Source organism: Streptomyces sp. enrichment culture (genome assembly GCF_964273145.1).
GTDB lineage: Bacteria > Actinomycetota > Actinomycetes > Streptomycetales > Streptomycetaceae > Streptomyces.
Genome location: NZ_OZ186873.1, coordinates 4,077,485 through 4,133,570 on the forward strand (window position 1 = coordinate 4,077,485; position 56,086 = coordinate 4,133,570).

The window sequence follows — 56,086 nt, forward strand, 5'->3', positions numbered from 1 at the left end:
GACTCCTGGCTGGTGCTGCGCGGCACCAAGACCCTCGCCGTGCGGATGGACCGGCACAGCGAGAACGCCGCCAAGGTCGCCGAGATGCTCACCCGGCACGCGCGCGTGACGAGCGTCCTGTACCCGGGGCTGCCCGAGCACCCCGGGCACGAGATCGCCGCCAAGCAGATGAGGGCGTTCGGCGGCATGGTGTCGTTCCGCGTCGAGGGCGGCGAGGAGGCGGCCGTCGAGGTCTGCAACCGCGCGAAGGTGTTCACGCTCGGCGAGTCCCTGGGCGGCGTCGAGTCGCTCATCGAGCACCCCGGACGGATGACCCACGCCTCCGCGGCCGGCTCCGCCCTGGAGGTGCCCGCCGACCTGGTGCGCCTGTCCGTCGGCATCGAGAACGCCGACGACCTGCTGGAGGACCTGCAGCAGGCGCTCGGCTAGAGGACCGCCGAAGATCCTGTCCTGACCGCCCGGCTCATCCTGGACCGCCAGTGGGCGCCGCCCCGTCCGAAGCGGTGCGAGCCGGGCGCAATTCCAAGATCTTCAGCACCTTCCTAGGAGGCCGGCGGCGCCTCGCCGCCCGGCGTCCCCTGCGCCGACATCCGCGCGGACAGCGCGCCGTTGAAGCGGGTGAGCAGCGCGCAGAACACCTCCCGCTCCTGCGGCGCCCAGTCCCGGGTCAGCTCGGCCATCAGCCGGCGCCGGGAGTCCCGTACCTCCTCCAGGCGCGCCGCCCCGCGCGGGGAGAGCTGGAGCACCACCGCGCGCCCGTCCTCGGGGTGGGAGGTGCGCTTGACCAGTCCGCCGTCGACGAGCGGGGCCACCTGCCGGGTGACGGTCGAGGAGTCGATACCCATGCTCGCGGCGAGCGCCTTGACGCCCATCGGGCCCTCTTTGTCGAGCCGGTTGAGCAGGAGGTACGCGGCACGGTCCATCGAATTGCGCACCTGGCCGACTCCGCCGAGACGGGTCTGCTCGGCACGGCGGGCGAACACCGCCACCTCGTGCTGCAGCGTGTCCAGGAGACCGCTGTCACCGACGGTCGTCGGGTCCGTCGACATCTCAGGTGTTGTGGGCATGGCCGGAGGCTCACTTCGTGGAGGGCTGCTGGTTGGGGGACAGGGTACGCGGCCGGACGGCGAGGCGTACCGGCGCTGCGCGAAGCGGATTCCGCGCCGTGGTCACGGCCCGCCCCAGCACCGGTGAACTGCGATGCTGGAGCCATGAGCTACAGCACGGCCCCCTCCCCGCGCCCCGTCACCCTCGACGACGTGCGCGGCGCCCAGAAGATGCTCTCGGGCGTGGCGCGGGTGACGGCGATGGAGGGCAGCAGGCACCTGTCCCGGATCACCGGCGCGCCGGTGCACCTCAAGTGCGAGAACCTCCAGCGGACGGGGTCGTTCAAGCTGCGCGGCGCCTACGTCCGGATCTCCGGGCTGCTGCCCGAGGAGCGGGCCGCCGGCGTGGTCGCCGCGAGCGCCGGCAACCACGCGCAGGGGGTGGCCCTGGCCTCGTCGCTGCTCGGGGTGCGGTCGACGGTGTTCATGCCGAGGGGCGCCCCGCTGCCGAAGATCAGCGCGACGCGGGAGTACGGCGCCGAGGTGCGCCTGCACGGCCAGGTCGTCGACGAGACGCTGGCCGCCGCCCAGGAGTACGCGGCCGGGACCGGCGCGGTGTTCATCCACCCCTTCGATCACCCCGACGTCATCGCGGGCCAGGGCACGGTCGGGCTGGAGATCCTGGAGCAGTGCCCCGAGGTGCGCACGATCGTCGTCGGCATCGGCGGGGGCGGGCTGGCGGCCGGGATCGCCGTGGCGGTGAAGGCGCTCAGGCCGGACGTGCGGATCGTGGGCGTGCAGGCCCAGGGCGCGGCGGCCTACCCGCCCTCGCTGGCCGCCGGGCGCCCGGTGGCGGTGGAGAACCCCGCGACGATGGCCGACGGCATCCGGGTCGGGCGGCCCGGCGACGTGCCGTTCGGGATCGTCGGCGACCTGGTCGACGAGGTCCGCACGGTCACCGAGGACGAGCTGTCCACCGCGCTGCTGCTGTGCCTGGAGCGGGCCAAGCTGGTCGTCGAGCCGGCCGGGGCGAGCCCGGTCGCGGCGCTGATGAGCGAGCCCGGCGCCTTCGAGGGCCCGGTCGTCGCGGTGCTGTCCGGCGGCAACGTCGACCCGGTGCTGATGCAGCGGGTGCTGCGCCACGGCATGGCCGCGCAGGGCCGCTACCTGGCCGTCCGGCTGCGCCTGACGGACCGGCCGGGCGCCCTCGCCACGCTGCTCGGGGTGGTGTCGGCGGCCGACGCCAACGTCCTCGACGTCAGCCACGTACGGACCGATCCGCGGCTCGGGCTCACGGAGGCGGAGGTCGAGCTGCACCTGGAGACCATGGGCCCGGAGCACTGCGCGGAGGTGAGGCGGGCCCTCCGGGAGGCGGGTTACACGGTCATGTCCTGAGCCGGGACGGCGCCCGCGCCCGCACACGTCCGCTCGGGCAGCGCCGTCCGGACGGCCCGTTCGGACGACCCCGTTGAGCAACGCGATACATCGCGTTACTGTGTGTGTGCCTGCCGTCGGGTCGCGCCGTTCGCCGTCAGGTGGAACAAAGCGTATGGACCCATGCTTTTCGCAGGACTTCCGACGACGGGGAGGCTCATATGCCGGGCGCCATCCACGCCGAGGGGCTGGTGAAGACCTTCGGCCGGGTAAGGGCTCTGGACGGCGTCGATCTCGATGTCCCCCAGGGCACGGTCCTCGGGCTCCTCGGGCCGAACGGCGCGGGCAAGACGACCGCCGTCCGCTGCCTGACGACCCTGCTGCGCCCCGACGGCGGCACGGCCGTCGTCGCGGGTCTCGACGTGCTCCGGCAGCCCGACGCCGTACGCCGCTCCATCGGCCTGTCCGGGCAGTTCGCGGCGGTCGACGAGTACCTGACCGGCCGGGAGAACCTCCAGATGGTCGGCCGGCTCTACCAGATGCCGGGCCGGGCGGCCAAGCGCCGGGCGGCCGAGCTGCTGGAGCAGTTCCACCTCGCGGACGCCGCCGACCGCCCCGCCAAGACGTACTCCGGCGGCATGCGCCGCCGGCTCGACCTCGCCGCCGCCCTCGTCGTCTCCCCGCCCGTGATGTTCATGGACGAGCCCACGACCGGCCTCGACCCGCGCAACCGCCAGCAGCTGTGGGAGGTCATCAGACAGCTCGTCTCCGGCGGGACGACGCTGCTGCTGACCACCCAGTACCTGGAGGAGGCTGACCACCTCGCGCACGACATCGCGGTGGTGGACCGCGGCCGGGTCATCGCCCAGGGCACCTCCGACCAGCTCAAGGCCCGCACCGGCGGGGAGCGCGTCGAGGTCGTGGTGCGCGAGCGCGAGCACCTCCGGGCCGCCTCCGAGGTGCTGCGCGGCTTCGGCACGGGCGGCACGACGGTCGAGGAGCACACGCGCAGGCTCGCCGTGCCCGTCACCGGCGGCGCCAGGCTGCTCGCCGAGGTCATCCGCGAGCTGGACGCCCGCGGCATCGAGATGGACGACGTCGGGCTGCGCCGCCCGACCCTCGACGACGTGTTCCTGTCCCTGACCGGGCACCTGGCGCGGGACGGGGACGGGGACGGGACGCCCGAGGGGACCGCCCGATGAACACCGCCACCGCCACCGACGCCGCGCCGGCCGCGGCGCCCACCCGCCGCCTCGGCCGGTCCGTCCGGGACTCCCTGGTCATCGCCCACCGGAACCTGATCCGCATGGGCCGGATCCCCGAGATGCTCGTCTTCGGGCTGCTCCAGCCCGTCATGTTCGTGGTGCTGTTCACCTACGTCTTCGGCGGCTCGATCCGGGTCGGCTCGTCCACCTCCACCCAGGCCTACCGCGAGTTCCTGATGGCCGGCATCTTCGCCCAGACCGTCACCTTCGCCACGGCGGGCGCCGGCGCGGGCATCGCCGACGACATGCACAAGGGCCTCATCGACCGCTTCCGCTCCCTGCCCATGGCGCGCGGCGCGGTCCTGACCGGACGCACCCTGGCCGACCTGGTCCAGACGGCGCTGACCCTGCTCGTCCTCGCGGTCGTCGCCCTGCTGGTCGGCTGGCGCACGCACGAGAACATCGGCAAGGTGCTCGCCGGGTTCTGCCTGCTCCTGCTGCTCGGGTACGCGTTCTCGTGGATCGGCGCGCTCATCGGCCTGTCCGTGCGCACCCCCGAAGCGGCGACCTCGGGCGGCCTGATCTGGCTGTTTCCGCTGACGTTCATCTCGAACGCGTTCGTGGACGCGAACCAGATGCCGCCCTTCCTGCGGCACATCGCGGAGTGGAACCCGTTCAGCGCCACCGTGCAGGCGTGCCGCGAGCTGTTCGGCAACCTTCCTCCGGGCTTCCGGGCGTCCGACGCCTGGCCCATGCAGCACCCCGTGTGGGCCTCGCTGATCTGGTCGGCCGTGATCCTCCTCGTCTTCCGGACCCTGGCCGTGCGGAAGTACCGCTCGGCGGCCGCGTGAGGCCCGAGGGAGGGCACGGCGCGGCCCCCGGCGTCACGGGACGCCGGGGGCCGCGGTGGTGAAGGAGCGGGTCAGCCGTTGTACGGCTCGGCCTTGAGGATCTTCACCGAGGCCTTCTTGCCGTTCGGCAGCTCGTACTCCGCGTCCTCGCCGACCTTGTGGCCGATGACGCCGGAGCCCAGCGGGGACTGCGGCGAGTAGGTCTCGATCTCGGAACTGGCGTACTCGCGGGAGGCGAGCAGGAAGGTCAGCGTGTCGTCCTCGTCGCCGTCGAAGGCGATCGTGACCACCATGCCGGGCGCCACCGCGCCGTTCGCCGCCGGCGGCTCGCCGACCTTGGCGGTCTCGAGGAGCTGGGTCAGCTGACGCACGCGGAGCTCCTGCTTGCCCTGCTCCTCCTTCGCCGCGTGGTACCCGCCGTTCTCACGCAGGTCGCCCTCCTCGCGCGCGGCGGCGATCTTCGCGGCGATCTCCGTGCGCGCGGGACCAGTAAGGTACTCAAGCTCGTCCTTGAGCTTGTTGTACGCCTCCTGGGTCAGCCAGGTGACGTTCTCGCTGGTCTGGGTCACAGGTGCTCCTCGTAGGTACTGGGAATACAAAGCATCGCCCTACCCAGAAGAATGTTCCTCCACAGGTGGGCGAAACCACGAGCCTAACAATTCCAGGGCGAAAGGGGGAGGACATAACTCCCAAGAATCACGTCGCCGCAGGTCAGCACGGACGTATTCCGGACGAAGTCAGTCGGCGTGGCAGCCGAGGAGCTCGGCCGTGGTGCCCCGGGCCTTGGTGCGGAGCGTGACGACCCGCTCGATGCGGGTGGCGTCCCCCTCGAAGCGGAAGTCGGCCCGGCCGACCTCGTCGCCGTCCTCGGCCTGGGACCGCAGGGTGCAGTAGCCCTCGGCGCCGGCGTCCTTGCGGACCTCCAGGCGGACCTCGACCGAGTCCTCGGAGGGGTCGAAGGCGATCACCTCGGCGCTGATCTTGTTCTGGCCGACGTAGTGGTAGCCGAGGTAGCCGACCAGGGCGAGCAGGAGCACCGCCAGGACGGCGCCGACGGTCTTGAGCGTGCGGTCGGCCCGTTCGTCCGAGGAGCGGCCGTAGCGGCCCTCGGGCGGTCGTGTGCTCGCCGTACTCATGATCGTCCTCTCGGCGGGGGCGGGACGGGATGTCCCGAAAGGGGCCCCGAAGCCCGGCTCCGGAATTATTCGCCCTCCGATTCGGTCACTATAGAAGCCCCCGCCCGCCACCCGCCCGCCGCCCCACGCGGACGCCCCCGGGGCGGCACTTATTGGACTGCGCCGACAACACAGGGCGCCGACTTGACCGAGGATTGAGTCTTGACTGACCAGTTGCGACTGATGGCCGTCCACGCCCACCCCGACGACGAGTCGAGCAAGGGCGCGGCCACCATGGCGAAGTACGTGTCCGAGGGGGTGGACGTGCTGGTGGTGACCTGCACGGGCGGAGAACGCGGCTCCATCCTCAACCCCAAGCTCCAGGGCGACACGTACATCGAGGAGCACATCCACGAGGTCCGCAAGAAGGAGATGGACGAGGCCCGGGAGATCCTGGGCGTCAAGCAGGAGTGGCTCGGCTTCGTCGACTCCGGCCTGCCCGAGGGCGACCCGCTGCCGCCGCTGCCCGAGGGCTGCTTCGCCCTGGAGGACGTCGACAAGGCGGCCGGCGAGCTGGTGCGCAAGATCCGCTCCTTCCGCCCCCAGGTGATCACCACCTACGACGAGAACGGCGGCTACCCGCACCCCGACCACATCATGACCCACAAGATCACGATGGTGGCGTTCGAGGGCGCGACGGACACCGCGAAGTACCCGGAGAGCGAGTACGGCCCGGCGTGGCAGCCGCTGAAGCTCTACTACAACCAGGGCTTCAACCGGCCCCGCACCGAGGCGCTGCACAAGGCGATGACCGACCGCGGCCTGGAGTCCCCCTACGGCGAGTGGCTCAAGCGCTGGGACGAGTCCGGCCACCCCGAGCGCACGCTGACCACGCACATCCCCTGCGCCGACTTCTTCGAGATCCGCGACAAGGCGCTGATCGCGCACGCCACGCAGATCGACCCCGACGGCGGCTGGTTCAAGGTCCCGATGGAGGTCCAGAAGGAGGTCTGGCCCACCGAGGAGTACGAGCTCGCCAAGTCCCTCGTGCCCACATCCCTCCCCGAGGACGACCTCTTCGCGGGCATCCGGGACAATGCCTGACATGAGCGCAAGCGCAAGCCCGGCGATGACGCACCTGGTCACCCTCGCCGAGTTCGACAAGGACAAGGTCACCCCCGGTGTCCTCGGCTTCATCGTCTTCGCGGTGATGGCCCTGGCGGTGTGGGGTCTGATGAAGTCGATGAACAGGCACATGGGCAAGGTCGACTTCAAGGAGGCCCCGGACCCGGACGCGGAGCCGGGCACCGGGGCCGGGGGCGCCCCCGCCAAGGGCTGATCCGGTCCGCGCGGACAGGTCGGCGGACGGGGCGCCGGGACGCCCGGCCCGCCGCCCCGTGACGGACGGCCGCCGCGGCTACTTCCCTGCCGCGGCGACCTCCACCCCCATCACCTCCCGGGCGTGGCGGCCGGGCACCATGCCCAGCCGCCACGCCTGCCAGCCCGCCTCCAGGCGCACGCCCCGCTCCAGCAGCAGCCGGTACGCCTCCACGCAGTCGTCCAGCTTCCCGTCGCGCGCGGGATGCCCGGCGCGGGCCAGCCGGCCCAGCTCCTCCTGGGCGACGGCCGTGCCGACCTCCACGCCGCCCGGCGCGGCGTACGGCAGCAGGGTGCACCTGAGGAAGCGCGCCCAGTCCCCGCCCCGCCGGTCGCCGTACGACGCGAACAGCGCCGCCGCCTCGTCGCACAGCGCCAGCGCCTGCGCCGTACGGGCGTTGCCCGCGTCCACCACCGCCAGCTCCAGGCAGGTCCACGCCTCGCCGTGGGCGACGCCGATGCGCCGGAAGTCGGCGCGGGCGTCGACCAGCAGCTGGCGGGCGAAACCGGAGTTGCGCAGCGACCCGGTCTGGGCGGCGCGCAGGTCGCGGGTGACGCGGGCCGAGTGGTGGCGGGCGCAGGCCAGGCCGTACACGTCCCGCATCCGGGAGAACATCGTGCGGGAGCGTTCCAGCTCCCGCACCGCCCGGCCCAGATCGCCGGTCTCCTCCAGCGCCTGGCCCAGGTAGTACAGCGTCCACGCCTCGCCGCGCGCGTCCTCGTTGTCCCGGTGCCGGGCCGCCGCCCGGCTCAGCTCCTCCACCGCCGGCGCGGCGTCTCCGGCCACCAGCCGTGCCCGTGCGAGCTGGGTCAGCGCCCACGCCTGGCCGCGCGCGTCCTGCGTGCGGCCGTACAGGCCGAGGGCCGTGCTCAGGTCGGCCTCCGCGCGCGGCACGTCGCCCCGGCGCAGGTGCAGCTGCCCGAGCTGGAAGTGGGCCCACGCCTGGCCGTGCACGGACTCGCTCGCGCGGTGCAGCACCAGGGACTCGGTGAGCAGGTCCAGCGCCTCGGACAGGTGGGCGCGGTCGCGTTCCACCGCCGCCAGCGCGTGCAGGGTCCACGCCCGGTCCGCCGCCAGCTCGGGGGCGGCGGCCAGGGACAGCGCCTCCCGCAGCCTCGCCGCCGCCTCCGTCAGGTTGCCCTGGTGGTGCAGGGTGATGCCGAGCGAGGTCAGGGCGCGGGCGGCGCCCGCGTCGTGGTGGGCCTCCCGGTACAGGTCCACCACGGAGGTCAGGGTGGTGCGGGCCTTGTCGAGCTCGCCGAGCTGCCGGGCCGCGATGCCGGTGCGCCACTGCACCGAACGGATCAGCAGCCCCTCGTCGACGGCCTGTGCCAGTTCGCTGATCTCGCCGAGGCGGTACAGGTCGCCGCGCAGCAGGCAGTAGTCGCACAGCGCGCCCAGCAGGTTCAGCACGGCGCGCCGGTCGACGCCCTCGGTGTGCCTGAGCGCGGCCGTGAGGAAGCTGGACTCGTCGTCCAGCCAGCGCAGCGCCTCGTCCAGCGAGGCGAACCCGTGCGGCCCGGCGCGGTCGGAGCGGGTCGACACATTGCCGTCGACCAGCCGCAGCACCGTGTCGGCGAGCTCGGCGTGGTGGGTGATCAGCCGCTCCTGGGCCGCCGCGCGGTCGGCCGGGTCCTCCTCGTCGAGGAGGCGGGCGCGGGCGAAGGCGCGCACCACGTCGTGGAGCCGGTAGCGGTTGCCGCGGACGCGGTCGGCCAGGCCCGCCCGGGACAGCGCCGCCAGGTGCCGGGTGGCCTCCCGCTCGTCGGTCGCCAGCAGCGCCGCCGCCGCGGCGGCGCCCAGCGAGGTGCGGCCGGCCAGCGCCAGGCGGCGCAGCAGCCGCCGCGCCGTCTCCGGCTGGTCGGTGTAGCGCAGCCACAGCGCGCGCTCGACCGGCTCCACGGGGCCGTACGCGGCCAGGTCGCCGGCCAGGGCGCGCGGGGAGCGCGGGCCGAGCGCGGACCCCGCCATGCGCAGGGCCAGCGGCAGCCCGCCGCACAGCTCCCGGATCCGGTCGGCGGCCTCGGCGTCGTAGGGGCCCGTGACGTCCTGCGCGACGGCCGCCAGCAGCTCCTCCGCGCCCGCCGCGTCCAGCGGCCCGACCGGCAGGTGGTGCACCCGCGCGGGCAGGCCGGCCGGCAGCTCCAGCGGCTCGTGGGCGGTGACCAGGACCAGGCTGTCGGACCGTTCGGGGACCAGGGCGCGGATCTGCTCGGCGTCGGCGGCGTCGTCGAGGACGATCGTGACCGGTACGCCCGCCAGGTGCTGGTGATACAGCTCGCCGAGCCGCTTGACCTGCTGGTCCGCGGACGACCGTTCCCGGAACAGCAGCTGCTCGCGGGGCGCGCCGAGCCGGTTGAGCAGGTGCAGCAGGGCGTCCCGGGTGGACAGCGGCGGCTCCGTCCGCCCGGCGCCGCGGCCGTCACCGCCGCCGCCGGGGCCGGTGTCCCGGCCGTCGCCGCGCAGGTCGACGAGGCAGGCGCCGCGGAAGTGGTCCCGCAGGTCGTGGGCGGCGCGCACGGCGAGCGCCGTACGGCCGCTGCCGGGCGCCCCGTGGAGCACGACCACCGTCGGCCGGGTCTCCGTGTCGGCCCGGGCCGCCTGCACCCACTGCCTGATCCGCGCCAGCTCCCGCCGCCGGCCCGCGAGGACGCCCGCGGCCTCCGGGAGCTGCCCGAACGACTGCTCCAGCACACTGCGCCCGCGGGCCGCCGCGCTCTTGTCGGTGCCGCGCAGCCTCGGCACCGGCTTCTTCGGCCCGGTGGAGGCGGCCAGCACCCGCTGCTGGTCCAGGAACGGCCGGATGCCCCGCACCTCCAGCGCCGTCAGCCACTGCAGGCGCAGCTGCTCCGGCCCGCCCGGCTGGCCCACCGCACCGGCCCGGTGGTGGGCGGCGGGCAGATGCGAGCCCATCACCTTCACCACCGTCGCCGCCGCGCCGGTGACGCCCACGGCGGCGCCCGCGCCCAGGGCCACACCGGCGCCGGTCCCGAGCGCCATGTCGGCCACCACGGCGGCGCCCGCGGCGACGGCCGCCACCAGCAAGGGGGTGCCGCCGCCCTCACGGGCGTAGCGCTGCCGGAAGGTGAGCTGCCCGGCCTCCGCCTCGTCCAGGGCGCGGGTGTAGGCCTCGTACTCCTCGGCGGCCGCCCGCGCCATCGTCTCCAGCTCGCCCCGCGCCCGGGACAGCAGCACGCTGCCGTCGACGCGCCCACCCGAGCGGCGGACCTCCTCCTCGACGGACCGTGCCAGCAGCCGCTCGGCGTCCGCCCGATGACGCTCCCGCATGTCAGTCCCCCTCTGACGGCCGGGGCCCCGCCGGGCCCCCGCCTCCGGATCCTTCCCCGATCGTCCGCGGGTCAAGTGTGCGGCGCCCGCCTCGTCGTGGGGAGGGGACGGACGGCAGGTGACGGCGGTGTGCCGTCCGACGCGGAGCGGGTACTGGGGCAGGATGGACACCATGCCGAACCGACTGGCGCACGAGACGTCCCCCTACCTCCTCCAGCACGCCGACAACCCCGTCGACTGGTGGCCCTGGTCGCGGGAGGCGTTCGCGGAGGCGCGGCGACGGGACGTGCCCGTGCTGCTGAGCGTCGGGTACTCCAGCTGCCACTGGTGCCACGTGATGGCGCACGAGTCGTTCGAGGACGAGGCGACGGCCGACTACCTCAACGCCCACTTCGTCAGCGTCAAGGTCGACCGCGAGGAACGCCCCGACGTCGACGCCGTCTACATGGAGGCCGTGCAGGCGGCGACCGGGCAGGGCGGCTGGCCCATGACGGTGTTCCTCACCCCGGACGCCGAGCCGTTCTACTTCGGCACCTACTTCCCGCCCGCGCCCCGGCACGGCATGCCGTCCTTCCGGCAGGTCCTCCAGGGCGTCCACCAGGCGTGGGCGGAGCGGCGCGGGGAGGTCACCGACGTCGCCGGGAAGATCGTCCGGGAGCTCGCCGGGCGGGAGATCTCCTACGGCGACGCCCAGCCGCCCGGCGAGGCGGAGCTCGCGCAGGCGCTGCTCGGGCTGACCCGGGAGTACGACCCGCAGCGCGGCGGGTTCGGCGGGGCGCCCAAGTTCCCGCCGTCCATGGTGATCGAGTTCCTGTTGCGCCACCACGCCCGCACCGGCGCCGAGGGCGCCCTGCAGATGGCGCGGGACACCTGCGAGCGCATGGCGCGCGGCGGCATCTACGACCAGCTCGGCGGCGGCTTCGCCCGCTACTCCGTCGACCGCGACTGGGTCGTGCCCCACTTCGAGAAGATGCTGTACGACAACGCGCTGCTGTGCCGGGTCTACACCCATCTGTGGCGCTCCACCGGCTCCGGGCTCGCCCGCCGCGTCGCCCTGGAGACCGCCGACTTCATGGTGCGGGAGCTGCGCACCGACCAGGGCGGGTTCGCCTCCGCGCTCGACGCCGACAGCGACGACGGCACGGGCCGGCACGTCGAGGGCGCGTACTACGTGTGGACACCCGCCCAGCTGCGGGAGGTGCTCGGCGAGGCGGACGCCGACCTGGCCGCCCCGTACTTCGGCGTGACCGAGGAGGGCACCTTCGAGCACGGCGCCTCCGTGCTGCAGCTCCCGCAAGGGGAGGGCGTGTCCGACGCCGGACGGATCGCCTCGATCAGGGAGCGGCTGCTGGCCGCCCGGTCCGAGCGGCCCGCGCCCGGCCGGGACGACAAGGTGGTCGCCGCCTGGAACGGCCTGGCGATCGCCGCGCTCGCCGAGACCGGCGCCTGCTTCGACCGCCCCGACCTGGTGGAGGCCGCCGTCGCCGCCGCCGACCTCCTGGTCCGGCTGCACCTGGACGACCACGCCCGCCTCACCCGCACCAGCAAGGACGGGCAGGCCGGGGCCAACGCCGGGGTGCTGGAGGACTACGCCGACGTCGCCGAGGGCTTCCTGGCGCTGGCGTCCGTCACCGGCGAGGGCGTCTGGCTGGACTTCGCCGGGCTGCTGCTCGACCACGTCCTGACCCGGTTCACCGACGAGGCGGGCTCGCTGTACGACACCGCCGCCGACGCCGAGCGGCTGATCCGCCGCCCGCAGGACCCCACCGACAACGCCACCCCGTCCGGCTGGACCGCCGCCGCGGGCGCCCTGCTGTCCTACGCCGCCCACACCGGCTCCGAACCGCACCGCACCGCCGCCGAGCACGCCCTCGGCGTGGTGAAGGCGCTCGGCCCGCGCGTGCCCCGCTTCGTCGGCTGGGGCCTGGCCGTCGCCGAGGCCCTGCTCGACGGGCCCCGCGAGGTCGCCGTGGTGGGCCCCGCCCTCGACGACGAGGCGACCCGGACCCTGCACCGCACGGCCCTGCGGGGCACCGCGCCCGGCGCGGTCGTCGCCGTCGGCACCGAGGGCAGCGACGAGTTCCCGCTGCTGGCCGGACGGCCCCTGGTGGGCGGGGCGCCGGCCGCGTACGTCTGCCGCCGCTTCACCTGTGAGGCGCCGACCACCGACGCCGAGGGGCTGCGCGCCGCGCTGGGCGGCTGAACCGGGGGGCCGGGCCCCTCGGGGCGCCGCCCGGGACGAGGGGGTCGTCCGGCGTGCTCAGCCGCGCCGGGCGTCCCCGCCCAGCGCCCGCTCCACGATCGCCCTCAGCTGGTCGTGGTGGGCGCCCTTCCAGTACGCGCGCCCGCACCGGCGGCACTGTGCGAAGACGTCGTACGAGCGCTGCGTGCCGCCCTTGAGCTGGTCCGCGACCTCCTCCTTGGTGGCCTGCCTCAGCAGGCCGTTGCAGGCGGTGCACCGCGTCCACGGGCGCAGTTCGGGCCGGAACCGGTCCAGGACGTCGTGGAGCTGCTCGTCGGGGCGGGTGCTGTAGACGAACGCGCCCGCCCACAGCTCGCGGCGGCGCAGCAGGCCCCGGTCGCGGCTGAGCATGACCCGCCTCTCGGCGGCCGACCGGGCGGCGAGCGCCGGGTCGCCGATGTCGGTCGACTCGTAGGCCGTGTCCACGCCGAGCAGCCGCAGGCGGCGGGCGAGCGTGCCCAGGTGCACGTCGAGCAGGAAGCGCAAGGGGGCGCCGGGCACCCGCTGCGGGCGCTCGACGGCCCGCACGGTCACCGACTCGCCGGCCGCGGGGACGTGCGCGGCCGGCACCTCGCGGCCGTCCACGACGAGCGCCCCGACCTCGGTCAGCGGCACCCCGAGGGACTCGACGACATGGCCGAGCGCGGAGACTCCGTCGGTGGCGAGGCGGGTGGTGCCGCCGCGGCGGGCCTGCGGGACGAACACGTGCAGCTCGGGGGCGAACGCGATGTGGATCTCGGGACCGTTCACCCGGTCAGGATGTCATGCGGGCGGGCACCGGCCTCAGGGTTTTCCGGCGGGCAGGCCGTGCTCCAGGACGTCCAGGGCGCGGTCGACCAGGTCGGCCAGGTCACCCTCGTGGCCGTGTTCGGCCCAGTACCGCGAGGCCTCCAGCAGGCCGCCGGCCAAGGACACGGACACGACCCTGACCTCCAGGCCGTCGGCGTCCAGGCCGGTGCGCTCGGCGATGAGGCGGCCCAGCAGACGGCCGGTGGCCGACGCGCCCTCCACCATCCGTGAGCGCACCGCCGGCACCTCGGCCATCAGCCGGGTCCGCAACCGCGTCGTCTCGGGGTCCTCCCCGGCGGCGGCCGCGGCGGCCTTGCGCATCACGTGCCGCAGGGAGACCGTCCACGGCTCGTCGGCGGGCCGGGCGGCGAACTCCTCCGCCAGGAACGGGTCGTACTCGTCCGTGAGGACGATGTCCTCCTTGGTGGGGAAGTAACGGAAGACGGTCGACGGTGACACCTCCGCCCGCTCGGCGATCCCCTGGACCGTCGTGGCCTCGTACCCCCGCTCCCGCATCAGCGCGTAGGCCGCGGAGCGGATCGCCTCACGGGTCCTGGCCTTCTTGCGTTCGCGAAGTCCCGGCGGGGGGCGGTCGGCGGGGTGGGGGGTGCGTGCGGCCGTCATGGAGGTCATTCTCGGACACGGTCTTCGGGGCGGTCGTGTCCCCGGCACCGCTCGCGGCCCGCGCCCGGCGGGCGCCCGGTTCCCGGGGCACGGGAACGGCCACGGCTCGCGAGCCGTGGCCGCGGGGGAGGGGCGCGGGGTCGCGCGTGCTAGTACGCCACCAGCGAGATCCCCACGTAGTGCGCGATGAACGCCGCCAGGGTGAGGGAGTGGAACACCTCGTGGAAACCGAACCAGCGCGGTGACGGGTTCGGCCGCTTGATGCCGTAGACCACTCCGCCCACGCTGTAGAGCACGCCGCCGACGACCACCAGGACCAGGACGGCGACGCCGCCGGCGCGCAGGAAGTCGGGGAGGAAGAAGACGGCCGCCCAGCCCATCGCGATGTAGCAGGGGGTGTAGAGCCAGCGCGGGGCGCCGACCCACAGGACGCGGAAGAGGACGCCGGCCGCGGCGGCGGCCCAGATGCCCCACAGCAGCCACCGCCCCTTGGCGTCGGGCAGGAGCAGTATCGTCAGCGGGGTGTAGGTGCCGGCGATGATCAGGAAGATGTTGGAGTGGTCGAGCCGGCGCAGGACGCGGTCCATGCGCGGGCTCCAGTCGCCCCGGTGGTACAGGGCGCTGACGCCGAACAGCAGACATGCCGTCAAGGCGTAGACTCCGCAGGCGATCCGCCCTTCGGTCGAGTCGGCGAGCGCGGTGAGCACCAGGCCCGCGACGAGGGCGGCCGGGAACATGCCGAGGTGCAGCCAGCCGCGGAGCTTCGGTTTGACCGGATGCGGCAGGGGGAGCGCGACGGGACCGCGGCCGGCGGCCTGCGGGTCCGTCGGCGCGTCGAATGCGGACGCAGTCATGTCTGGCATCGTACCTACGGAACCGTAAGTTACACATCAGTCAGACCGCGCGGGGGGGCGTGCGCGGCCATCGTCCCACGAGTACCCGGGGACGCGTTCCTCCTCACTTCGCATCTCACTTCGCATCTCGCTTCGCGGTGCCTCGGATCTCCCGCCGGGCGCATCCGGGTCCGCTCGGGTAAAAGGAGTTCCAGGTGAACTCAACGCGTGCGCAAAGAATCGACGAGGTTCCCCTGGTGCGTGGCGATCCTCACTCTGCTCAGGTGTGAGGTCCTCTGGACAGATGGGCGCGTACGTCGGATGATCAAATGAGTGCGGTCGGCACCGGATGAGCGCCGAAGGGTCCACCGTGAAGCATCCGGGTCGCAGCCCCCACGGGGCCTCCAACCACAAAATCCCTCATTTAGGAGCAATCGTGGCGCGCGACATCGCGGCTCCCCCCGTCGTCCCCACCGAGCACCGGGAACTGATCTCGTGGGTGAACGAGATCGCGGAACTGACCCAGCCGGACAGCGTGGTCTGGTGCGACGGGTCCGAGGCCGAGTACGAGCGGCTGTGCGAGGAGCTCGTCCGGAAAGGCACCTTCCGCAAGCTCGACCCCGTCAAGCGCCCCCACTCCTACTACGCCGCCTCCGACCCCACCGACGTCGCGCGCGTCGAGGACCGGACCTTCATCTGCTCCGAGAAGGAGGAGGACGCCGGTCCCACCAACCACTGGAAGGCGCCCGCCGAGATGCGGGAGATCTTCCGGGGCACCGGCGGCGAGGGCGGCCTGTTCCGCGGCTCGATGCGCGGCCGCACCATGTACGTCGTGCCCTTCTGCATGGGGCCGCTGGGCTCGCCGCTGTCCGCGATCGGCGTCGAGATCACCGACTCGGCGTACGTCGCCGTCTCCATGCGGACGATGACCCGGATGGGTCAGGCGGTCCTGGACGAGCTCGGCGACGAGGGCTTCTTCGTCAAGGCCGTGCACAGCCTGGGCGCCCCGCTGGAGCCGGGCCAGGAGGACGTCCCCTGGCCCTGCAACCGGACCAAGTACATCTCGCACTTCCCCGAGACCCGCGAGATCTGGTCCTACGGCTCCGGCTACGGCGGCAACGCCCTGCTCGGCAAGAAGTGCTACGCCCTGCGCATCGCCTCCGTCATGGCCCGCGACGAGGGCTGGCTCGCCGAGCACATGCTGATCCTCAAGCTCACCCCGCCGCAGGGCGAGCCGAAGTACGTCGCCGCCGCCTTCCCGAGCGCCTGCGGCAAGACCAACCTCGCCATGCTGGAGCCGACCATCCCCGGCTGGACGGTCGAGACGGTCGGCGACGACATCGCCTGGATGCGCTTCGGCGAGGACGGCCGCCTGTACGCCATCAACCCCGAGGCCGGTTTCTTCGGCGTCGCGCCCGGCACGGGCGAGCACACCAACGCCAACGCGATGAAGACGCTGTGGGGCAACGCCGTCTTCACCAACGTGGCGCTGACGGACGACAACGACGTGTGGTGGGAGGGCATGACCGAGGAGCCGCCCGCCCACCTGACGGACTGGAAGGGCAACGACTGGACGCCCGCGTCGGACACCCCGGCCGCGCACCCCAACGCCCGCTTCACCGTCCCGGCCGCCCAGTGCCCGATCATCGCGCCGGAGTGGGAGGACCCCAAGGGCGTGCCGATCTCGGCGATCCTCTTCGGCGGGCGCCGCGCCACCGCCGTCCCGCTGGTGACGGAGTCCTTCGACTGGAACCACGGCGTCTTCCTCGGCGCCAACGTGGCCAGCGAGAAGACGGCGGCGGCCGAGGGCAAGGTCGGCGAGCTGCGCCGCGACCCGTTCGCGATGCTGCCGTTCTGCGGCTACAACATGGGCGACTACATGGCCCACTGGATCGACGTGGCCAAGGGCAAGGACCAGTCCAGGCTGCCGAAGATCTACTACGTCAACTGGTTCCGCAAGGACGACGAGGGCAGGTTCGTCTGGCCCGGCTTCGGTGAGAACAGCCGCGTCCTGAAGTGGATCGTGGAGCGCCTGGAGGGCCGGGCGGAGGGCGTCGAGACCCCCATCGGCATCCTGCCGGCCAAGGACGCCCTCGACACCGACGGCCTGGACCTGTCCGACGAGGAGCTGGAGTTCCTGCTCACCGTCGACAAGGAGGTGTGGCGCGAGGAGGCCGCGCTGGTCCCCGAGCACCTGAACACCTTCGGCGACCACACCCCGAAGGAACTGTGGGACGAGTACCACGCCCTGGTGAAGCGCCTGGGCTGAACGGCGCACCCCTGCTCCGCGGCCGGTCCGACTAGCCCTGACCCGCGATGTCGTCACGAAGGCCGGTCGCGAGGGGGTCCCTTCCCGCTCCGGTAGCCGGGAGCGTGGGGAGGGACCCCGTTCGGGCCGGGTCCCCGCACAACGGCGTGCGGGGGCCCGGCCCGTCAGTCGTCCCGGGGCGCCGCCCGGAGGGCTCGGGGCCCCACGCGCGCTCCGCCGGCACGGCCGTCCCGGTCGTGGGGCCGGCCGCGTCACCGGGATGGCCGGCGGACACCGGCGGCAGTACGGCGGGCAGGTGGCCGCCCGCGCCGGGCGTGGCGCCGGCCGCGGCCGGGCCGTCCCGCCGGGACGCCGGCGCCGAGCGGGCACGGCCCGCGGAGCCCGCCCGTGCCCCGTCCGGCGTCGGCCGGCGGCGGGCGGGTGGTGGTGAGTGGCGCCCGGTCCGCGCGTCGCTGCGGGTGCACGCGGACCGGGGCCGTCGGGGGAGCCCCGAAGGGCTCAGCGGGACGCGAGCGCGGGTGCCTCCAGGGCCGCGGTGTGCGCGTCCATCCGCTCGGCGGCGAGGATGGCGGCCGCCGTGTCGGCGCGGGAGGCGGCCACGACCAGGGCGCGGCCGGCCAGGGCGTGCGCCCTGCGGTGCAGGGCCGCCGGGTGGTGCTCGCCCTGGGCGGCGGTCAGCGGCACGCGGGCCGGCGTACGGCCTCCCCGCAGGCGGGCCACCTGCTCGGCGAGCCGGTCGGCCGCGGTGTCCAGGTCGGCGGCGGGTGCCAGCGCGCGGAGCTCGTCCGTGACGGCGAGCAGTGCCGCGAGATGGCCCGCGAGCTGGATGTCCAGCTCTTCCTCGCGTGACCGGTGGGGGAAGTCCGGGGTGCTGCCGGCCATCGTGCTGTGGACCGATTTGGTACGGATCGGTTCGTACATGGATGGCCTCCTGACTGCTTGCAGGAAGCCATCCTAGCTTAGATTCCGTCTAAAGTTGAGTCGTCCACAAAACGGGACTTCGTGTACACGCGGCGTGGGGCCGGGGCCGTCAGGGCTGGCTGTAACCGTCCAGGAAGCGCGCGATCCTGCCCACCGCGTCCCGCAGGTCCCCGACCGCCGGCAGGGTCACCACCCGGAAGTGGTCCGGCTCGGGCCAGTTGAAGCCCGTGCCGTGGACGACCATGATCTTCTCGCGGCGCAGCAGGTCCAGGACCATCTGCCGGTCGTCCTTGATCTTGAAGACCCCTGGGTCGAGACGGGGGAAGAGGTAGAGCGCCCCCTTCGGGCGGACGCAGCTCACGCCCGGGATCTGCGTCAGCAGCTCGTAGGCGACGTCCATCTGCTCCTTCAGTCGCCCGCCCGGCAGCACCAGGTCGTTGATGGTCTGCCGGCCGCTGAGCGCCGCCACCACCCCGTGCTGGCCCGGCATGTTGGCGCACAGCCGCATGTTGGCGAGGATCGTCAGGCCCTCGATGTAGGAGTCGGCGTGGGCGCGCGGGCCGGAGACGGCCATCCACCCCACCCGGTAACCGGCCACCCGGTACGCCTTCGACATGCCGTTGAAGGTGAGGGTGAGCAGGTCGGGGGCGACCGCGGCGGTCGGCGTGTGCGTGGCGCCGTCGTAGAGGATCTTGTCGTAGATCTCGTCCGAGCAGACCAGCAGGTTGTGGCGGCGGGCGATGTCGGTCAGCCCGCGCAGCACCGCCTCGTCGTACACCGCGCCCGTGGGGTTGTTGGGGTTGATGACGACGATCGCCTTGGTGCGGTCGGTGACCTTGCGCTCGACGTCCGCCAGGTCGGGCATCCAGTCGGACTGCTCGTCGCAGCGGTAGTGCACCGCCGTGCCGCCGGACAGGGTGACGGCGGCCGTCCACAGCGGGTAGTCCGGGGCCGGCACGAGGACCTCGTCGCCGTCGTCGAGCAGGCCCTGCATCGCCATCACGATCAGCTCGGAGACGCCGTTGCCGATGAAGACGTGCTCGACGTCCGTCTCGACGCCGAGGGTCTGGTTGTGCATGACGACCGCGCGGCGGGCGGCCAGCAGGCCCTTGGCGTCGCCGTAGCCGTGTGCCGTCGAGACGTTGCGGAGGATGTCCTCCAGGATCTCGGGCGGGCATTCGAAGCCGAAGGCCGCCGGGTTGCCGGTGTTGAGCTTGAGGATGCGGTGACCGGCCGCTTCCAGTCGCATCGCCTCCTCGAGCACCGGACCCCGGATCTCGTAACCGACGTTGGCGAGCTTGGTCGACTGGATCACCTGCATGCCTGGGAGCTTACGGGCCGGCCGCCCGTCCGGGGCCGTGTTTTCCGCCACGCGGGACGGCCGGTTCGTCCGGCGTGCCGCCCCCGTGCGCCCCGTTCGGCCTGCTCGGCCCCGCGGTGGCGCCGCCCCGTCGCGCGGCGTCCCCGCCGGAAACGGGTCCTTGCCCCCCTCACCCGCGCGCACTAACAATGCGCATGACAAGACAGCGGGCGGCCGGAAGATCTCCGGTCGCCGACGTCTGCAGAGGGGACCCCACATGAACAAGCCTCTCCTTGCCGCGCTCGCCGGTCTGGTGATCACCGGAGCGGGCGTGGCACCGGCGGTGGCCGCGCCCGCCGGCGACACCGGCGCCGCCCCCGCCGCCCGGGCCGTCACCTTCGCCGGCACCGTCGCGCTCAGCAACTGCTCGGGCTCGGTCATCCGCTTCCCCGCCTCCGAGGACGACGACCCGGCGCTGGTGATGTCCAACGGGCACTGCCTGGAGACCGGGTTCCCGGCGCCCGGCGAGGTCGTCACCGACCGGGCCTCCAGCCGCACCTTCGGTCTCCTCAACGCCTCCGGCACCCGCGTGGCCACCCTGCGCGCCAACAAGATCGCCTACGCGACGATGACCGACACGGACGTCGCCCTCTACCAGCTCACCACCACCTACGCGCAGATCAGGAACTCGTACGGCATCGGCGCGCTGACCCTCGACGCCACCCGCCCGGCCGCGGGCAGCGCCATCACCGTCGTCTCCGGCTACTGGAAGCGCACCTACGCCTGCGCCGTCGACGGGTTCGCGTACCGCCTGAAGGAGGGCGACTGGACCTGGAAGGACTCCATCCGCTACACCCCCGCCTGCGACACCGTCGGCGGCACCTCCGGCTCACCCGTGATCGACACCGCCACCGGCAGGGTCGTCGCCGTCAACAACACCGGCAACGAGGACGGGCAGCGCTGCACGGTGAACAACCCCTGCGAGATCGACGCGAACGGCACCGTCACCGTCCGCCAGGGCACCAACTACGCCCAGCAGACCTACCGCATACCCGCCTGCTTCGGCCCGGACAACAAGCTGGACCTGAGCCGCGCCGGGTGCGCCCTGCCCAAGCCGTAGCCGTAGCCGTACCGGGGCGGGCGGTCAGCGCGGTGGTGTGCGGCGCACCGCCCGCCCCGCCAGGACGTCTGTGCGCCGCCCGTCCTCGATCACGAACCGCCCGTCGACCAGGACGTGCGGGATGCCCGTCGGCAGCGTGCGCGGCTCGGCGAAGGTGGACCCCGCCGCGACCGTCGCCGGGTCGAAGAGGACCAGGTCGGCCCGGTACCCCTCGCGGACCCGGCCCCGGTCGGGCAGCCGCAGCCGGGCCGCCGGACGGGAGGTGAGGTGGGCGACGCACTCCTCCAGCGACAGCACGCCCAGCTCCCGCACGTACCGGCCCAGGTAGTGCGGGAACGTGCCGTAGGCGCGCGGGTGCGGCTTGCCGCCCTGGAGGATGCCGTCCGAGCCGCCCGTGTGGATGCGGTGCCGCATGATCGCCCGGACGTTCTCCTCGTGGCCGACGTGCTGCAGGACGGTGGGCGCCAGCCGGTCGGCCAGCAGCAGCCGGCGGGCGACCGTCCAGGGGGTCTCGCCCCGCAGCCGCGCCGACTCCAGCACCGTACGGCCCACGTACCCGGCCAGCGCCGGGTCGGCCACGCCGGAGATCTCGACGGTCCCCCACTCCACGGGCACGCCGTGGCAGCCGTCGGAACCGGTCTCCTCCAGGTGGCGGCGGATCCGCTCGGCGGTGCCGTCGTCGGCCAGCCTCCCGAGGGTCTCCTCCGGCCCGCCCTCGCTCGCCCAGCTCGGCAGCAGCGCGGCGAGGGTGGTGCAGCCGGGGGTGTAGGGGTAGGTGTCGAGGGTGATGTCGGCACCGGCCGCCAGGGCCTCGTCCAGCAGGGCCAGCAGTTCGGGCGCGCGGCCCTTGTTCACGCCGAAGTTCATGGTGGCGTGGGCCAGGTGGAGGGGACAGCCGGCCGCGCGGGCCAGCTCCACCATCTCCCGGTACGCCTCCAGCGCCCCGGCGCCGTAACTGCGGTGGTGGGGGCAGTAGTAGCCGCCGTACCGCGCCACCACCCGGCACAGCTCGGCCAGTTCGGCGTCCTCGGCGTACATGCCGGGGGTGTAGGTCAGCCCGGACGACAGGCCGACCGCGCCCTGCTCCAGGCCCTCCGCGACCAGTTGCCGCATCCGGTCCAGTTCCGCCCCGGTGGCCGGGCGGTCCTCCCAGCCGACGACCAGGGCGCGGACCGTGCCCTGGGGGATCAGATAGGCCGCGTTCACGGCGATCCCGCGGTCCAGGCGGTCCAGGTACTCGCCCACCGACCGCCAGTCGAAGTCGATGTCGTCGCCGGGGCCGTTCCACCCGGCGATCGCGCGGCGCACCTCGGCCAGCGTGCGGTCGTCGACCGGCGCGTACGACAGCCCGTCCTGGCCGATGACCTCGAGGGTGACGCCCTGCGCGGCCTTGGCGCTGTGGTCGGGGTCGCGCAGCAGCGCCAGATCGCTGTGGGCGTGCATGTCGATGAAGCCGGGGGAGAGGACCAGCCCCTGGGCGTCCAGCTCCCGCACGGCCGCCGGGCGCAGGCAGCCCGCCGCCGCGGCCTCCTTGACGATCGACACGATCCGGCCGCCGTCGATCACGACGTCGGCGCGGTAGGAGGGGGCGCCGGTGCCGTCGACGACGTCCGCGTCCCGGATGACGAGGTCTTCCATGACCGACCGGCTCCTCTAGAAGAACGTGCGGATGTAGTCGACGACCGTGCCGTCCGCCCGGACGACCGGGATCAGCTGCCACTTGTCGAAGGACGTGCACGGGTGGGACAGGCCCAGGCCGATCCAGTCGCCGACCTCCAGGTCCGCCCCGGGCTCCGTGCGCAGCCAGGTGTGCTGGTCGGACAGGCCGGTGACCTCGATGCCGTCGGCCGGGCGCTCGGCGCCGTCCCGGCGGACCACCCGGGCGGAGGGGAGGTGGAGGTCGTGGGCGGCGTCCCGCTTGCCCGCGTTGGCGAACGCCTGCCCGGCACGGGGGCGGGAGACGACCTGCGCCCACAGGCGGAACGCGGACCGGAGGGCGCCCTCCTCGGGGACCCGGTTGAAGGGCGTCGCCTCGCGGTAGTGGCCGTCGTCGTGCGAGACGTACGCGCCCGAGCGCAGCAGCTTCAGCACGGGGGCGGACAGGCCGGGGACCTCGGCGAAGACGTCGGCCACCGCGTCGAACCAGGCGCTGCCGCCCGCGCTCACCACGATCTCCTCCAGCCCGGCGAACCGACCCGCCCCGTCGAACTCCGCGGCGAGCGCCACCAGCCGCCGCAGCCACGCGCGCACCTTCTCCGGCGTCGCCTGCGGCACCTCGCCCTCGTACCCGGCCACACCCACCAGCCGCAGCGTGCTCGTCGCCGCCACCGCGTCGGCGACCGCCGCGCACCCGGCCTCCGTGCGGGCGCCGGTGCGGGCCTCCTCGCCGGCGGCGAGTTCCACCACGACCTCCAGCGGGCGCGAGACCCCCCTCAGGGCCGCGTCCATCAGTTCCACCCCGCGCACCGAGTCGACGTAGACGATCAGGCGGAAGTCGGCGTCGGCGTCCAGCCGGGCGGCCACCCAGCGCAGGGCGGCGGCGTCGACCAGCTCGTTGGCGAGGAGGATCCGGCGGAAGCCGAAGCCGTACGCCACCCGCACCTGGTGCGGCACGGCCAGGGTGATGCCCCAGGCGCCGTGCTCGATCTGGCGGCGGAAGAGCTGCGGGGCCATGGAGGTCTTGCCGTGCGGCGCGAAGGCGAGGCCGTGCCGGGCGGCGTACGCCTCCATCAGTCCCAGGTTGTGCTCCAGGCGCTCGGCGGACAGGGCCAGCACGGGCGTGGTGAAACCGCCGGTGAACAGGTTGCGGCGCTGGGCGGCGAGTTCACCGACGGTCAGCCCGTCGGCGTCCGGCGGCAGGCCCTTGAAGCGGTGGTCGACGCGTTCCCCGGCCAGGCCGGCGAGGGGATCGGTGCCGATGTCCGGGGCTTCGGTGCCGGTGTCGCGGGCCATGGAGCCTCCCTGATCCGGTGCGTTGCACATATTGCAACGTCCATTGCGTATGTCGCTTACCGCTGTCTAACATCTCGGCCAACGCGGGGTCAACGGATCCGCCTCCCCGGCGACTCCCCCCCGACGGCCCCGCCGCCCCGATGCCGAGGAGCTACGACGATCGTGACCGCCACGGGACCCACCACCGCCCCCGGCACCGCGGGCGCCGTCGAGGTCGTGGACGTCGTCGCGCTCGGCGAGTCCATGGTCACGTTCCTGCCCACCCGGCCGGGCCGCCTCGCCGACGTGCCCTCCTTCGACCGGGGCATCGGCGGCGCCGAGTCCAACGTGGCCTGCACACTGGCCGCCGCCGGGCACTCCGCGCGCTGGGTGAGCCGGGTCGGCGCCGACGGGTTCGGCGACCACCTGGTCGAGGCGGTCGGCGCGTACGGCGTCGACACCGCGTCCGTGCGACGGGACCCGGCCCGCCCGACCGGCGTGTACTTCCGCACCGCCGGGGACCGCGCCACCGACGCCCACGAGGTGGCGTACTACCGGGCCGGTTCGGCCGCCTCGGCCATGTCGGCCGCCACCCTGGACCTGGACGCCGTGCGCGCCGGGCGCATCCTCCACCTGTCCGGCATCACGGCCGCGCTGTCCGCCGACTGCCGGGAGCTGATGCGCGAGCTCACCGCCCGCCGCCCCGGCCGCCCCCTCGTCTCCTTCGACGTCAACCACCGGCCGGGACTGTGGCGGGACCCCGGCGACGCCCCCCGCGTCCTGCGGGAACTGGCGCGCGGCGCGGACCTCGTCTTCGTCGGCGACGACGAGGCGCGGGAGGTGTGGGGGCTGCGCGGGGCGCGGGCGGTGCGGGAGGCGCTGCCCGAACCGGCGGTCCTGGTCGTCAAGCAGGGCGCGGGAGGGGCGACCGTCTTCGCCCACGGCACCGGCGGGGCGGCCGAGGGCGCCGACGGCACCGCCCTCCACGTCCCCGCCCCCCGCGTCGACGTCGTCGCCGCCGTCGGCGCCGGGGACGCCTTCGCCGCCGGGTTCCTCTCCGCCACCCTGCGCGGACTGCCCCTCCGGGACCGGCTGCGCCACGGCCACCTGATGGCCGCCGCCGCCCTCACCGTCCCCGGCGACCTCGCCGCACCCCCCTCCCGCGACCACGCCGACCGCCTGGCCGCCCTCGACGACGCCGCGTGGGGGAGACTGCGACTCGGCCCCGGCTGGACGCAGGCCGACGAGAGGGCCGAGGAGGAGGTACGCACGCCATGAGCCAGACCGTCGACCGCGCCCTGAGCATCCTGCCGCTGCTCGCCGAAGGCCCCGCCGACCTCGGGCAGGTCGCCGACCGCCTCGGCGTGCACAAGTCCACCGCCCTGCGCCTGCTGCGCACCCTCCACGAACACGGCTTCGTCTACCGCCAGTCCGACCAGCGCTACCGCCTGGGCGCCCGGCTCATCGCCCTCGCCCAGGAGGCGATGGAGAACCTCGACGTCCGGGAGATCGCCCACCCCCACCTCGTCCGCCTCAACGAGGCCTGCGGCCACACCGTGCACCTCGCCGTGTACGAGGAGAACGAGGTCCTCTACATCGACAAGGTGGAGAGCCGCTACCCGGTCCGCATGTACTCCCGGATCGGCAAGCCCGTCGCCATCACCGTCGCGGCCGTCGCCAAGCTGCTCCTGGCCGACCTGCCCGAACCCGAGCGCCGCGCCCTCGCGGAGAGGCTCGACTACCCCCTGTACACGTCCCGTTCGACACCCAACGCCGCCGCGTTCCTGCGCGAGCTGGACAAGGTGCGCGAACAGGGCTGGGCCACCGACCTCGGTGGCCACGAGGAGTCCATCAACTGCGTCGCGGCTCCGGTCCGGGGCCCCGACGGCCGGGTGGTGGCCGCGATGTCGGTCTCCGCGCCGAACGTCGTCGTCACCGCCGACGAACTCCTCACCCTGCTCCCGCTGGTCCGCCGTACCGCGGACGCCATCAGCGGCGAGTACTCCGGCAGGACCCCAGTCAAGGAAGTCACCGCATGACCGAGAAGACCGCGCTCACCCCCAAGACCCACACCGTCCCGCCCGCGAAGTTCTCGCACGGCGTGCGGAAGGGCAACATCCTCCAGGTCGCCGGCCAGGTCGGCTTCCTGCCCCACGAGGAGGGCAAGGCCCCCACCCCGGTCGGCCCCACCCTGCGCGAGCAGACCCTCCAGACCCTCGCCAACGTCAAGGCGATCCTCGAAGAGGGCGGCGCGAGCTGGGACGACGTGATGATGATCCGCGTCTACCTCACCGACGTGGACCACTTCGCCGAGATGAACGAGATCTACAACGCCTACTTCGAGGAGCAGGGCCTCACCCAGCCGCCCGCCGCGCGCACCACCGTCTACGTCGGTCTGCCCGCCGGCCTCCTCATCGAGATCGACGCCCTGGCCGTCCTCGGCTGACGCCCTCTCACCCCCCGTACACCGTGAACGGCACGGCGCCCCCCACCCTCCGGGTGCCGTGCCGCGATCCCCCCTGCCCGAAAGCCGCATGTTCTTACGCAGAGGACCTCCGCATGTCCCACCCGCCAGCCTTCCCGTCCTTCCCCCCGCTCCTCCCGCTCGCCGCCCCGGCGCCCGCCGAAGCCCCCTCCCACACCGGCGGCCTCCTCCTCCTGGTCGACGGCACCGCCGGTCTGCTGACCGTCGCCGCCCTCGGCATCGCGCTGCTCCTCTTCCTGATCATCAAGGTCCGGCTCCAGCCGTTCGTCGCGCTGCTCGCCGTCTCCATAGCCGTCGGCCTGCTCGCCGGGCTGTCGGTCACCGAACTCTTCGGCACCGTCCAGAAGTCCGACGCCGTCTCCACCATCGAATCCGGCATGGGCGGCATCCTCGGCCACGTCGCGATCATCATCGGCCTGGGCACCATGCTCGGCGCGATCCTCGAAGTCAGCGGCGGCGCGCACGTGCTGGCATCGAGGCTGCTGGGCCTCTTCGGGGAGAAGCGGGCCCCCCTCGCCATGGGCCTGACCGGCCTCATCTTCGGCATCCCGGTCTTCTTCGACGTCGGCATCTTCGTCCTCGCGCCGATCGTCTACGCCGCCGCCAAGCGCTCCGGCAAGTCCGTCCTGCTCTACTGCCTGCCCCTGCTGGCCGGCCTGTCCATGACCCACGCCTTCCTGCCACCGCACCCCGGCCCGGTGGCCGCCGCCGGCCTGCTCCACGTGGACCTCGGCTGGGTGATCCTCATGGGTGTCGTCTGCGGCCTCCCCGCGGTCCTCGCCGCCTGGGCGTACTCCGCCTGGATCGGACGCCGCGTCTTCGTCGCCGTGCCCCAGGACATGGTGGAGGCCGCCGAGGAGGCCAAGCGCGCCGTCATCGAGGAGCAGCGGGCCTGCGGCGTCGAGCCGCGCGAGACGCCGGTCCCGCTCGGCACGGTCCTCGGCATCATCGGCACCCCGCTGGTCCTGATCCTCGCCGCCACCTTCTCCTCCATCGCTCTGGACCCCTCCACCCCCCGCTCGGTGATCGAGTTCTTCGGCAGTCCCTTCGTCGCCCTGACGATCGCCCTGCTCCTCGCCTACTTCCTGCTCGGCATCCGGCGCGGCTGGTCCCGCAAGTCCCTGGAGACCGTCTCCACGGCCTCGCTCAAGCCCGTCGGCAACATCCTGCTCGTCGTCGGCGCGGGCGGCGTCTTCGGCGCGGTCCTCAAGGCCAGCGGTGTCGCCCAGGCCCTGTCCGACACCTTCAACGACGTCGGCCTGCCCGTGATCGTCCTGTCCTACCTGATCTCGCTCGTCCTGCGGGTCGCCCAGGGCTCGGCGACGGTCGCCATCGTCACCACGGCGGGCATCGTCACCCCGCTGCTCGCCGAGGGCGGCCACTCCCAGGCGTTCCTCGCCCTGGTCATCATGGCGATCTCGGCGGGCTCCATCTTCGCCAGCCACGTCAACGACGGCGGCTTCTGGATGGTGGCCAAGTACTTCGGCATCGGCGAGCGCGACACCCTGAAGTCCTGGACGGTGCTGGAGAGCGTGCTGTCGCTGGGCGGATTCGCGGTCGCCGCCGTACTGAGCCTGTTCCTCTGACGGGTCTTCGGCGGGCCGCCGTGTAACTCTTCGCGCACCGTTGCCGGGCCGACTGTGTGCGGCACAGGTTTGTCGACCATACTGCTCCGCTGTGGAGCAGCGCATAGGTTCGAGCAGCCAGCCCCTGGAAGGGGAGCCCGTGGTGAAGGGCGCCGGATTCGACCCGGCCTTCATCCCCGGGCTCACCGCGCCCGCGTCCGGAGAGCCGGAGGACACCGGACGGGCGGAGGACACCGCCTCCGAGGACACCGCCTCCGAGGACACCGCCTCCGGGGACTCCCCCTCCGAGGAGGGGACCGCCCCCGAGCCGGCCTCCTCCGCCGGGGAGGACACCCCCGGGTCGCCGGAGGAGGAGGCGGAGGTGCCGGACGGCCCCGTCTTCGAGGCCTCCGACCGCCGCGCCCGCATCGTCGCCGACCACAGGGGCGTACGGCTGCGCCTGGACGACCAGGAGTGCGAGTTCCGCTGGGACGAGGTCGCGGCGGTCGAGACGGAGACGGCCCGCTTCGGCAAGCGGTACACGGTCACCGTGCACACCCCCGACCGCCGCTGGTACCCCATCGAGATCGACGCCGCCTCCCGGAGCCTCTTCCGGGAGTGGGACGCACGGCTGGACGAGGTCCTGGACGCCTACTTCGAGGACGGCGGGGACGGCGGGGACGGCGAGGCCGACACCTGATCACCGGGCCCGGCCGGGTGCCGCGTGCTCCCCCCGCCTCCGCGCCACGGCGAAGCGGAGGTCCCGCCCGGGGGCGGGCGATCCCCCGCCGGGTGACATCCGGTCGGTGCGAGCCGGTGAAGATCCCCGCACGCCCCCTTGTCTCCGGGGCGCCGATGGGCTTACTTGACCTGCATGGCGGACATCACGGGACGGACCGAGGGCACCAGTGCCCTGCACGAGGGCGGCGCGGCGCCCCGCAAGTCGAGCTGGCGGTACATCGGGCCCGGCATCGTCGTCGCCGCGACCGGCGTCGGGGCCGGTGACCTCGTGGCCACCCTCATCGCGGGGAGCAACTTCGGCTACACCCTCCTGTGGGCCGCGATCCTCGGCTGCCTGGTGAAGATCTCCCTCGCCGAGGCGGCCGGCCGCTGGCACCTGTCCACCGGCCGCACCCTGTTCGACGGCTGGGCGAGCCTGGGCCGCTGGACGACGTGGTTCTTCGCCGTCTACGTCGCGATCTGGGGCTTCGTCTACGGCGCGGCGGCGATGTCGTCCAGCGCGCTGCCGCTGCAGGCCCTCTTCCCCGGCGTGATGGACCTCGAGTGGTGGGGCGCGGCCTGCGGCGTGGTGGGCCTGGTCTTCGTCTGGTTCAACAAGTACGCCGTCTTCGAGAAGGTCATGACGGTCCTGGTGGGCGTCATGTTCGTGGTGACCGTCTACCTCGCGATCCGGGTCACCCCGAACCTGGGCGACGCGTTCGCGGGCCTGCTGCCCGTCCTGCCGGACGAGAAGGACTCCATCCTCAACACCCTCGGCCTGATCGGCGGCGTCGGCGGCACCATCACGCTGGCCGCGTACGGCTACTGGGTCAACGCCAAGGGCTGGACCGACACCGGCTGGATGAAGGTGATGCGGCTGGACAACCGCGTCGCCTACGCCACCACCGGCGTGTTCGTCGTCGCCATGCTGTTCGTCGGCGCGGAGCTCCTGCACGCCGCGAACATCGCCATCGCCAGTGGCGACAAGGGCCTGGTCCAGCTCGGCGACATCCTGGCGGACGAGTACGGCACGGCCACGGCGAAGTTCTTCCTCATCGGCTTCTTCGCCACGTCGTTCACGTCGCTGATCGGCGTGTGGCACGGCGTGAGCCTGATGTTCGCCGACTTCGTGGCCCGGTACCGCACGCGCGGGCAGCTGAAGGGCGAGGAGGTCGCGACCGGTGAGCGCGAGCGCTCCTGGCCCTTCCGCGCCTACCTGCTGTGGATGACCTTCCCGCCCATCGTCCTGCTCTTCCAGGGCCAGCCCTTCCGCCTGGTCGTCATCTACGGCGTCCTGGGCGCGGCGTTCATGCCGTTCCTCGCCCTGACCCTGGTCTGGCTCCTCAACTCCTCCCGCACTCCCCGCGAGTGGCGCAGCGGCCCGCTGAGCAACGCGATGCTCGCCGTCGCCGGGCTGCTGTTCCTGGTGCTGTGCGTGAAGCAGATCTGGGACCAGCCGTGGTCGGAGTTCTTCTAGGACGCCCCCACCGCGACTCGCCCCGCTTCGGGCCGGGCGCGATCTCCCGCGGTTCCGCCATGGCCGGTGCGGACGTGCCGCGGGCGGGCTCGGCGTGCGCGGCTCCGTCGCCGAAGGCGCTGACGACGGCGCGGAGGCCGCCGCTGCCGGGCGCATGTGCCGACGGTCCGCCTCACGGCCCCGGGGACGCGGTCGTCCTCGACGGGACCACTCCCACTCCGGGCGGCCGCGTCCACGGGACCGCGCTGACGGACGCGACCGTGGTGGCGCGGTGCTCCGAGCCGCGGGCTGCCCGGGTGGCTGCCGGGACCCGGGCGGGGACGGCGACGTACGGCCTCCTCCGCCCACGGGCCCGTGGGCGGAGGAGGCCGGTCGGCCGTGATCACGGCAGCGCGTGCACGTGTGCTCCCACCGCGTTCGACCAGGCGTTGCCCGCCGCCGCGTCCCAGTTCGTGGACCACGTCATCGCGCCCCGCAGGCCGGGGTACGTCCTCGACGGCTTGAAGGAGCCGCAGTTCGTGCCCTTGGTGAGGCAGTCCAGGGCGGCGTTCACCACCGACGGCGCGACGTAGCCGCCGCCCGCCGCGCGGGGCGAGGCCGGCAGTCCCAGGCCCACCTGGGAGGCGTCCAGGCCGTTCTCCAGCTGGATGCAGGCCAGGGCGGTGAGGAAGTCCACCGTGCCCTGCGCGTACACCTTGCCGTCGCAGCCCAGCATCGAACCGCTGTTGTAGTACTGCATGTTGACGACCGTGAGGATGTCCTTCACGTTCAGCGCGGTGCGGAAGTACGACCCCGACGTCGACTGCATGTCGATGGTCTGCGGCGCCATCGTCAGGATCATGTCCGGGCCCGCCTTCGCCGACAGGGCGCGCAGGGCCTGCGTCATGTAGGTCGGGTCGAGGCCGTTCTCCAGGTCGATGTCGACGCCGTCGAAGCCGTACTCCCGCATGAGCGCGTACACCGAGTTCGCGAAGTTGGCGGCCGAGGCCGCGTCGTTCACCGAGACGGTGCCCTTCTCGCCGCCCACCGAGATGATCACCTTCTTCCCGGCGGCCTGCTTGGCCCGGACGTCCGCCTTGAACTGCTCGACCGTGTAGCCGCCGAGCCCGGCGGAGTCGAGGTTGAAGGTGACCGCGCCCGGAGTCGTCGTCGCGTCCGCGAAGGAGACCGCGATGATGTCGTACTGGGCGGAGACGTCCGAGATCCGCTGGACCGCGGCCCCGTTGTCGAAGTTCTGCCAGTAGCCGGTCACGGCGTGCCTCGGCAGCGTCCCGCCGCCGCCCCCGCCCCCGGGCCCCGTCGTCCGCCCGGTCACGGCCGCCGACTTCGCCGACTCGCCGGCCGCGTTGGTGGCGGTGACCTGGAAGGAGTACGAGGTGGAGGCCGCGAGCCCGGTCACGGTCGCGGACGTGCCGCTCACGGCGGTCACCTTGGCCCCGTCCCGGTAGACGTTGTAGCCGGTGGCGCCCGACACGGTGTTCCACCGCAGCGACACGGAGGAGGCGGTGGCCGACGACACGCCCAGTCCGCCCGGCGCGGCCGGCACCGACGGCTCCGGGCCGCCGCCGTCCCCGCCGCCCCCGTCGGGGCCGTACACGGACACGTCGTCGGCGTAATAGGCGGCCTGCCCGTACCAGCCGTGCGTGTACAGCGTCACGGACGTGGTCGACGGCCCGGTGGTGAAGCTGGTCCGCAGCTCCTTCCAGCCGCCCGAGTCCGGGGTCCACGTCGACACGTCCGTCGTACCGGTCCCGGAGACACCCAGGTAGACGTACCCGCCCTGCACCCAGGAGCTGAGCGTGTACGTCGAGTTCGGCTTGACGGCGACGGCCTGCGAGCACCGGGCGTTGTCCTGCCCGGACGGCGTCGCCTTCAGTGCGGCCGAGCCGCCGTGCACGGGCGAGGAGACGGTCGTCCCGCTGCCCGCGGAACACGTCCAGTCGCTCAGCCCGGCCTCGAACCCGGCGTTCCTGACGTTGTTGACGTCCGCGGCGGTCGCCTGCCCGACGGCCACCGTGCCGGTGAGCGCGAGGGCGGCGGCCACGGCACCCGACCAGATCCTCATCCGTCTCGGGGTCCGTCCGTGTACGGGGTCCAGGTCCACTGGGGCCTCCGGTGGGGAGTGGGGATGGGGACGGTGGCCACCGCTGGAAGTACAAGTTGGTCCAGACCAATCGGCTTGTCAAGGGTCCGGTCCGGGCCGACTGCCCGGACCGTCAAGGCATGTGGCCGGCCGGTGACAGGCGGAACGCGGCGGACGGGCCGGGTGCGGCCGGGCGGCGTACCGGGCGCCGCCTCCCTTCGGGGACGGAGGCCCGCGACGCGGCTGGTCGGGCCGCACGGCGGCGCGGCGGCCTCCGCCCTCCCGCCACGTTCCCGCGGCACCTCACAGGTCCCGGCCCCGGCGGCCCGTCGCGGAGGCGAAGCCCAGCCAGGTGTGCCGGTTGCCGGCCCAGCACCAGCCGACCTTGGGGGCGTTGCGGCGCTCGCGGCCGTCCCGCCCCGTGCCGTTGCTGATCCAGATCGCCGGTGTACGGGCGTCCAGGGCGCCGTCGGCCTTGCGCAACCGGGAACCGATGGTCATGAAGCAGTGGTTGCGCTCCAGGGCGGCCGGCTGCTGCAGCACCCAGTGGATGCCCTCGGTCAGCAGCAGCGGGGTGCGGGCGTCCGCCATGAGGGCGGGCAGTGCCTCGTCCGGGCTCCAGCCGGCCATGTGGTCGCCGCGGTCGATGCCGGTGAGGAGGTAGAGCGGGGAGTCCGGCAGCACGACGGTGCCGAGCGGGGCGAAGAGGTCGACGTCGGACATGTCGGTGACGACGAAGCCCGGCTTGCCGTCACGGCGGAGCAGCGGCGCGAGAGCGGACGCGGGCGCCTTGTCCGGGTGGACGGCGAGCAGGGTGCCCCCGCTGCCCGCGGCGGCCTCGCCGGCCACGGCGAAGGAGCGGACCTCGGCGGCGGACAACCCGGCCCGCTCGTGCACCCCCAGCTCGATCAGCCGCTCGGCCTGCGCGCTCAGGGCCGGGAGTTCGGGAAGGACGGGGAAGGCGACAGGCTCGGTCTCGGTCACGATGCTCCAGGAGGCGCAGGGACGTTGAGGGGCGCAGGGCCAACGAAGCGACCCGCCGGATCGTTCCCCCGGCCCCGGCGGACGCACGTCGTACGGCCCGGAGCCGGCCTCGTCGCCATGGGCCGGCAGGGGACCTCCTCCCTCCCTCGCCCGCCACCGCCGGACGAGCGGCTCCCCGGGGGTACGGGCGCTCGCGGTTCCGCCCTTCCCCGACCGATGGGCGCATCGCCTCCGTCCGGGTGATTCCGGACCTGCGGATGCGCCGGCGGTGGGGGGGGCGGGCCGAGCGGCCGGCGTCCGGGCGGGGCGGTGGACGCCGCGCCGGCGCCGCCCTCCGGCGCCGCGGGCGGCCGGTGCCTCCCGCGCTGCCGGTGCCGTGCGCGCGCCCGCGGAGGGGTGAATCGAGCGCCCGGATGTTCCTCCTGCCCCGTTTTGATGCGCCTTGTGCAACAAGAGTTCCTCCAGAGGTACACAAACGCTGTTCTCCGGCCACAGACGCGTGGATACAGTGCTGAGGTAGTCACGCAGTGAAGTCGTCCGGTCGTACCGGAGCCACGCCCGGCCGACCGACGGGCGTGGGGGGAATGGGGAGCTGCGCGTGCCAACTGCCATTGCCGTGACCAGTGCCGACATGGCGCTGCCGCCGCAGGACGAGCGGACCCTGCCCGCCGCCGTGCTCCGGGACGCCGGCAGACGGCCGCTGGAGCAGGTGCTCGCCGAGATGCAGACGCTCGTCGACCAGCACGGGCACGTGATCGTCGTGTGCTCGCAGGCCGTGCCCGCCGCCGTGGAGCGGCGCCTGTACACCGTGCGGTCCCTGCTGGAGAGCGACCGCATCGCCGTGTTCCGCCCGCCGCTGCCGCCGCTCGCCACAGCCGTCCTGGCCCGGCAGTTACGGCAGCTGGCCTCCTGCGACCTCGGCCCCGGCGTCCTCGCCTCCGCCGGCCGCCTCCTCACCCACTACCTCCACGCCGGGGCGCTGCTCGGCTCGGTCGCGCGGCTGGACCGCGTTCCGGTGGGACTGAAGGCGCACGCCAAGTCGTGGGTGCCGGGCAGCCAGTTCGGCGTCCTCGCCCATCCCGAACCGCAGCTGGTGCGGATCGCGCCGGGAGCGGCCCTGGCCGGGCCGGAGTTCGGGACGTGGCTGCTGGTCGCCAAGGGGCAGCTCCAGTCCGACTGGGTGACCGGCACCCTCGCCCCCTCCTGGCGGACCCTCGGACTGCGCGAGGCCCCCCTCCCGGCCGAGTCCTCCGCGTGGTGGGGGACCGGCAGGCTGATCGAGTTCTGCGCCTTCCTGCCGGACCTGTCGGTCCTCTACCAACTCGTCGCCTCGGTACGGCAGAGCACCTGCCACTGGTGCGGCATCGACCTCATCGGCGACCGCTGCGTGTTCTGCTCCGTCGCCCCACCGGTCCCCGACCACCTCCCCGGCGTCCGCCGCGACGGCCCCGCCGCGCAGCGCCGCGGGAACCGCGACCGCGTCCGCCGGGCGAGCCGCACGGGCACCGGGTGAACCCCGGACCGCGGGGCGGCGCACGGCCCGCCCGGACCCGGCCCGCGGGCACGCCGTGCGCAGCCCACCGCCCGCCCCCTCGGCACGCCGCCGCCCACCGCCCGCCCCCCGGGCCGTCCGCTCCATCCGACCCCGCTCGCCCGACACCACCAACGAGGTTGCACGGTTCATGAACTCCCGTCAGCGCCGCGGCGTGATCCTGCTGATCCTGTCGGTCGTCTGCGCCCTCGGTGCCTTCGCCGGCGTGCTGTCCGTCATCAACGACGTGAAGTCCAAGGTCGGGCCGGAGGTCACCGCGTACCGGCTGAAAGCGGACGTCGAGCCCTACACGGAGCTGAACGCGGGCCAGTTCGAGAAGATCACGATGCCCGAGCGCTGGCTGTCGAAGACCGCGGTCACCGATCTCCGCCGGGTCCAGGGCAAGATCGCCGTGACCACCCTCAAGAAGGGCTCGCTGCTGCAGAGCGACATGGTCGTCGACCAGCCCGCCCTGCGGCCCGGGCAGCAGGAGGTCGCCATCATGGTCGACGCCGCGACCGGAGTCGCCGGCAAGATCACGCCGGGCTCCACCGTCAACGTGTACGCCACGTTCGAGGGGGAACGCGAGGGCGACCCCGACCAGTCCAAGATCATCGTGACCGATGCCAAGGTGCTCGACATCGGGGAGATCACCGCGCTGGAACCCGACGAGAAGAGCCGGAGCCGGCAGCCCACCGACGCCGTGCCCGTCACCTTCGCCCTGTCCGCCATCGACGCCCAGCGCATCACCTACGCCGAGTCGTTCGCCCAGCGGGTCCGGCTCGCCCTGGTCGCGCCCGGCGGCGGCGCCGCGGTGCCGGACGAGGACCGGACGTACGAACTCGCGAAGGACAAGTGAGAGGCCCGCATGCCCACGAGGATCCTCCCGGCAGTCGGCGACGCGGACGCCGTCCGGTCCATCACGACCCTGCTCAGCCAGCTCCCGGACGCCGAACCGGTGGCCCCGGTCGTCGACTCCACCCAGCTCGTCGACACCCTCGCCCGCCTGGCCGCCGAGTCGGTCGACGAACTGCCCGAGGTCGTCGTCGTCCACGAGCGGATCGGTCCCGTCCCCGCGCTGGAGCTGATCCGCGAAGTGGCCCTGCGCTTCCCGGCCGTCGGCGTCATCCTCGTCACCTCCGACGCCGGTCCCGGCCTGTTCCAGGCCGCCATGGACCACGGCGCCCGCGGCCTGGTCGCCCTCCCCCTCGGGTACGAGGAACTGGCCAGCCGCGTCCAGGCGGTGGCCCAGTGGTCGGTGGGCGTACGGCGCCACCTGGGCGCCGGCGGTGACGTCCTCACCGGCGCCGGCGGGACCGTCGTCACCGTCAGCGGCGCCAAGGGCGGGGTCGGGGCGACCCTGACGGCCGTCCAGCTCGCCCTCGCCGCGCAGGCCTCCGGCCGCGCCGCCGCCCTGGTCGACCTGGACCTCCAGACCGGGGACGTCGCCTCCTTCCTGGACGTCCAGTTCCGCCGCTCGGTCGTCGACCTGGCCGCCGTCGACGACATCTCCCCGCGCGTCCTGGCCGACGCCGTCTACCGCCACGACACCGGTGTCGCCCTGCTGCTCGCCCCCGGCGAGGGCGAACGCGGCGAGGACGTCACCGACCGCGCGGTCCGCCAGATCGTCAACGCCCTGCGCTCCCGCTACGAGGCCGTCGTCATCGACTGCGGCGCCCAGCTGAGCGGCGCCGGCGCGGCGGCCGTGGAGATGGCCGACACCGCGCTGCTGGTCACCACCCCGGACGTCGTCGCCGTCCGCGGCGCCAAACGCGCGGTGCGGATGTGGGAACGGCTCCAGATCCGCAAGGCGCAGGAGACGACCGTCGTCGTCAACCGCCACGGCAGGAACGCGGAGATCCAGCCCCCGCTGATCGGGAAGATCACCGGCACGGCGGTCGCCGCCACCACCGTCCCCGCCCACTTCAAGGAACTCCAGGGCGCCGTGGACGCGGGCCGCATCCACGAACTGGACGGCAGGAGCACGGTGAAGCAGGCGCTGTGGGCGCTCGCGGGCGAGCTGGGGCTCGCGCGGGCCGGCGAGGGCGCCCGCCGCGCGGGCGGCCGGCCGCGCGGCGACCGGGGAGCGGTGGGCCTCCGGCGCCGGAGGGAGGGAGGGGGATGAGGGTGCCGGCGGTCCGGACGGGGCGGCGGGACGACGGCCAGGTGACCATCGAGTTCCTCGGCATGACACCGGTGATCGTCGTGACGCTGGTGGTGCTGTGGCAGCTCGTCCTGGTGGGTTACACGTTCACGCTCGCGGGCAACGCCGCCGACGAGGCGGTGCGGGCGGGGACGGCCGCGTCCCCGGGGGAGCGGCAGGGGGCGTGCCTGCAGGCGGGCCTGGAGAAGCTGCCGGGCGCCTGGGAGGGGGAGGCCGGCGTGGACTGCGCCACCGCGAGCGGTTACGTCACCGCCGACGTCGACCTGAGGGTTCCCCTCCTCTTCCCGGGCGCGGTCGGTTTCCCGTTCGAGGTGCACGGTCACGCCGGCGCGGTGGAGGAGGAGACGGACTGAGATGCCCCACGACCGACAGCGCCGCCGGCGCCCCCCGGGCGGGGCGGGCCGCGACCGGGGGCAGGTCGCCATCGAGTACCTCGGCTTCCTGCCGGTCCTCCTCGTCGTCGCCCTGGCCGCCGTACAGCTCGGCCTGATCGCCTACACCGCCCAGCAGGCGGGCACCGCCGCCCGGGCCGGCGCGCGCGGCGCCTCCCTCCGGGAGAGCGCCCAGGAAGCGTGCACGGCCGCAGTCAGCGGCTGGCTGGCCGACGGCACCGACTGCCCGGCGTCGTACGGCGGTGACGAGGTCAGCGTCACCGCCACCGTGGACATCCCCTCGATCGTCCCCGGCTGGGACCCCGGGGACGCGACCAGGACCGCGACCATGCCGCTCGACCACTGACCGGGGAGGACGGAAGAAGCCCCGCGAGCCGGAAGAACAGTCGGAAGAACAACCGGAACAGGACCCGGAACAGGACCCGGAAGAGGAGCGAGGAGCACCGGACCATGAGCCTGCGCGCACGCATCCACACCCCCGACGAGCACGTCGGCGGCCGGGGTGGCGACGGTCATCTGGTCGCCTCCTACCGGGCCAAGCTGCTGGAGGAGATCGACCTCGCGGAGATGAGCTCGCTGGCCGCCGCCGAGCGCAGGGCGCGGCTGGAGCGGGTGCTCGGGCACATCATCAGCCGCGAGGGCCCGGTGCTGTCCACCGTCGAGCGGTCGCAGCTGATCCGCCGGGTCGTCGACGAGGCCCTCGGCCTCGGCATCCTCGAACCCCTCCTGGAGGACGCGTCGATCACCGAGATCATGGTGAACGGCCCCGACGCGATCTTCGTCGAGCGCGGCGGCCGGGTCGAGCAGCTCCCGCTCCGCTTCGCCTCCCACGACCAGCTGATGCAGATCATCGAGCGGATCGTCTCCACGGTCAACCGCCGCGTGGACGAGTCCAACCCGATGGTCGACGCCCGCCTCCCCTCCGGCGAACGCGTCAACGTCATCATCCCGCCGCTGTCCCTGACCGGCGCCACCCTCACCATCCGCCGCTTCCCGCGCTCCTTCACCCTCCAGGAGCTGATCGGCCTCGGCTCGCTCGACGAGCACATGCTGTACCTGCTGGCCGGACTGGTGCAGGCCCGCTTCAACATCATCGTCTCGGGCGCCACCGGCACCGGGAAGACCACCCTCCTCAACGCCCTGTCCGGCCTGATCCCCGCCCACGAACGCATCATCACCATCGAGGACTCCGCCGAACTCCAGCTCCAGCAGGCGCACGTGATCCGCCTGGAGTCGCGGCCCGCGAACGTCGAGGGCAAGGGCCGCGTCACCATCCGCGACCTGGTCCGCAACTCCCTGCGGATGCGCCCCGACCGCATCGTCGTCGGCGAGGTCCGCGGCGGCGAGTCCCTCGACATGCTCCAGGCGATGTCGACCGGCCACGACGGCTCCCTCGCCACCGTCCACGCCAACAGCGCCGAGGACGCCCTGACCCGGCTGCAGACCCTGGCCTCCATGTCCGACGTGGAGATCCCCTTCGTCGCCCTGCACGACCAGATCAACAGCGCCGTCGACGTCATCGTCCAGCTCACCCGTTTCGCCGACGGCGCCCGCCGCATCACCGAGGTCGCCCTGCTCGACAGCCACGGCGGCGAGCCGTACCGCCTGGCCACGGTCGCCCGCTTCCACGCCCGGCCGATGACGGCCGACGGCCGCGTCCACGGCGCCTACGAGCACCACCCGCTCCCGCGCCGCACCGCCGACCGCCTCTACCTGGCCGGCCAGCCCGTCCCGCAGGCCTTCGGCGTCGCCCAGTCCGCAGACCAGCTCGCCACTCGAGAAGCCAGGTAGGTACCGCCCATGGGCCCCATGGACCTGCACACCCTCGTCCCGCTCACCACGGGCGTCACCCTGCTGACCTGCGTCCTGGCCGTGCTGGGCGTGCACTTCTACACCGCGGGCAAGGCGCAGCACCAGGCCCTGGTGGACCGGCTCACGGCCGCCGGCCAGGTCCCGGCCGCCGGCCGCCGGCGCCGCTTCGCCGCCCTCGACCGCCGCCTGCGCCGTACGCGGCCCGGCAGGAGGCTGGAACTGCGGCTGGCGGCCACGGGCCTGGACATCACCCCGGGCGAGTTCTCCGTCGCCCTGCTCGCCGCGGTCGCCGGCCTCTGGCTGATCGGCCAGGCCGCGCTGGCCCCCTTCTTCGGCCCGCTCGCGGGGCTGCTGGGGGTGTGGGCGGCGGCGCAGTTCCTCGGCTGGCAGCGGCAGAAACGCATCGAGAGGTTCATCAACCAGCTCCCCGAACTCGCCCGCATCCTCGCCAACGCCACCCAGGCGGGCCTGGCCCTGCGTACGGCGATCTCGATGGCGGCGGAGGAACTGGAGGCCCCGGCCGGCGAGGAACTCGCCAAGGTGGCCGCCCAGCTCGCCGTCGGCGCCTCCATGGACGACGCCCTCGGCGAACTCGCCGACCGCCTCCCCTCCCGCGAACTGGTCGTCCTCGTCACCACCCTGGTGCTGTCCAACCGGGCGGGCGGCCAGGTGGTCAGCGCCCTGCGCAACCTGACCGAGACGCTGGAGGAACGCAAGGAGACCCGGCGCGAGATCCGCACCCAGCTCGCCCAGGTGAGCATGACCTCCTACGCCGTCCCCGTCCTCGGCGTCGGCTCCCTGTTCCTGATGAACGGGGTGAAGGACGGCGCCCTGGAGCGCATGACCGGCTCGCCGGCGGGGCAGGCCGCGGTGATCGTCGCGTTCGCGCTGTACGCCGTCGGCTTCGTCCTCATCCGCCGCCTGTCCCGCATCGACGTCTGACCGCCCGCGAAGGGACCGCGAAGGAAAAGGAGGGAAACGGACCGTGGCACTTCTCCTCGCCACCCTCATGGGCCTCGGCGTCTGGGGCGCCTTCGCCGGCATCCGCATGTACCGGGCCGACGCCAGACTCCCCGGCGACCTCGCCCTCGCCCTGGAGGTCGGCGCCACCCGCACCGGCACCGTCGACTCCCTCGTCGACCGCCTGGGCATGCGCTACGCCCCCGCCGTCCTGCGCCTGATGGGCCCCGGCCTGGTGGCCAAGTACCGCCGCAGGATCGACCTGGCGGGCAACCCCGGCGGCCTGACCATCGACCGGTACGCCGCCCGCCGCGCGGTTTACGGCTTCCTCGGCGCCGTCGGCTTCCTGGTCTTCCTGCTGCGCGGCCAGTTCCTGGTCGCCCTGCTCCTGCTGGCCTTCGGCGCGTTCTGGACGGAGGTCGGCATCTGGGCGGCGATCCGGATCCGCAAGGACGTCATCGAGCGGACCCTGCCCGACTTCCTCGACGTCCTGGCCGTCGTCGTCAGCGCCGGCCTCGGCTTCCGCCAGGCCCTGGACCGCGTCGCCGCCCGCTACGAGGGCCCCTGGGCGGACGAACTCCGCATCACCCTGCGCCAGATGGACCTCGGCATGAGCCGCCGCCAGGCCTTCGCGGAACTGCGCCGCCGCAACGACTCCGAACAGGTCGCCATGTTCGTCACGGCCCTGCAGCAGGGCGAGGAGCTCGGCGCCCCCATCGTCGACACGCTGGTGTCCCTGGCCAGGGACATGCGGCGCACGGACGCGCAGAACGCCCGCCGCAAGGCGGCCCGCGCGGTCCCCAAGGCCACCATGATGATCACCACGTTCATGGTCCCGGCCACGATGATCCTCCTCGGCGCCGGCCTGATCCTCGGCTCCGGTACGGATTTCGGGACGATCACGGGGAAGTAGGTGGGACGGGTGAGGACCACACCGACGTCAGGGGCGCCGGGAGCACCGGACATCCCGGTGACGTACGCACCGCCCGGGCCGCCGCCCGTGCCGCCCGTACCACCGCCCGGCCCCACGGCCGACCCCCTGCCCCCGCCCCCTGCCGAGACCCCCGCCGAGTCCTCCGCCCTCCCCGTCCAGATCAACGCCCTGCAGGCGATGTGCCGGCAGGTCTTCGGCTTCCGCCTCGCCATGATCGCCCTGGCGGCCCCCTCCGCCCTGCTCAACGCCAGCCCGGGCCTGGGCGTCCGCCTGGTCGGCGCCGCGGTGGTCGTCACCTTCATGGGCTCCTACGTCCTCTTCCGCGACTGGGAGCGCTTCGGCCCCCTCCTCCTGCGCCACCCCTCCCTCCTGGCGCTGGACACCCTCTTCGGAGCCCTGCTGCTCGTCTCGGCCGGCCCGGACACCACCCTCGCCTACGTCAGCGTCTGCACCCCGCTCCTCGCGGGCCTGGTCTACGGCTGGCGCGGAGCGGCCGTCTTCGCCTCGCTCCAGTCGCTGATCCTCCTGCTGGCCCACACCGCCCTGCGGGACCCGCACCCCGGACCGGGCCCCGGCCCCGCGGAGTCGCTGCTCCTGCCCGGCCTGTGCGTCATCGCCGGAGCGGTCGGCTCCAGCCTGCGCAACCTGATGCTCCGCTTCGGCGCGGCCACCCGCGCCCTGACCGCCGTGCGGGCCCGCCTGGCGGTCACGGAGGCGGTGAGCGCCGAACGCGCCCGCCTCGCCCGCGAGCTGCACGACTCGGTCGCCAAGACCCTCCACGGCGTCGCCCTGGCCGCCGACGGCCTCGCCCATCGCGCGGGCGCGGACCGCGTGGACCCGGCCCTCGTCAGACAGCAGGCGGAACTGGTCGCCCGCTCGGCCCGCCGCGCCGCCGCGGAGTCCCGCGCGCTCCTGACCGACCTGCGCCGCGAGGCGGACCCGGCCCACGCCACGGACCTCCTGACCGAACTCGCCGCCCTCACACGCGACTTCGCCGCCCGCACCGGCCTGCGGGCCACCTACCACCCGACCGGCGACGGCACCGCACCCGCACCCGCGCCCCCGCCCCCCGTCCCGCCCGCCGTGGCCCGCCAGCTCCTCTCCATCGCCTCCGAGGCCATGGAGAACGCTCACCGTCACGGATCCCCGACCCGCGTCGAGGTGCGGGCCGGCGTACACGGCGACCTCCTCCGCGTCAGCGTGTACGACGACGGCCGCGGCCTCCCCCCGGACACGACCCTCGAACGACTCCGCCGGTCCGGGCACTTCGGCCTGGTCGGCATGGTCGAGCGGGCCACCTCGGTGGGTGCCCGCATCCACATCGGCCGGGGCGGCCACCCGAAGGGCACGGAGGTCCGCGTGGAGCTGCCGCTCGCGGCGCTGCCCACGGCCGGCGCCCCGGAGACGACGGCCTGAACCGGGCCGTGTCCGCCCCCAGACCAGTCAGGAGAGGAGGCCCCGGATGCCGGACCCCGCGAACCGAACGGATCCCACGGCTCCCGAGCACCCCACGGCGCCCCGTGTCGGCCCGCCGCCGACGCCGTCCCAGGACCCGTTCCCCGGCCTGCCGGCTCCCGCCCGGCCGGCCCCCCTCCGGGTGCTCGTGGCCGACGACAACCCGGTGGTCCGCGCCGGCCTCACCGCCCTGCTGTCCGGCCGGGAGGACCTCGCGGTCGTCGCCGAGGCCGCCGACGGCCGCGCCGCCTGCGAGGCCGCCCTCCGGCACCGCCCCGACGTGGTCCTCCTCGACGTCCGCATGCCCGGCGTCGACGGCCTCTCCGCCCTCCCCTACCTGGTGCGGATCGCCCCGGTGATGATGCTGACCTACAGCGGGGAGTCGCGGACCGTACGGGAGGCCCTGCGCAAGGGGGCCGGGGGCTACCTGGTCCACGGGGAGTTCACCGCGGACCAGCTCGCCGACGCCGTACGGGGCATCGGCCGGGGCAGGCCCCACTTCACACCGACGGCGGCGCAGGCGCTGCTGGCACAGGTCAGGCGGGAACCGGGCCCCGCGGGGGGAGCGGAGGGAGCGGGGGGAACGGACGGCGACGAGCCGGGTGCAACTGCATACAGGAATTACTCGCCATCCGGCTCACCGGCATGTGATGAACTACCCCTGGGTGAACGGCAATCGATGTCAGTTGACCCCTCGACGCCGAATTCAGCCCCAGAGGCTCTTTCGCAGATGCAACCACCTGTGGCACAGTCGTCGTCCGGACGGGCAAACGCCGGGGGGCGTCCGGCCGCCCCCGACCGGACGGTGTTCCACCTGAGCAGGAGGGAGGCGGAGATCATGGACCTCATCGCCTCCGGCATGACCAACCACCAGATCGCCGGCGCCTGCTTCATCAGCGAGAAGACGGTCAAGAACCACATCAACCGCATCTTCGCCAAGCTCCACAGCACCAGCAGGGCCGAGGCGGCGGCGAAGTGGCTGGGCACCGCACCGGACTCCCACCGGGGACAGGGGTGACGCATGGTGGCCGAACGGGGGAGGGGCGAACGGCTTTGGGCCCGGAAATGGGCCCTCGGACCCTCCGGGAGGCGGGCGGCCCGGCCGTACCGTGCCCGGGTCGAAAGCGGCATCGGCCACCGTGGAGGGGAACAGCATGAGCAACTGGGCCAACACCGTCGTCTCGTACCTGAGGACTCGCGCCACCCGCAACGACCAGGGGCAGACGGCGGTGGAGTACCTGGGGATCATCGCGGTGGTGGTGGCGATCGTATTGGCGATCACGGGGACGGACATCGGCCAGTCGATCTACAACGCGATCACCGACAAAATCACCGAGGTCACCGGCGGCTGATGCGGCTCCGTAGGTATGACGACACAGGGCAGGCATTCCCCATCTACCTCACGGTGATGGGGGGCCTGCTCTTCCTGGCGTTGGCGTACTTGGCGGTCGGGCAGGCGGCAGCGAATCGCAATGGCGCTCAGACGGCTGCCGACGCTGCGGCGCTCGCGGCGGCTCAGGACACGCGGGACCAGCTCTCGGCTGCCTGGACGCGGGACGTCCTCGACCCGTCCAAGTGGCAGGACGTCTTCGACGGCAATGTGCCCGGGCTCGGGCCTTCGTGCTGGCGCGCCGATCAACTGGCTGCACAGAATGACGCCCGAGTACTGAGCTGCGCTCCTGTGGGGCCCTTGGAATTCGTCGTCGAAGTGGAGAGCAACAGAACCGTTGGCGATTCCATCGTTCCCGGTACCGAGAACAAGAAGTCGGTGGCGTCCGCCAAGGCCGTGATCGAGCCACGCTGCACGTTTGACCTACCCGCTGATGACGCGGGGAAGGACGTGCTGCCAAGCCTCGGCTGTCAGGACAAGGACTGGGATCTCGATCCGAAGGACTTGACGAACCTGCCCGAAGCCGAGGATCTCTTTGATGTCCACTTGGCCGACTGAGAAGCGAACGACGAGGGATGAAGGAAGAAGAGTCATGAGCGTACGGTTCACAGCGCAGGCCCGTGAGGGAATGGTCGCGTTGACCGTAGCGGCCGGACTGGCCCTCGGCGTAACCGGGTGCGGCGGGGGTGACGACGGGGACAAATCTGAGCCTCCGCCCTCCGCCTCCAGAAACGTTGGTTCGGGGCCGAGTGCTCAGGAAGGGCATTCGGATGCGCCCCTGGCCGAGCTGAAAGGCCCCGACGGTCTGTTGCTGACGGTTACCGCTGCACAGCGCGATTCAGGCGGGTTCGTCACGGTGAGCGGTGACCTGAAAAATGACGGCAGTAAAACGGTCAACGTACCGGCCCAGTTGAGTGGTAACGAGACGGAGATCATCCGAAACGGCAGGTCGCTCGGTGGAGCCACCCTGGTGGACTCCAAAGGAAAGAAGCGCTACTACACCTTGCGGGACACGGACGGCCGACCGCTCACTACGACCAATTTCCCTGCCATGAAGGCCGGGGAGTCCCTGCCCGTCTTCATGCAGTTCCCGGCGCCTCCGGCCAGTGTCACCGAGGTGACTGTCCAACTGCCGATGTTCTCGCCTGCCGCCGTCACGATCTCCGGGTGAGGTGCGGAGAATGACCCACACCCGCCTGATCCTCACCGCCCTCACCACCACGTCCCTCCTCCTCGTCGCCACCGGCCAGGCCCGCGCCGACGAGAACCCCGGCGTCCCCCCGGGCACCGAGCCCTCCGCCTCCGCCCCCGTCGAACCGGACCCCAACGATCCGGACCTCAAGCTCCCGGACGGCGCCACGCTCGCCGAGGCCAAGGTCCTGGACATCAAGTCGGTCGTGGAGGACCAGAGCGGTGACGAGCGCCGCGAGGACACCAACGCGGACGTGAAGTTCGCGCTCCAGGCCGAGGTGCTGTTCGGCAAGGACAGCGCGAAGCTGAGCGCCGAGTCCAAGGCACGCATCGCCGGCATCGCCGAGGAGATCAGGGCGCAGAACGCCACGAGGATCCGCGTCTTCGGCTTCACCGACGACCTCGGTTCCTCCGCCCACGGCGACCTGCTGTCCAAACACCGCGCGAACGCCGTACAGCAGGTCCTGGACCAGGAGCTGAACGACGCGGACATCACGTACGAGGTGCGCGGATACGGCGAGCAGTACCCGATCGCGGACAACTCGACGGAGGCGGGACGGAAGAAGAACCGGCGGGTGGAGGTCTCCTTCCCCCGCTCGGAGAGCTGACGGCGAGTCGACCGCGCGCAGGGCCGGGGACCGGCAGCCCGGGCCTTCACGCGGCGGACAGCCGCGCGGACCCCGACGCCCGAGCGGGTCAGGGAACGGGCCGATCGCACGCGTTCCCTGCTCGCGGAGCGGTTCGGCACCACGCGGAATCTTCGATCCGGAGCGGTGCGCCCGTTCGGGTTCCCTGACGCCCGCCACGTCCGGTGAGGCCACCCGGTGGCTGCCGGGGCCGCGGCACGGCGGCAGTCACCAGGGCACCACGCGGCGGGTCCTCTCCACGGCTACGGGTACGGCTTCTCGCCCTTCGCCAGCATCGCCACGTACTTCTCGATCCGCCGCGCCCGGGTCTCGGCCTTCTTGGCCTCCTGGACCCGGTACAGGATCGCGTAGCGGTTCCGCCGGTCCAGCGTCTCGAAGAACGCCGCCGCGGCCGGGTCGGCGGTCAGGGCCGCCGCGAGGTCGTCCGGCACCGTGGCGGTCCTCGCGCTGTCGTAGGCCGCCTCCCAGCGGCCGTCCGCCTTGGCGCGGTCGATCTCGGCCTGCCCCGCCGGGCGCATCCGGCCCTGCTCGATCAGGGCGGTCGCCTTGTCCCGGTTGACCTTTGACCACCTGCTGCCCGGCTTGCGCGGGGTGAACCGCTGGAGCCACCACTGGTCGTCGAACTTGGCCTTCCGGCCATCGATCCAGCCGTAGCAGAGTGCCACGTCGAGCGCCTGGGCGTAGTCCAGCGTGACGATTCCGGTGCCCTTCTTGCGGAGCTTGAGCCAGATGCCGGGCGACACGGCGTGGTTCTCGTCCAGCCATGCCTCGAATGCCCCGGCGGATTCGAATGCGACGATCTCCAAGTCCTGAGTCACCCCGGCAGCGAACCACATCCGGCCGACCGCCGTGACGCGTGCCCCGGCCCCGGTCGGCGCCGGCGGCCGTTGCGCGCGTCCGGGCCGGGAAGGCGGCACACGGGACCCGGAGGCTTTTCCGCGCGGATAGTGTGAGCCCGTCGGTCAAGATCACAGCAGACGGAAGGGCGGAGCACGTGACGGACATCGTGGAGACCGCGGCACGGAAGGTCTTCGAGCGGTACGACGTGGACGGGGACGGCCTGGTCACCGCGGACGAGTACCGGAAGGTCGTGGCGGAGCTGGAGGGCTCCGCGATCACCGAGGCCCAGGCCCGGGAACTGATCGATTCGCTCGACACCGACGGTGACGGCCGGATGTCCTTCGAGGAGTTCTGGGCGGCCATGAACCGCTGACCCCACGGGCCCGGCACGCTCGCGTGCCGGGCCGTCCTCCGGGCGGCCGGGGCGGCCGGAGGGGAAGCCGTACGTCAGCGCGCCGCCCGCTCGATCAGCCCGGCGGCGGCGCGCAGCCCGTCACGGGCCCGGATGGTCCGGGCGGCCTCGGCCAGGGCGGTGCGCGTCCGGGCGTCGCCGAGCAGGTCGGTCACGGCGGCGTGCAGCTGCGCGTCGGTGCAGCGGTAGGGGTCGAGCCGGATGCCGAAGCCCGATTCGGCGACCCGCTGGGCGTTGTCGTACTGGTCCCAGAAGAGCGGGAGCAGCACCATCGGCTTGCCGAAGTGGAAGCACTCGGTGACGGTGTTGTTGCCGCCATGGGTGATGACCAGGTCGACCAGCGGCAGGATCCGCGTCTGCGGGACGAACTCGGCCCCCCACATGTTCGGCGGCAGTTCGATCTCCTCGTGCAGCGGCCCCTTGGAGACGATGTAGCGGTGCGGGGTGCGGGCCAGTGCGGCGATGAGCCGGCGCATGAGGTCCACGTCGGCGGAGCCGAGCGAGCCGAGGCTGAAATAGATCAGCGCGCTCTCCGGCGTGCCGGTGGCGCGCCCGGCGAGTTCCGCCGGCAGTGTGAACGCCTCGTCGGTCTCGCGTACCGAGGAGTCCAGCCGGTGCCAGGTGGGGCCCAGCGGCCGGGCGCCGGTGTAGTCGGCGATCTCCGGGTAGACGTAGAGGTTCAGGTCGCCTTCGTGGATGAACTCCAGGTCGGGCAGCGGCCGCGCGCCTTGTTCGACGACCCAGTCGTTGAACCCGGTCCACAGCTCCCGGTGGGTGCGGTCGTACTCGGCACGGAACTCCCTCCAGCCGGTGCGGTCGCCGGTGGGGTAGCCGGAGAAGGGCGGGGGGACGCCCTCCCCCTTCAGTTCCAGCGGGTTGCACGAGACGACCCGCACGAACGGTACGCCCGCCGTGGTGAGCGCGGGGAAGCAGACGACGTTGTCCTCGACGATCACGTCCGGCCGGACCCGCTCGACGATCGCCCCGAGCTGCGGCTCGCAGTACCGGGCGCCGGAGACCAGTTCCTCCCAGACGGGCCGCACCCAGGTCGCCAGCTGCTCGATCGTCGGTTTCCTGAACTCCGGGGCGGTGTCGCGCACGAACTCCTTCCAGAACTGCCCCGCCTCCTGCGGCCGGTCCGGCGGCGGCGCCAGGTCGATCAGCTCCTCCTCGAAGCCGAGCCCGGCGAGCCTGCCCTTCCAGGACGCCTCCGCGGCGAACACCACCCGGTGCCCCCGGCGGCGCAGCACGTCGCCCATCCCGATGCAGTTGTTCGTCGGACCGTACGCGCTCTCCGGCGCGAAGAGGATCGTCAACGGTCTCACGAAGGTCTCCCCCTGACTGATCGACCGGTGGCGGCACCGTCGGGGCGCCGCGCGGGCGGACCGGTCCCACCGGTCGGCCCCCCATGACCGTTCAACGGTCCACGCCTCCGGTCAAGACGTAGGCCGGCCCGATCCGGCGCCACCGCGGGGGTCTTCGCCCCGATCGCCCCGGGACCGCTGTGACGCGCGCCCCCGCCGACCGGCCCGGCACCTGCCGTGACCGCGGCCGTGACGAGGCAGCCGCCCCGGCGGCCCGGGCGACGCGCCCGCCGCAGCACGGGAAGGACACCGGGCCCCGCCGTCCGGACAGCCGGCCCCTAACCGGACGCCTCCTCCCCGCCCGGTCCGGGTTCCTCCTCCACCCCCACCCGTCGCCCGGCCCGCAGCCCCCACCCCTCCATCGCCCCGGCCGCTGCCTCCAGCACATGCCGGGCGCGGACACGCGGCAGCCCCAGGCGGCCCGGCCGCATGGTCCGCACCGCGACGACGGTCAGGTGCCGGTCCAGGTAGGCCACGTCGATGGGGAACCGCATGCGGAAGGTGTGCACGCTGTTGGCGGGGGACAGCAGCATCGCCCCGTCGACGGAGTCCCGGCCCAGCAGCCCCTTGCGCCGGGCACGGTAGGACGCGGCGACCTCCAGCGGCACGCGCACCGGCGCCGCCCCGGCTTCCGCGCGCACGATCAGCACGCCCCGTCCGTCGGACCACCGCCGCCCCCTGCGCCCCACGCCCGAACCCTCCGCCCCCACGCGCCGCCGCCCGCCCCAAAACCCGTTGCCCGCATTCCCTACCCCCGGTAGGAACGTCCCATGACCACACTCGGCGCCGTATTCCGCCCCCAGCTGGCCCCCGAACGCCTGCGTGCCGTCGCCCGTACCGCCGACGAGACCGGCCTCGACGAACTCTGGCTGTGGGAGGACTGCTTCCGGGAGGGCGGTATCTCCACGGCCGCCGCCGCACTCGCCTGGACCGAACGGGTCAGGGTCGGCATCGGCCTGCTGCCCGTGCCGCTGCGCAACGTCGCCGTCACGGCGATGGAGGCCGCCACCTTGCACCGGATGTTCCCGGGGCGGGTGGTCCTCGGGGTCGGTCACGGGGTGCAGGACTGGATGGGACAGGTCGGGGCGCGCGCGGAGTCGCCGCTCACCCTGCTCCGGGAGCACCTCACCGCGCTGCGGGCGCTGCTGCGCGGGGACCGGGTCACCACCGGGGGGCGGTACGTCCGGCTCGACGACGTCGCCCTCGACTGGCCGCCGGAGGGCGGCGCCGAGGTCCTCGCCGGCGCCGTCGGACCGCGCTCGCTGCGGCTGGCGGGGGAGGCGGCGGACGGCACCGTCCTCACCGCCACCACGCCGCCCGACGGCGTACGGCGGGCCCGCCGGCTCATCGACGAGGGGCGGACGGCGGCCGGGCGGACCGGTCCGCACCACGTCGTCGTCCACCTCCTCGCCGCCACCGGCCCCGGCGCCGCCGACCGGCTGCGCGCCGAACTGGTCGCCGAGGGCGCCGGCACGGTGCCGGAACTGGGCGTCGCCGGGGACGCGGACGCCGTCGCCGAGGCCGTGCGGAAGCTGGCCGACGCCGGGGCGGACACGGTGGTCCTCCAGCCGACGGGGGACGAGCCGGACCCCGAGGGATTCGTCCGGTTCGCGGCGGAGGAGGTCCGCCCGCTCGTGTCGTAGCCGCCCCTCGCGGCACAGGGCCCCGCGAACGGGCCCCGCCGCCGGACCCACCCGCCCCGACCGCTTCGCGAGGAGCACGCGCGATGCCTTCCCACCCGCCCCGCACCTACGAGGACCTGGTCGCCGAGGCCGCCGGGCTGGAGATCGCCGACCTGCGGGCGGAGCGGCTGCGGATGGAATTCCACGACATCGGCGCCGTCGTCCACTTCCTGCGCAAGGTGGTCTGGATGGTGCCGGGCTTCACCGTCGAGGCGTACGGGCCCCGGCTCCGCGCCCTGCACGAGCGGATCGGATCCGAGGGGCCCTTCGTCGCCCACAGCGCCCGGCAGCTCTTGGAGGCACGCAAGCCCGGCCGGTGACCGGACCCGGGAAGGAGTGCGGCAAACAAGGGCAACCGGTGCCGAAGTGCCGCCGAACTCCCGCACAGTTTCCACATCGTTATGGCGCGCGGCTCGCCCCCCGCCTTCGTGATCGCATAAGTTCAGACCAATGCATTCGCGTGAGCAAAGCCGCGCGAGGGGTACCGCGCAGTGGAGGGGGCTGCGCGGTGCCGCGTTCCCCGGCCGGCCCGGTCGGCCCCGGTCGAAGGGGCGCGCGCCCCCGGGTCGCCCGGGCGGGGCGATGGGCGCGCGGGCGCGCCGGAGGGCTCCAGGCGCACCGGTGCACCCGGAGGTTTCCGGATGTCCCCATTGCCACGGACGCCTTCGGATATCCCTGTATTTCCCCTCGGCGTCCTGGGAATCCACTGCCTTTCGGCGGTCCTCCCGTGGTGAATCGCAGCTTCCGCGGCGAGCGCGGCGTTGCCGGGTGACTCCGGAGAGTAGTTGTTGGGTGCCGATGCACGCGGCATCCCTTACGAAGGGTTATGGTGGAAGCCCCCCCTCGGGCCGGTCCGTCTCCCCCCCACGGACCGGCCCGTTTTTCGTCCCCCTTCCGCCCTTTTCCCCGGGTCCCTCCCCGTTCCCCCGCTTCCTTCCCGCCTCCCTCCCGGTCCACCGGCCTCCCCGCCCCGGCCGCACCCCCCGGTCCCCCGCAGCGGTAGGCTTCGCCCCCGGGGGACCGCCATACGGACAGGGACCGCCCTCGGCCGTGCCCGGCCGGCGCCGCGCCTGTCCGATCCGTACGGAGGGGCTGACAATCACGTGAACCTGCGCGACAAACTGCGCAGCCTGCTGGTCCGGCTGTACGCGCGCCGGGTGGAAGGCCACCTGGACCACGCACAGGTGCCCAAGCACATCGGCGTCATCATGGACGGCAACCGCCGCTGGGCGAAGGCCGCCGGCTCCACCACCGCACAGGGACACCGGGCCGGCGCGCACAAGATCGAGGAGTTCCTCGGCTGGTGCGCCGAGACGGACGTCGAGGTCGTCACCCTCTGGCTGCTGTCGACCGACAACTTCGACCGGCCGCAGGAGGAACTGGTCCCGCTGCTCGGGATCATCGAGGACGTCGTCCGCTCGCTGGCCGCCGACGGCCGCTGGCGCGTGCACCACGTCGGCGCGCTCGACCTGCTGCCGGCGCAGATGCAGACCACCCTGAAGAAAGCCGAGGAGGCCACCGCGCACGTCGACGGGATACTCGTCAACGTCGCCATCGGCTACGGCGGACGCCAGGAGATCGTCGACGCGGTCCGCTCCATGCTGCTGGACGCCGCCGGCAAGGGCACCTCGGTCGAGGAGCTCGCCGAGGCCGTCGACATCGACACGATCGGCCGACACCTGTACACCAGCGACCAGCCCGACCCGGACCTCGTCATCCGCACCAGCGGCGAGCAGCGGCTGTCCGGCTTCATGCTCTGGCAGACGGCGCACTCCGAGTACTACTTCTGCGACGTCTTCTGGCCCGCCTTCCGCAAGGTCGACTTCCTGCGCGCCCTGCGCGACTACGCCGCCCGCCACCGCCGGTACGGCGGCTGACCGGCACCCCCCCTCGGCACGGGGCACCCCGCTTCACGGGGAGTTCACCGGCGCGCCGTCATATGCCGTGGCATGGCCGCGCCGGTTGAAGGGCATAACCCAGGCAGGTCGACACCCGAACCACGGGTGTCGGATCTCAGCGGGCGGCACGAGGCCGCCCGCCCGGGAGGCCCTTTGCACCAGCCCGACCGTGTGCCACCACACGGACGAAGAGGCGACGGGGCCGGTCCTCGGCCCGTGCATCGCGGCCGTCGACCGGTCCAGCTCGCTCCCGTCGCTCCCCGACCTCATCCGAGGGGGTACGTCCTTCCGTGGTGACCAGCACAAAGCGCCACAAGCCAGACCGGCGCACCTACGTCCTCGACACCAGCGTCCTGCTGGCCGACCCGAACGCCCTGAACCGCTTCGACGAGCACGAGGTCGTGCTCCCGGTCGTCGTGGTCACGGAGCTGGAGGCCAAGCGGCACCATCCCGAACTCGGCTACTTCGCCCGCCAGGCCCTGCGCCTGCTCGACGACTACCGGGTCCGGTACGGACGCCTCGACGCCCCCATCCCCACCGGGGACCTCGGCGGGACGCTCCGCGTCGAGCTCAACCACTCGGACCCCGGCGTCCTGCCCAGCGGCTACCGCCTGGGGGACAACGACTCCCGCATCCTCGCGGTCGCCCGCAACCTGCAGGCCGAGGGGTTCGACGTGACCGTCGTGTCGAAGGACCTCCCGCTCAGGATCAAGGCGTCCTCCGTCGGGCTGCTCGCCGAGGAGTACCGCGCCGAACTCGCCATCACGGACGCCTCCGGCTGGACCGGCATGGCCGAACTCACCCTCCCGGGCGAGCAGGTGGACATCCTCTTCGAGGAGGGGCACATCCACGTCCCCGAGGCCGCGGACCTGCCCGTGCACACCGGTCTGACCATCCACTCCGAGCGCGGCCGGGCCCTGGGCCGGGTCACGCCCGACGGCATGGTCCGCCTGGTGCGCGGCGACCGGGAGGCGTTCGGCGTCAAGGGCCGCAGCGCCGAGCAGCGGATCGCGCTCGACCTGCTCCTCGACCCGGACATCGGGATCGTCTCGATGGGCGGCCGGGCCGGCACCGGAAAGTCGGCGCTGGCACTGTGCGCGGGCCTGGAGGCGGTGCTGGAGCGCCGTCAGCACGAGAAGATCATGGTGTTCCGCCCGCTGTACGCGGTCGGCGGGCAGGAGCTCGGCTACCTCCCCGGCACCGAGGCGGAGAAGATGGGCCCCTGGGCGCAGGCCGTCTTCGACACCCTGTCGGCGGTCACCAGCCGGGAGGTCATCGAGGAGGTCACCGCCCGCGGGATGCTGGAGGTGCTCCCCCTCACCCACATCCGCGGCCGCTCCCTGCACGACGCGTTCGTCATCGTGGACGAGGCCCAGTCCCTGGAACGGAACGTCCTGCTGACGGTGCTGTCCCGGATCGGCGCCAACTCGCGGGTCGTGCTGACCCACGACGTGGCCCAGCGGGACAACCTCCGGGTCGGCCGGTACGACGGAGTCGTCGCCGTCGTGGAGAAGCTCAAGGGGCATCCGCTCTTCGCCCACGTCACGCTGACCCGGTCCGAGAGGTCCCAGATCGCGGCCCTTGTGACCGAAATGCTGGAGGACGGGCAGATCTGAGAGAAACCGAAGGAAGGTCCCCCCGGGGGCCGGTCGCGCAGTAGTCGGCGCCGTCCGGAAAGGCGTAGAGCCTAGCCGGGCGGCGCCTTCGCGCGTACCGCTTTCCGTGAATCCCCAGGGTCGAACGGGATGTGAACTTTCCCACGCAACGCAGAATTGCCTCACGGTGTCGGGTTACGGCAAAGTCTCACTCCTGTCAGGCCCCGCATACGACACAGCTGTGCCCCCAGCGGTACGGCGCCCCATACAGAGCATCAACTCCATAGCGATGTCGTATGCCGCCCGAGCACCACGCGGCGCTCCCGGGACGGGAGTCGCCCACCGGGCCCGCGCCTTCCGTGACCCCGTAGTTGGGGAGGCCAGTGTCAGGGGCACGATTGCGTCCGCCAGGGTCACCGAGGCGGGCGATGCTGGAAGGAAACCGTGTGAGCCGGATCTCGGTCCGGGGATTCGCAGTGGCCTCGGCCACGGCGGTCACCGCTGTCGGAAGCGTCGTCGGCGTTGCCTCGGGCAGTGTCGCGCAGAACAACGACGCGGAAGCGACGACGGCCGCGGGCACGACGCTGCTCGCGGATATCCCCGCGGGACAGCAGGCCCAGGTACAGACCGCCTCCCTGACGCAGCAGGCCGACGCACAGGCCATCGCGGCGGACGCGAGCGCCAAGAAGGAAGCCGAGGAGGCGGCCCGCAAGGCGGCCGCCGAGACCGCCATCGCGAAGAAGGAGGCCGCCGAGAAGGAGAAGGCGGCCAAGGAGGCGGCGGAGCGCGAGCGGGAGAAGCAGGAAGCCGCCAGCCGCAGCGCCACCCGCGAGGCCACCACCTTCGCCGTCCAGAGCTCGTACAGCGTCGCGCAGATCCAGGCGATGGCGCGTCAGATGGTGCCGGGCGGCCAGTTCCAGTGCTTCAGCAACATCGTGAACCACGAGTCGAGCTGGAACTACAAGGCGGTCAACGCCTCCTCCGGCGCCTACGGTCTCTTCCAGGCCCTGCCCGCCGGCAAGTACGCCTCCGCCGGCGCCGACTGGCGGACCAACCCGGCCACCCAGATCAAGTGGGGCCTGAACTATATGAACGAGCGGTACGGCAGCCCTTGTGACGCCTGGTCGTTCTGGCAGGCGAACCACTGGTACTGAGCCGCCCGGCACACGGCCCCTCAACCACGCGCAGCCCCTCACCGTCCTAGGGTGGGGGGCTTTCGCCCTGTACGGTCGGACCCGACGACTCCAGGGGGAGTGGTGCGGAGAGACGGGGGAAGAGGACGGAGCATGTCGCGAGTGCCAGGGTGGCTGGGCCGGATCGGTGCCGGGCTGACGGAGATGAGCCGGCGGATCGACCAACGCCGGGCCGAGGCGGAGGCGGAGGACGCCGGCCCCGTGCCGTCCGCCCACCCCGCCACGGCGTCCGCCGAGCACGTCCCGCCGCCTCCGGACCACGCTCCCGCGGTCCGGCCCCGGCCCGACCCCGCGCAGGCCGTGCCGTGGGGCGTGCGCGTCGCGGCGGAGGTCGGCTGGCGCCTGCTGGTGCTCGCGGGCACCCTGTGGGTGCTCATGCGGGTGATCAGCGCCGTACGGCTGGTCGTGCTGGCCTTCGTGGCCGCGCTGCTGATGACGGCGGTGCTCCAGCCGACGGTGGCGCGGCTGCGGCGGGCGGGGGTACCGCGCGGGCTGGCCACGGCCCTGACGGCGTTCCTCGGCTTCGTCGTGATGGGGCTGATCGGCTGGTTCGTGACCTGGCAGGTCATGGAGAACATCGACACGCTCTCCGACCAGGTCCAGGACGGCATCGACGAATTGCGCCGATGGCTGCTGAACAGCCCGTTCCATGTGACGGACAAGCAGATCAACGAGATCGCCAAGAACCTGCGCGAGGCGGTCGGCGCCAACACCGAGCAGATCACCTCGATGGGCCTGGAGGGCGTCACGGTCGTCGTCGAGGCGCTGACCGGGCTGCTGCTGGCGGTCTTCTCCACGCTGTTCCTGCTCTACGACGGCAAGCGCATCTGGGAGTGGACGCTGAAGCTGGTGCCGGCGGCGGCCCGGCCGGGCGTGGCCGGCGCCGGTCCGCGCGCCTGGCGCACGCTCACCGCGTACGTCCGCGGCACGGTGGTAGTGGCCCTGATCGACGCCGTCTTCATCGGCCTCGGCATCTACTTCCTCGATGTGCCGATGGCCGTGCCGCTGGCCGTGTTCATCTTCCTGTTCGCGTTCATCCCGCTGGTCGGCGCGGTGGTCTCGGGCGCGCTCGCGGTCGTCGTCGGGCTGGTCACCCAGGGCGTCTTCACCGCCGTCATGACCCTCGTCGTCGTCCTGGCGGTGCAGCAGATCGAGGGGCACATCCTCCAGCCGTTCATCCTGGGGCGCGCGGTGCGGGTCCATCCGCTGGCGGTGGTGCTCTCGGTCTCCGCCGGCGGCCTGGTGGCCGGCATCGGCGGCGCGGTGGTCGCCGTACCGCTGGTCGCGGTGACGAACACCGTCGCCGGCTATCTGCGGGCGTACTCCCGCGAGGCCGCCCTGCGCCAGACCCCGAAGCCGCACGGCGCCACGGCGACGGACGCCGCCCCGGCGGCGGACACCCCGGCAACGGACACCCCGACCGCCGAACCCGAGGAACCGGGCCCGCGGGAGACGCCGCCTCGGTGAGCGGCGCGGGAAGACGGCACGGGGCCCCGCTCACCGGTGAGGTGAGCGGGGCCCCGTGTGTGTTCCCGCGGGCGGGGACGACTACTGGGCGAGGACCGCCTCGGCGTCCAGCGTGGCGCCCACGGCCTGGATCACAGCGGCGATCTTGAAGGCCTCCTGGATCGTCTCGCGGCTCAGGCCCGCCTTGCGCAGGACCTGCTCGTGCGAGTCCAGGCACATGCCGCAGCCGTTGATCGCGGAGACCGCGAAGGACCACAGCTCGAAGTCGACCTTGTCGACGCCGGGGTTGCCGATGACGTTCATCCGCAGACCGGCGCGCAGCGTGCCGTACTCGTGGTCCGACAGCAGGTGCCGGGTGCGGTAGAAGACGTTGTTCATCGCCATGATGGCGGCGGCCGACTTGGCGGCCGTGTACGCCTCCGGCGTGAGGTTCGCCTTCGCCTCCGGCTCCAGCTCGCGCAGCACGATGGGGGAGCGCGAGGCGATGGCGGTCGCCAGCACGGTGCCCCACAGCTGCTGGGCCGGCAGCTCGGAGTTGCCGATGACCGAACCCAGGTTG

At 73.0% G+C, this 56,086-nt stretch carries 52 protein-coding genes and 1 pseudogene (2 of these 53 cut by a window edge); 36 read left to right on the forward strand and 17 right to left on the reverse strand.

Annotation, left to right across the window (positions count from 1 at the left end):
- Positions 1–429 carry the 3' end of a cystathionine gamma-synthase gene (locus ACSU6Z_RS18530; RefSeq protein WP_437047059.1) on the forward strand. Its footprint begins 726 nt before the window's first position, so the window shows 429 of its 1,155 coding nt (coding positions 727–1,155); its start codon lies beyond the left edge, outside the window; it ends in the stop codon at positions 427–429.
- 113 nt (positions 430–542) lie between these two features.
- On the opposite strand, the gene ACSU6Z_RS18535 is transcribed toward ACSU6Z_RS18530, so the two are convergent.
- Positions 543–1,067 (reverse strand): MarR family winged helix-turn-helix transcriptional regulator, encoded by a 525-nt coding sequence (locus tag ACSU6Z_RS18535; RefSeq protein ID WP_437047061.1) that lies wholly within the window; start codon positions 1,065–1,067, stop codon positions 543–545.
- 144 nt (positions 1,068–1,211) lie between these two features.
- Between ACSU6Z_RS18535 and ilvA the strand changes: the two genes are divergently transcribed.
- From ilvA to ACSU6Z_RS18550, 3 genes are all read left to right on the forward strand, one after another.
- On the forward strand, positions 1,212–2,441 hold the full coding sequence (ilvA, locus tag ACSU6Z_RS18540) for a threonine ammonia-lyase (RefSeq protein WP_437047063.1): 1,230 nt from the start codon (positions 1,212–1,214) through the stop codon (positions 2,439–2,441).
- Between the two features lie 200 nt (positions 2,442–2,641).
- Entirely contained in the window at positions 2,642–3,622 is a 981-nt protein-coding gene (locus ACSU6Z_RS18545) for an ATP-binding cassette domain-containing protein (protein WP_437047065.1), read from the forward strand.
- Complete coding sequence (locus ACSU6Z_RS18550) at positions 3,619–4,476, forward strand: ABC transporter permease (RefSeq protein ID WP_437047067.1); 858 nt, start codon at positions 3,619–3,621, stop codon at positions 4,474–4,476. The genes ACSU6Z_RS18545 and ACSU6Z_RS18550 overlap by 4 nt, the downstream gene beginning before the upstream one ends.
- Before the next feature lie 71 nt (positions 4,477–4,547).
- On the opposite strand, the gene greA is transcribed toward ACSU6Z_RS18550, so the two are convergent.
- Both greA and ACSU6Z_RS18560 read right to left on the reverse strand, forming a co-directional pair.
- Positions 4,548–5,045: a transcription elongation factor GreA gene (gene greA, locus ACSU6Z_RS18555; RefSeq protein WP_437047068.1), complete on the reverse strand. Its 498-nt coding sequence runs from the start codon at positions 5,043–5,045 to the stop codon at positions 4,548–4,550.
- A 168-nt stretch (positions 5,046–5,213) separates the two neighbouring features.
- A complete protein-coding gene (locus ACSU6Z_RS18560) occupies positions 5,214–5,612 on the reverse strand; it encodes a DUF4307 domain-containing protein (RefSeq protein ID WP_437047070.1) in 399 nt (132 codons plus the stop codon).
- Between the two features lie 222 nt (positions 5,613–5,834).
- Here ACSU6Z_RS18560 and mca point away from each other — a divergent pair, with 222 nt between their 5' ends.
- Complete coding sequence (gene mca, locus ACSU6Z_RS18565) at positions 5,835–6,695, forward strand: mycothiol conjugate amidase Mca (RefSeq protein WP_437050378.1); 861 nt, start codon at positions 5,835–5,837, stop codon at positions 6,693–6,695.
- Positions 6,688–6,930 (forward strand): hypothetical protein, encoded by a 243-nt coding sequence (locus ACSU6Z_RS18570; RefSeq protein ID WP_437047071.1) that lies wholly within the window; start codon positions 6,688–6,690, stop codon positions 6,928–6,930. Before mca ends, ACSU6Z_RS18570 begins: the two co-directional genes overlap by 8 nt.
- Positions 6,931–7,008: 78 nt before the next feature.
- Here the strand turns inward: ACSU6Z_RS18570 and ACSU6Z_RS18575 are convergent, their stop codons facing one another.
- Positions 7,009–10,257, reverse strand: coding sequence for a tetratricopeptide repeat protein (locus tag ACSU6Z_RS18575; RefSeq protein WP_437047073.1), 3,249 nt, complete (start codon positions 10,255–10,257; stop codon positions 7,009–7,011).
- A 172-nt stretch (positions 10,258–10,429) separates the two neighbouring features.
- Between ACSU6Z_RS18575 and ACSU6Z_RS18580 the strand changes: the two genes are divergently transcribed.
- Entirely contained in the window at positions 10,430–12,460 is a 2,031-nt protein-coding gene (locus ACSU6Z_RS18580) for a thioredoxin domain-containing protein (protein ID WP_437047075.1), read from the forward strand.
- A gap of 57 nt (positions 12,461–12,517) precedes the next feature.
- Here the strand turns inward: ACSU6Z_RS18580 and ACSU6Z_RS18585 are convergent, their stop codons facing one another.
- The 3 genes from ACSU6Z_RS18585 to trhA form a co-directional block, all read right to left on the reverse strand.
- A complete protein-coding gene (locus ACSU6Z_RS18585; protein WP_437047077.1) occupies positions 12,518–13,249 on the reverse strand; it encodes a Mut7-C RNAse domain-containing protein in 732 nt (243 codons plus the stop codon).
- Between the two features lie 33 nt (positions 13,250–13,282).
- Positions 13,283–13,921: a TetR/AcrR family transcriptional regulator gene (locus ACSU6Z_RS18590; RefSeq protein WP_437047078.1), complete on the reverse strand. Its 639-nt coding sequence runs from the start codon at positions 13,919–13,921 to the stop codon at positions 13,283–13,285.
- A gap of 140 nt (positions 13,922–14,061) precedes the next feature.
- Positions 14,062–14,766 (reverse strand): PAQR family membrane homeostasis protein TrhA, encoded by a 705-nt coding sequence (gene trhA / locus ACSU6Z_RS18595; RefSeq protein ID WP_437047080.1) that lies wholly within the window; start codon positions 14,764–14,766, stop codon positions 14,062–14,064.
- A 415-nt stretch (positions 14,767–15,181) separates the two neighbouring features.
- Here trhA and ACSU6Z_RS18600 point away from each other — a divergent pair, with 415 nt between their 5' ends.
- Positions 15,182–17,014: a phosphoenolpyruvate carboxykinase (GTP) gene (locus tag ACSU6Z_RS18600; protein WP_437047081.1), complete on the forward strand. Its 1,833-nt coding sequence runs from the start codon at positions 15,182–15,184 to the stop codon at positions 17,012–17,014.
- A gap of 498 nt (positions 17,015–17,512) precedes the next feature.
- Here the strand turns inward: ACSU6Z_RS18600 and ACSU6Z_RS18605 are convergent, their stop codons facing one another.
- Together ACSU6Z_RS18605 and ACSU6Z_RS18610 are read right to left on the reverse strand one after the other, a co-directional pair.
- The gene (locus ACSU6Z_RS18605) at positions 17,513–17,935 is read right to left on the reverse strand and encodes a hypothetical protein (protein WP_437047083.1); all 423 of its coding nucleotides are present in this window, start codon (positions 17,933–17,935) and stop codon (positions 17,513–17,515) included.
- Between the two features lie 109 nt (positions 17,936–18,044).
- On the reverse strand, positions 18,045–19,256 hold the full coding sequence (locus tag ACSU6Z_RS18610; RefSeq protein WP_437047084.1) for a pyridoxal phosphate-dependent aminotransferase: 1,212 nt from the start codon (positions 19,254–19,256) through the stop codon (positions 18,045–18,047).
- 256 nt (positions 19,257–19,512) lie between these two features.
- Here ACSU6Z_RS18610 and ACSU6Z_RS18615 point away from each other — a divergent pair, with 256 nt between their 5' ends.
- On the forward strand, positions 19,513–20,355 hold the full coding sequence (locus ACSU6Z_RS18615; protein WP_437047086.1) for a S1 family peptidase: 843 nt from the start codon (positions 19,513–19,515) through the stop codon (positions 20,353–20,355).
- A 24-nt stretch (positions 20,356–20,379) separates the two neighbouring features.
- Here the strand turns inward: ACSU6Z_RS18615 and ACSU6Z_RS18620 are convergent, their stop codons facing one another.
- Together ACSU6Z_RS18620 and ACSU6Z_RS18625 are read right to left on the reverse strand one after the other, a co-directional pair.
- The gene (locus ACSU6Z_RS18620) at positions 20,380–21,993 is read right to left on the reverse strand and encodes an N-acyl-D-amino-acid deacylase family protein (RefSeq protein ID WP_437047088.1); all 1,614 of its coding nucleotides are present in this window, start codon (positions 21,991–21,993) and stop codon (positions 20,380–20,382) included.
- A gap of 15 nt (positions 21,994–22,008) precedes the next feature.
- The gene (locus ACSU6Z_RS18625; RefSeq protein WP_437047090.1) at positions 22,009–23,307 is read right to left on the reverse strand and encodes an amino acid deaminase; all 1,299 of its coding nucleotides are present in this window, start codon (positions 23,305–23,307) and stop codon (positions 22,009–22,011) included.
- Positions 23,308–23,469: 162 nt separating this feature from the next.
- On the opposite strand from ACSU6Z_RS18625, the gene ACSU6Z_RS18630 reads away from it, so the two are divergent.
- The 6 genes from ACSU6Z_RS18630 to ACSU6Z_RS18655 all read left to right on the forward strand — a co-directional run bounded on the left by ACSU6Z_RS18630 (position 23,470) and on the right by ACSU6Z_RS18655 (position 29,533).
- Positions 23,470–24,564, forward strand: coding sequence for a sugar kinase (locus ACSU6Z_RS18630; RefSeq protein ID WP_437047092.1), 1,095 nt, complete (start codon positions 23,470–23,472; stop codon positions 24,562–24,564).
- Entirely contained in the window at positions 24,561–25,325 is a 765-nt protein-coding gene (locus tag ACSU6Z_RS18635) for an IclR family transcriptional regulator (protein WP_437047093.1), read from the forward strand. The genes ACSU6Z_RS18630 and ACSU6Z_RS18635 overlap by 4 nt, the downstream gene beginning before the upstream one ends.
- Positions 25,322–25,732 (forward strand): RidA family protein, encoded by a 411-nt coding sequence (locus ACSU6Z_RS18640; RefSeq protein ID WP_437047095.1) that lies wholly within the window; start codon positions 25,322–25,324, stop codon positions 25,730–25,732. The genes ACSU6Z_RS18635 and ACSU6Z_RS18640 overlap by 4 nt, the downstream gene beginning before the upstream one ends.
- 113 nt (positions 25,733–25,845) lie before the next feature.
- Positions 25,846–27,357, forward strand: a complete 1,512-nt coding sequence (locus ACSU6Z_RS18645) for a GntP family permease (protein ID WP_437047096.1) — start codon at positions 25,846–25,848, stop codon at positions 27,355–27,357.
- Between the two features lie 91 nt (positions 27,358–27,448).
- The gene (locus tag ACSU6Z_RS18650; RefSeq protein ID WP_437047098.1) at positions 27,449–28,036 is read left to right on the forward strand and encodes a hypothetical protein; all 588 of its coding nucleotides are present in this window, start codon (positions 27,449–27,451) and stop codon (positions 28,034–28,036) included.
- Between the two features lie 174 nt (positions 28,037–28,210).
- On the forward strand, positions 28,211–29,533 hold the full coding sequence (locus tag ACSU6Z_RS18655) for an Nramp family divalent metal transporter (protein ID WP_437047100.1): 1,323 nt from the start codon (positions 28,211–28,213) through the stop codon (positions 29,531–29,533).
- A 382-nt stretch (positions 29,534–29,915) separates the two neighbouring features.
- On the opposite strand, the gene ACSU6Z_RS18660 is transcribed toward ACSU6Z_RS18655, so the two are convergent.
- Positions 29,916–31,598, reverse strand: coding sequence for a chitinase (locus ACSU6Z_RS18660; RefSeq protein WP_437047101.1), 1,683 nt, complete (start codon positions 31,596–31,598; stop codon positions 29,916–29,918).
- 321 nt (positions 31,599–31,919) lie between these two features.
- Positions 31,920–32,600: a DUF5701 family protein gene (locus ACSU6Z_RS18665; protein ID WP_437047103.1), complete on the reverse strand. Its 681-nt coding sequence runs from the start codon at positions 32,598–32,600 to the stop codon at positions 31,920–31,922.
- A gap of 631 nt (positions 32,601–33,231) precedes the next feature.
- On the opposite strand from ACSU6Z_RS18665, the gene ACSU6Z_RS18670 reads away from it, so the two are divergent.
- The 14 genes from ACSU6Z_RS18670 to ACSU6Z_RS18735 all read left to right on the forward strand — a co-directional run bounded on the left by ACSU6Z_RS18670 (position 33,232) and on the right by ACSU6Z_RS18735 (position 45,037).
- Positions 33,232–34,113, forward strand: a complete 882-nt coding sequence (locus tag ACSU6Z_RS18670) for a hypothetical protein (protein ID WP_437050379.1) — start codon at positions 33,232–33,234, stop codon at positions 34,111–34,113.
- 169 nt (positions 34,114–34,282) lie between these two features.
- Positions 34,283–34,990 carry a Flp pilus assembly protein CpaB gene (gene cpaB, locus ACSU6Z_RS18675; protein WP_437047105.1) on the forward strand — a complete coding sequence of 236 codons (708 nt, stop codon included), beginning with the start codon at positions 34,283–34,285 and terminating at the stop codon, positions 34,988–34,990.
- A 9-nt stretch (positions 34,991–34,999) separates the two neighbouring features.
- On the forward strand, positions 35,000–36,256 hold the full coding sequence (locus ACSU6Z_RS18680) for an AAA family ATPase (RefSeq protein WP_437047106.1): 1,257 nt from the start codon (positions 35,000–35,002) through the stop codon (positions 36,254–36,256).
- Positions 36,253–36,648, forward strand: coding sequence for a pilus assembly protein (locus ACSU6Z_RS18685; protein ID WP_437047107.1), 396 nt, complete (start codon positions 36,253–36,255; stop codon positions 36,646–36,648). The genes ACSU6Z_RS18680 and ACSU6Z_RS18685 overlap by 4 nt, the downstream gene beginning before the upstream one ends.
- Position 36,649: 1 nt before the next feature.
- Complete coding sequence (locus ACSU6Z_RS18690; protein WP_437047108.1) at positions 36,650–37,033, forward strand: TadE/TadG family type IV pilus assembly protein; 384 nt, start codon at positions 36,650–36,652, stop codon at positions 37,031–37,033.
- Positions 37,034–37,137: 104 nt separating this feature from the next.
- Complete coding sequence (locus ACSU6Z_RS18695) at positions 37,138–38,478, forward strand: CpaF family protein (RefSeq protein ID WP_437047110.1); 1,341 nt, start codon at positions 37,138–37,140, stop codon at positions 38,476–38,478.
- An 18-nt stretch (positions 38,479–38,496) separates the two neighbouring features.
- Complete coding sequence (locus tag ACSU6Z_RS18700; protein WP_437050381.1) at positions 38,497–39,441, forward strand: type II secretion system F family protein; 945 nt, start codon at positions 38,497–38,499, stop codon at positions 39,439–39,441.
- A 43-nt stretch (positions 39,442–39,484) separates the two neighbouring features.
- Complete coding sequence (locus ACSU6Z_RS18705) at positions 39,485–40,372, forward strand: DUF5936 domain-containing protein (RefSeq protein ID WP_437047111.1); 888 nt, start codon at positions 39,485–39,487, stop codon at positions 40,370–40,372.
- 198 nt (positions 40,373–40,570) lie between these two features.
- Complete coding sequence (locus ACSU6Z_RS18710) at positions 40,571–41,809, forward strand: sensor histidine kinase (RefSeq protein ID WP_437050383.1); 1,239 nt, start codon at positions 40,571–40,573, stop codon at positions 41,807–41,809.
- 46 nt (positions 41,810–41,855) lie between these two features.
- Positions 41,856–42,866, forward strand: a complete 1,011-nt coding sequence (locus ACSU6Z_RS18715) for a response regulator (RefSeq protein ID WP_437047113.1) — start codon at positions 41,856–41,858, stop codon at positions 42,864–42,866.
- Between the two features lie 136 nt (positions 42,867–43,002).
- Complete coding sequence (locus ACSU6Z_RS18720) at positions 43,003–43,200, forward strand: Flp family type IVb pilin (RefSeq protein ID WP_437047115.1); 198 nt, start codon at positions 43,003–43,005, stop codon at positions 43,198–43,200.
- Positions 43,200–43,796: a pilus assembly protein TadG-related protein gene (locus tag ACSU6Z_RS18725; protein WP_437047116.1), complete on the forward strand. Its 597-nt coding sequence runs from the start codon at positions 43,200–43,202 to the stop codon at positions 43,794–43,796. Before ACSU6Z_RS18720 ends, ACSU6Z_RS18725 begins: the two co-directional genes overlap by 1 nt.
- Before the next feature lie 34 nt (positions 43,797–43,830).
- Positions 43,831–44,409 carry a hypothetical protein gene (locus ACSU6Z_RS18730; RefSeq protein WP_437047118.1) on the forward strand — a complete coding sequence of 193 codons (579 nt, stop codon included), beginning with the start codon at positions 43,831–43,833 and terminating at the stop codon, positions 44,407–44,409.
- A gap of 10 nt (positions 44,410–44,419) precedes the next feature.
- Positions 44,420–45,037, forward strand: a complete 618-nt coding sequence (locus ACSU6Z_RS18735) for an OmpA family protein (protein ID WP_437047120.1) — start codon at positions 44,420–44,422, stop codon at positions 45,035–45,037.
- Positions 45,038–45,318: 281 nt separating this feature from the next.
- On the opposite strand, the gene ACSU6Z_RS18740 is transcribed toward ACSU6Z_RS18735, so the two are convergent.
- Entirely contained in the window at positions 45,319–45,912 is a 594-nt protein-coding gene (locus tag ACSU6Z_RS18740) for a YdeI/OmpD-associated family protein (RefSeq protein ID WP_437047121.1), read from the reverse strand.
- Positions 45,913–46,070: 158 nt separating this feature from the next.
- Here ACSU6Z_RS18740 and ACSU6Z_RS18745 point away from each other — a divergent pair, with 158 nt between their 5' ends.
- A complete protein-coding gene (locus ACSU6Z_RS18745) occupies positions 46,071–46,289 on the forward strand; it encodes an EF-hand domain-containing protein (RefSeq protein ID WP_437047123.1) in 219 nt (72 codons plus the stop codon).
- A 74-nt stretch (positions 46,290–46,363) separates the two neighbouring features.
- On the opposite strand, the gene ACSU6Z_RS18750 is transcribed toward ACSU6Z_RS18745, so the two are convergent.
- Positions 46,364–47,653 carry a glycosyltransferase gene (locus ACSU6Z_RS18750; protein WP_437047125.1) on the reverse strand — a complete coding sequence of 430 codons (1,290 nt, stop codon included), beginning with the start codon at positions 47,651–47,653 and terminating at the stop codon, positions 46,364–46,366.
- Between the two features lie 317 nt (positions 47,654–47,970).
- Positions 47,971–48,342 carry a DUF192 domain-containing protein gene (locus tag ACSU6Z_RS18755; protein ID WP_437047126.1) on the reverse strand — a complete coding sequence of 124 codons (372 nt, stop codon included), beginning with the start codon at positions 48,340–48,342 and terminating at the stop codon, positions 47,971–47,973.
- 120 nt (positions 48,343–48,462) lie between these two features.
- Between ACSU6Z_RS18755 and ACSU6Z_RS18760 the strand changes: the two genes are divergently transcribed.
- The 6 genes and pseudogenes from ACSU6Z_RS18760 (at position 48,463) to ACSU6Z_RS18785 (ending at position 55,527) form a co-directional block, all read left to right on the forward strand.
- Positions 48,463–49,335 (forward strand): LLM class flavin-dependent oxidoreductase, encoded by an 873-nt coding sequence (locus ACSU6Z_RS18760; RefSeq protein WP_437047128.1) that lies wholly within the window; start codon positions 48,463–48,465, stop codon positions 49,333–49,335.
- 122 nt (positions 49,336–49,457) lie between these two features.
- Positions 49,458–49,694: pseudogene (locus tag ACSU6Z_RS18765) on the forward strand (SAM-dependent methyltransferase); the annotation flags it as partial.
- Positions 49,695–50,477: 783 nt separating this feature from the next.
- Entirely contained in the window at positions 50,478–51,251 is a 774-nt protein-coding gene (locus tag ACSU6Z_RS18770) for an isoprenyl transferase (RefSeq protein WP_437047130.1), read from the forward strand.
- 311 nt (positions 51,252–51,562) lie between these two features.
- Positions 51,563–52,888: a PhoH family protein gene (locus ACSU6Z_RS18775; RefSeq protein WP_437047132.1), complete on the forward strand. Its 1,326-nt coding sequence runs from the start codon at positions 51,563–51,565 to the stop codon at positions 52,886–52,888.
- 425 nt (positions 52,889–53,313) lie between these two features.
- Positions 53,314–54,021, forward strand: coding sequence for a transglycosylase SLT domain-containing protein (locus ACSU6Z_RS18780; protein ID WP_437047134.1), 708 nt, complete (start codon positions 53,314–53,316; stop codon positions 54,019–54,021).
- 132 nt (positions 54,022–54,153) lie between these two features.
- A complete protein-coding gene (locus ACSU6Z_RS18785) occupies positions 54,154–55,527 on the forward strand; it encodes an AI-2E family transporter (protein ID WP_437047135.1) in 1,374 nt (457 codons plus the stop codon).
- 81 nt (positions 55,528–55,608) lie between these two features.
- Here ACSU6Z_RS18785 and ACSU6Z_RS18790 read toward each other — a convergent pair whose 3' ends face one another.
- Positions 55,609–56,086, reverse strand: the 3' portion of a protein-coding gene (locus ACSU6Z_RS18790; RefSeq protein ID WP_437047136.1) for an alkyl hydroperoxide reductase. The gene runs 56 nt beyond the window's last position; only the last 478 of its 534 coding nucleotides appear in the window; its start codon lies beyond the right edge, outside the window — the gene reads right to left on this strand; its stop codon occupies positions 55,609–55,611.

Coding starts and splice junctions, on each gene's coding strand:
- ACSU6Z_RS18535 (WP_437047061.1), bottom strand. CDS start 1,067: ATGCCCACAACACCTGAGATGTCGACGGACCCGACGACCGTCGGTGAC.
- ilvA (WP_437047063.1), top strand. CDS start 1,212: ATGAGCTACAGCACGGCCCCCTCCCCGCGCCCCGTCACCCTCGACGAC.
- ACSU6Z_RS18545 (WP_437047065.1), top strand. CDS start 2,642: ATGCCGGGCGCCATCCACGCCGAGGGGCTGGTGAAGACCTTCGGCCGG.
- ACSU6Z_RS18550 (WP_437047067.1), top strand. CDS start 3,619: ATGAACACCGCCACCGCCACCGACGCCGCGCCGGCCGCGGCGCCCACC.
- ACSU6Z_RS18560 (WP_437047070.1), bottom strand. CDS start 5,612: ATGAGTACGGCGAGCACACGACCGCCCGAGGGCCGCTACGGCCGCTCC.
- mca (WP_437050378.1), top strand. CDS start 5,835: ATGGCCGTCCACGCCCACCCCGACGACGAGTCGAGCAAGGGCGCGGCC.
- ACSU6Z_RS18570 (WP_437047071.1), top strand. CDS start 6,688: ATGCCTGACATGAGCGCAAGCGCAAGCCCGGCGATGACGCACCTGGTC.
- ACSU6Z_RS18575 (WP_437047073.1), bottom strand. CDS start 10,257: ATGCGGGAGCGTCATCGGGCGGACGCCGAGCGGCTGCTGGCACGGTCC.
- ACSU6Z_RS18580 (WP_437047075.1), top strand. CDS start 10,430: ATGCCGAACCGACTGGCGCACGAGACGTCCCCCTACCTCCTCCAGCAC.
- ACSU6Z_RS18590 (WP_437047078.1), bottom strand. CDS start 13,921: ATGACCTCCATGACGGCCGCACGCACCCCCCACCCCGCCGACCGCCCC.
- trhA (WP_437047080.1), bottom strand. CDS start 14,766: ATGACTGCGTCCGCATTCGACGCGCCGACGGACCCGCAGGCCGCCGGC.
- ACSU6Z_RS18605 (WP_437047083.1), bottom strand. CDS start 17,935: ATGTACGAACCGATCCGTACCAAATCGGTCCACAGCACGATGGCCGGC.
- ACSU6Z_RS18610 (WP_437047084.1), bottom strand. CDS start 19,256: ATGCAGGTGATCCAGTCGACCAAGCTCGCCAACGTCGGTTACGAGATC.
- ACSU6Z_RS18615 (WP_437047086.1), top strand. CDS start 19,513: ATGAACAAGCCTCTCCTTGCCGCGCTCGCCGGTCTGGTGATCACCGGA.
- ACSU6Z_RS18620 (WP_437047088.1), bottom strand. CDS start 21,993: ATGGAAGACCTCGTCATCCGGGACGCGGACGTCGTCGACGGCACCGGC.
- ACSU6Z_RS18625 (WP_437047090.1), bottom strand. CDS start 23,307: ATGGCCCGCGACACCGGCACCGAAGCCCCGGACATCGGCACCGATCCC.
- ACSU6Z_RS18635 (WP_437047093.1), top strand. CDS start 24,561: ATGAGCCAGACCGTCGACCGCGCCCTGAGCATCCTGCCGCTGCTCGCC.
- ACSU6Z_RS18640 (WP_437047095.1), top strand. CDS start 25,322: ATGACCGAGAAGACCGCGCTCACCCCCAAGACCCACACCGTCCCGCCC.
- ACSU6Z_RS18645 (WP_437047096.1), top strand. CDS start 25,846: ATGTCCCACCCGCCAGCCTTCCCGTCCTTCCCCCCGCTCCTCCCGCTC.
- ACSU6Z_RS18655 (WP_437047100.1), top strand. CDS start 28,211: ATGGCGGACATCACGGGACGGACCGAGGGCACCAGTGCCCTGCACGAG.
- ACSU6Z_RS18660 (WP_437047101.1), bottom strand. CDS start 31,598: ATGAGGATCTGGTCGGGTGCCGTGGCCGCCGCCCTCGCGCTCACCGGC.
- ACSU6Z_RS18670 (WP_437050379.1), top strand. CDS start 33,232: ATGGCGCTGCCGCCGCAGGACGAGCGGACCCTGCCCGCCGCCGTGCTC.
- cpaB (WP_437047105.1), top strand. CDS start 34,283: ATGAACTCCCGTCAGCGCCGCGGCGTGATCCTGCTGATCCTGTCGGTC.
- ACSU6Z_RS18680 (WP_437047106.1), top strand. CDS start 35,000: ATGCCCACGAGGATCCTCCCGGCAGTCGGCGACGCGGACGCCGTCCGG.
- ACSU6Z_RS18685 (WP_437047107.1), top strand. CDS start 36,253: ATGAGGGTGCCGGCGGTCCGGACGGGGCGGCGGGACGACGGCCAGGTG.
- ACSU6Z_RS18690 (WP_437047108.1), top strand. CDS start 36,650: ATGCCCCACGACCGACAGCGCCGCCGGCGCCCCCCGGGCGGGGCGGGC.
- ACSU6Z_RS18695 (WP_437047110.1), top strand. CDS start 37,138: ATGAGCCTGCGCGCACGCATCCACACCCCCGACGAGCACGTCGGCGGC.
- ACSU6Z_RS18700 (WP_437050381.1), top strand. CDS start 38,497: ATGGACCTGCACACCCTCGTCCCGCTCACCACGGGCGTCACCCTGCTG.
- ACSU6Z_RS18710 (WP_437050383.1), top strand. CDS start 40,571: ATGTGCCGGCAGGTCTTCGGCTTCCGCCTCGCCATGATCGCCCTGGCG.
- ACSU6Z_RS18715 (WP_437047113.1), top strand. CDS start 41,856: ATGCCGGACCCCGCGAACCGAACGGATCCCACGGCTCCCGAGCACCCC.
- ACSU6Z_RS18720 (WP_437047115.1), top strand. CDS start 43,003: ATGAGCAACTGGGCCAACACCGTCGTCTCGTACCTGAGGACTCGCGCC.
- ACSU6Z_RS18725 (WP_437047116.1), top strand. CDS start 43,200: ATGCGGCTCCGTAGGTATGACGACACAGGGCAGGCATTCCCCATCTAC.
- ACSU6Z_RS18730 (WP_437047118.1), top strand. CDS start 43,831: ATGAGCGTACGGTTCACAGCGCAGGCCCGTGAGGGAATGGTCGCGTTG.
- ACSU6Z_RS18735 (WP_437047120.1), top strand. CDS start 44,420: ATGACCCACACCCGCCTGATCCTCACCGCCCTCACCACCACGTCCCTC.
- ACSU6Z_RS18740 (WP_437047121.1), bottom strand. CDS start 45,912: ATGTGGTTCGCTGCCGGGGTGACTCAGGACTTGGAGATCGTCGCATTC.
- ACSU6Z_RS18760 (WP_437047128.1), top strand. CDS start 48,463: ATGACCACACTCGGCGCCGTATTCCGCCCCCAGCTGGCCCCCGAACGC.
- ACSU6Z_RS18785 (WP_437047135.1), top strand. CDS start 54,154: ATGTCGCGAGTGCCAGGGTGGCTGGGCCGGATCGGTGCCGGGCTGACG.